The 56,639-nt window shown below is 71.5% G+C and carries 50 protein-coding genes and 2 pseudogenes (1 of these 52 cut by a window edge); 25 read left to right on the top strand and 27 right to left on the bottom strand.

Translation table 11 applies throughout. The features are described from left to right. On the top strand, positions 1–118 hold the end of the coding sequence (locus tag ACZ4EG_RS06425) for a Gfo/Idh/MocA family protein (RefSeq protein WP_453557486.1). It extends 905 nt beyond the left edge of the window; only the last 118 of its 1,023 coding nucleotides appear in the window; the start codon falls outside the window, past its left edge; its stop codon occupies positions 116–118. Between the two features lie 42 nt (positions 119–160). Here ACZ4EG_RS06425 and ACZ4EG_RS06420 read toward each other — a convergent pair whose 3' ends face one another. From ACZ4EG_RS06420 to ACZ4EG_RS06410, 3 genes are all read right to left on the bottom strand, one after another. Next, positions 161–1,345 (bottom strand): cytochrome P450 family protein, encoded by a 1,185-nt coding sequence (locus ACZ4EG_RS06420; RefSeq protein ID WP_453557488.1) that lies wholly within the window; start codon positions 1,343–1,345, stop codon positions 161–163. 75 nt (positions 1,346–1,420) lie between these two features. After that, positions 1,421–2,137 carry a response regulator transcription factor gene (locus tag ACZ4EG_RS06415; protein WP_467789764.1) on the bottom strand — a complete coding sequence of 239 codons (717 nt, stop codon included), beginning with the start codon at positions 2,135–2,137 and terminating at the stop codon, positions 1,421–1,423. 91 nt (positions 2,138–2,228) lie between these two features. Continuing rightward, a complete protein-coding gene (locus ACZ4EG_RS06410; RefSeq protein WP_467789763.1) occupies positions 2,229–3,494 on the bottom strand; it encodes a sensor histidine kinase in 1,266 nt (421 codons plus the stop codon). A 170-nt stretch (positions 3,495–3,664) separates the two neighbouring features. On the opposite strand from ACZ4EG_RS06410, the gene ACZ4EG_RS06405 reads away from it, so the two are divergent. Next, positions 3,665–3,865: a hypothetical protein gene (locus tag ACZ4EG_RS06405; RefSeq protein WP_390707197.1), complete on the top strand. Its 201-nt coding sequence runs from the start codon at positions 3,665–3,667 to the stop codon at positions 3,863–3,865. A gap of 61 nt (positions 3,866–3,926) precedes the next feature. Here the strand turns inward: ACZ4EG_RS06405 and ACZ4EG_RS06400 are convergent, their stop codons facing one another. The 4 genes from ACZ4EG_RS06400 to allB all read right to left on the bottom strand — a co-directional run bounded on the left by ACZ4EG_RS06400 (position 3,927) and on the right by allB (position 7,688). Beyond that, positions 3,927–4,322, bottom strand: coding sequence for a guanyl-specific ribonuclease (locus ACZ4EG_RS06400; protein ID WP_467789762.1), 396 nt, complete (start codon positions 4,320–4,322; stop codon positions 3,927–3,929). Between the two features lie 128 nt (positions 4,323–4,450). Then, the gene (locus tag ACZ4EG_RS06395; protein WP_467789761.1) at positions 4,451–5,077 is read right to left on the bottom strand and encodes a dihydrofolate reductase family protein; all 627 of its coding nucleotides are present in this window, start codon (positions 5,075–5,077) and stop codon (positions 4,451–4,453) included. A 94-nt stretch (positions 5,078–5,171) separates the two neighbouring features. Then, complete coding sequence (gene alc / locus ACZ4EG_RS06390; RefSeq protein WP_467789979.1) at positions 5,172–6,311, bottom strand: allantoicase; 1,140 nt, start codon at positions 6,309–6,311, stop codon at positions 5,172–5,174. A gap of 39 nt (positions 6,312–6,350) precedes the next feature. After that, on the bottom strand, positions 6,351–7,688 hold the full coding sequence (allB, locus tag ACZ4EG_RS06385; protein WP_467789760.1) for an allantoinase AllB: 1,338 nt from the start codon (positions 7,686–7,688) through the stop codon (positions 6,351–6,353). 274 nt (positions 7,689–7,962) lie between these two features. Here allB and ACZ4EG_RS06380 point away from each other — a divergent pair, with 274 nt between their 5' ends. Continuing rightward, positions 7,963–8,745 carry an IclR family transcriptional regulator gene (locus ACZ4EG_RS06380; protein WP_390707201.1) on the top strand — a complete coding sequence of 261 codons (783 nt, stop codon included), beginning with the start codon at positions 7,963–7,965 and terminating at the stop codon, positions 8,743–8,745. A 284-nt stretch (positions 8,746–9,029) separates the two neighbouring features. Here the strand turns inward: ACZ4EG_RS06380 and ACZ4EG_RS06375 are convergent, their stop codons facing one another. From ACZ4EG_RS06375 to ACZ4EG_RS06365, 3 genes and pseudogenes are all read right to left on the bottom strand, one after another. Beyond that, on the bottom strand, positions 9,030–9,164 hold the full coding sequence (locus tag ACZ4EG_RS06375) for a hypothetical protein (protein ID WP_467789759.1): 135 nt from the start codon (positions 9,162–9,164) through the stop codon (positions 9,030–9,032). 103 nt (positions 9,165–9,267) lie between these two features. After that, a pseudogene (locus tag ACZ4EG_RS06370) lies at positions 9,268–9,423 on the bottom strand (DUF5955 family protein); the annotation flags it as partial. A gap of 3 nt (positions 9,424–9,426) precedes the next feature. Beyond that, positions 9,427–9,741, bottom strand: coding sequence for a DUF5955 family protein (locus tag ACZ4EG_RS06365; protein WP_467789758.1), 315 nt, complete (start codon positions 9,739–9,741; stop codon positions 9,427–9,429). Positions 9,742–9,911: 170 nt separating this feature from the next. Here ACZ4EG_RS06365 and ACZ4EG_RS06360 point away from each other — a divergent pair, with 170 nt between their 5' ends. Further along, complete coding sequence (locus tag ACZ4EG_RS06360) at positions 9,912–10,511, top strand: nucleotidyltransferase family protein (protein WP_467789757.1); 600 nt, start codon at positions 9,912–9,914, stop codon at positions 10,509–10,511. A gap of 184 nt (positions 10,512–10,695) precedes the next feature. Further along, positions 10,696–12,321 carry a malate synthase A gene (gene aceB / locus ACZ4EG_RS06355; protein ID WP_467789756.1) on the top strand — a complete coding sequence of 542 codons (1,626 nt, stop codon included), beginning with the start codon at positions 10,696–10,698 and terminating at the stop codon, positions 12,319–12,321. 63 nt (positions 12,322–12,384) lie between these two features. Here the strand turns inward: aceB and ACZ4EG_RS06350 are convergent, their stop codons facing one another. The 3 genes from ACZ4EG_RS06350 to ACZ4EG_RS06340 all read right to left on the bottom strand — a co-directional run bounded on the left by ACZ4EG_RS06350 (position 12,385) and on the right by ACZ4EG_RS06340 (position 15,729). Further along, positions 12,385–13,299 (bottom strand): HipA family kinase, encoded by a 915-nt coding sequence (locus tag ACZ4EG_RS06350; protein WP_467789755.1) that lies wholly within the window; start codon positions 13,297–13,299, stop codon positions 12,385–12,387. A gap of 196 nt (positions 13,300–13,495) precedes the next feature. After that, the gene (locus ACZ4EG_RS06345) at positions 13,496–14,971 is read right to left on the bottom strand and encodes a sensor histidine kinase (protein ID WP_467789754.1); all 1,476 of its coding nucleotides are present in this window, start codon (positions 14,969–14,971) and stop codon (positions 13,496–13,498) included. Then, positions 14,968–15,729 (bottom strand): response regulator transcription factor, encoded by a 762-nt coding sequence (locus ACZ4EG_RS06340; protein WP_453557514.1) that lies wholly within the window; start codon positions 15,727–15,729, stop codon positions 14,968–14,970. The genes ACZ4EG_RS06345 and ACZ4EG_RS06340 overlap by 4 nt, the downstream gene beginning before the upstream one ends. A gap of 474 nt (positions 15,730–16,203) precedes the next feature. On the opposite strand from ACZ4EG_RS06340, the gene ACZ4EG_RS06335 reads away from it, so the two are divergent. Genes ACZ4EG_RS06335 through ACZ4EG_RS06320 form a run of 4 tightly spaced genes read left to right on the top strand, consistent with a single transcriptional unit; the run spans position 16,204 to position 21,997 of the window. After that, positions 16,204–17,739, top strand: coding sequence for an IucA/IucC family protein (locus ACZ4EG_RS06335; RefSeq protein ID WP_467789753.1), 1,536 nt, complete (start codon positions 16,204–16,206; stop codon positions 17,737–17,739). Positions 17,740–17,775: 36 nt separating this feature from the next. Further along, a complete protein-coding gene (locus ACZ4EG_RS06330) occupies positions 17,776–19,464 on the top strand; it encodes an IucA/IucC family protein (protein WP_467789752.1) in 1,689 nt (562 codons plus the stop codon). Continuing rightward, positions 19,461–20,672 carry a type III PLP-dependent enzyme gene (locus ACZ4EG_RS06325; RefSeq protein WP_467789751.1) on the top strand — a complete coding sequence of 404 codons (1,212 nt, stop codon included), beginning with the start codon at positions 19,461–19,463 and terminating at the stop codon, positions 20,670–20,672. Before ACZ4EG_RS06330 ends, ACZ4EG_RS06325 begins: the two co-directional genes overlap by 4 nt. Next, complete coding sequence (locus ACZ4EG_RS06320) at positions 20,669–21,997, top strand: MFS transporter (RefSeq protein ID WP_467789750.1); 1,329 nt, start codon at positions 20,669–20,671, stop codon at positions 21,995–21,997. The genes ACZ4EG_RS06325 and ACZ4EG_RS06320 overlap by 4 nt, the downstream gene beginning before the upstream one ends. Here ACZ4EG_RS06320 and ACZ4EG_RS06315 read toward each other — a convergent pair. Further along, entirely contained in the window at positions 21,961–23,463 is a 1,503-nt protein-coding gene (locus tag ACZ4EG_RS06315) for an IucA/IucC family protein (RefSeq protein WP_467789749.1), read from the bottom strand. The two genes, ACZ4EG_RS06320 and ACZ4EG_RS06315, sit on opposite strands and share 37 nt — an antisense overlap. A 113-nt stretch (positions 23,464–23,576) precedes the next feature. On the opposite strand from ACZ4EG_RS06315, the gene ACZ4EG_RS06310 reads away from it, so the two are divergent. Genes ACZ4EG_RS06310 through ACZ4EG_RS06300 form a run of 3 tightly spaced genes read left to right on the top strand, consistent with a single transcriptional unit; the run spans position 23,577 to position 27,178 of the window. After that, entirely contained in the window at positions 23,577–25,094 is a 1,518-nt protein-coding gene (locus ACZ4EG_RS06310) for an IucA/IucC family protein (RefSeq protein WP_467789748.1), read from the top strand. Between the two features lie 9 nt (positions 25,095–25,103). Beyond that, positions 25,104–26,369, top strand: a complete 1,266-nt coding sequence (locus tag ACZ4EG_RS06305) for a VWA domain-containing protein (RefSeq protein ID WP_467789747.1) — start codon at positions 25,104–25,106, stop codon at positions 26,367–26,369. Beyond that, on the top strand, positions 26,369–27,178 hold the full coding sequence (locus tag ACZ4EG_RS06300) for a hypothetical protein (RefSeq protein ID WP_453557530.1): 810 nt from the start codon (positions 26,369–26,371) through the stop codon (positions 27,176–27,178). Before ACZ4EG_RS06305 ends, ACZ4EG_RS06300 begins: the two co-directional genes overlap by 1 nt. A 61-nt stretch (positions 27,179–27,239) precedes the next feature. Here the strand turns inward: ACZ4EG_RS06300 and ACZ4EG_RS06295 are convergent, their stop codons facing one another. Next, positions 27,240–27,866 carry a winged helix-turn-helix transcriptional regulator gene (locus tag ACZ4EG_RS06295; protein WP_453557532.1) on the bottom strand — a complete coding sequence of 209 codons (627 nt, stop codon included), beginning with the start codon at positions 27,864–27,866 and terminating at the stop codon, positions 27,240–27,242. A gap of 81 nt (positions 27,867–27,947) precedes the next feature. On the opposite strand from ACZ4EG_RS06295, the gene ACZ4EG_RS06290 reads away from it, so the two are divergent. From ACZ4EG_RS06290 to ACZ4EG_RS06275, 4 genes are all read left to right on the top strand, one after another. After that, a complete protein-coding gene (locus ACZ4EG_RS06290; protein ID WP_453557534.1) occupies positions 27,948–29,156 on the top strand; it encodes a pyridoxal phosphate-dependent aminotransferase in 1,209 nt (402 codons plus the stop codon). 252 nt (positions 29,157–29,408) lie between these two features. Continuing rightward, positions 29,409–30,008, top strand: coding sequence for a histidine phosphatase family protein (locus tag ACZ4EG_RS06285; RefSeq protein WP_453557536.1), 600 nt, complete (start codon positions 29,409–29,411; stop codon positions 30,006–30,008). A 107-nt stretch (positions 30,009–30,115) separates the two neighbouring features. Continuing rightward, on the top strand, positions 30,116–30,748 hold the full coding sequence (locus tag ACZ4EG_RS06280) for a hypothetical protein (RefSeq protein ID WP_467789746.1): 633 nt from the start codon (positions 30,116–30,118) through the stop codon (positions 30,746–30,748). A gap of 203 nt (positions 30,749–30,951) precedes the next feature. Continuing rightward, entirely contained in the window at positions 30,952–31,761 is an 810-nt protein-coding gene (locus ACZ4EG_RS06275) for an exonuclease (RefSeq protein WP_467789745.1), read from the top strand. Here ACZ4EG_RS06275 and ACZ4EG_RS06270 read toward each other — a convergent pair. The 8 genes from ACZ4EG_RS06270 to ACZ4EG_RS06235 all read right to left on the bottom strand — a co-directional run bounded on the left by ACZ4EG_RS06270 (position 31,722) and on the right by ACZ4EG_RS06235 (position 38,096). Then, the gene (locus ACZ4EG_RS06270) at positions 31,722–32,342 is read right to left on the bottom strand and encodes a TMEM175 family protein (protein ID WP_453557540.1); all 621 of its coding nucleotides are present in this window, start codon (positions 32,340–32,342) and stop codon (positions 31,722–31,724) included. The genes ACZ4EG_RS06275 and ACZ4EG_RS06270 overlap by 40 nt on opposite strands. After that, a complete protein-coding gene (locus tag ACZ4EG_RS06265) occupies positions 32,339–33,739 on the bottom strand; it encodes a nucleobase:cation symporter-2 family protein (RefSeq protein ID WP_467789744.1) in 1,401 nt (466 codons plus the stop codon). Before ACZ4EG_RS06265 ends, ACZ4EG_RS06270 begins: the two co-directional genes overlap by 4 nt. A gap of 256 nt (positions 33,740–33,995) precedes the next feature. Beyond that, positions 33,996–35,375: an 8-oxoguanine deaminase gene (locus tag ACZ4EG_RS06260; RefSeq protein WP_467789743.1), complete on the bottom strand. Its 1,380-nt coding sequence runs from the start codon at positions 35,373–35,375 to the stop codon at positions 33,996–33,998. Positions 35,376–35,491: 116 nt separating this feature from the next. Further along, a complete protein-coding gene (pucL, locus tag ACZ4EG_RS06255) occupies positions 35,492–36,439 on the bottom strand; it encodes a factor-independent urate hydroxylase (RefSeq protein ID WP_467789742.1) in 948 nt (315 codons plus the stop codon). A 7-nt stretch (positions 36,440–36,446) separates the two neighbouring features. Further along, positions 36,447–36,848, bottom strand: coding sequence for a hydroxyisourate hydrolase (gene uraH, locus ACZ4EG_RS06250; protein WP_453557548.1), 402 nt, complete (start codon positions 36,846–36,848; stop codon positions 36,447–36,449). Between the two features lie 7 nt (positions 36,849–36,855). Next, on the bottom strand, positions 36,856–37,365 hold the full coding sequence (uraD, locus tag ACZ4EG_RS06245; protein ID WP_453557550.1) for a 2-oxo-4-hydroxy-4-carboxy-5-ureidoimidazoline decarboxylase: 510 nt from the start codon (positions 37,363–37,365) through the stop codon (positions 36,856–36,858). Between the two features lie 120 nt (positions 37,366–37,485). Next, complete coding sequence (locus ACZ4EG_RS06240) at positions 37,486–37,851, bottom strand: helix-turn-helix domain-containing protein (RefSeq protein ID WP_467789741.1); 366 nt, start codon at positions 37,849–37,851, stop codon at positions 37,486–37,488. Then, positions 37,848–38,096: a YkoF family thiamine-binding protein gene (locus ACZ4EG_RS06235; protein ID WP_363294576.1), complete on the bottom strand. Its 249-nt coding sequence runs from the start codon at positions 38,094–38,096 to the stop codon at positions 37,848–37,850. The genes ACZ4EG_RS06240 and ACZ4EG_RS06235 overlap by 4 nt, the downstream gene beginning before the upstream one ends. A gap of 839 nt (positions 38,097–38,935) precedes the next feature. Here ACZ4EG_RS06235 and ACZ4EG_RS06230 point away from each other — a divergent pair. The 5 genes from ACZ4EG_RS06230 to ACZ4EG_RS06210 all read left to right on the top strand — a co-directional run bounded on the left by ACZ4EG_RS06230 (position 38,936) and on the right by ACZ4EG_RS06210 (position 43,623). Continuing rightward, positions 38,936–39,775 carry a TIM barrel protein gene (locus ACZ4EG_RS06230; RefSeq protein ID WP_467789740.1) on the top strand — a complete coding sequence of 280 codons (840 nt, stop codon included), beginning with the start codon at positions 38,936–38,938 and terminating at the stop codon, positions 39,773–39,775. Between the two features lie 31 nt (positions 39,776–39,806). Continuing rightward, the gene (locus ACZ4EG_RS06225; RefSeq protein WP_453557556.1) at positions 39,807–40,712 is read left to right on the top strand and encodes a 2-hydroxy-3-oxopropionate reductase; all 906 of its coding nucleotides are present in this window, start codon (positions 39,807–39,809) and stop codon (positions 40,710–40,712) included. Between the two features lie 184 nt (positions 40,713–40,896). After that, on the top strand, positions 40,897–42,369 hold the full coding sequence (locus ACZ4EG_RS06220) for a catalase (RefSeq protein ID WP_467789739.1): 1,473 nt from the start codon (positions 40,897–40,899) through the stop codon (positions 42,367–42,369). 293 nt (positions 42,370–42,662) lie between these two features. Beyond that, positions 42,663–42,899, top strand: a complete 237-nt coding sequence (locus tag ACZ4EG_RS06215) for a hypothetical protein (protein WP_453557560.1) — start codon at positions 42,663–42,665, stop codon at positions 42,897–42,899. 28 nt (positions 42,900–42,927) lie between these two features. After that, positions 42,928–43,623 (top strand): TIGR04222 domain-containing membrane protein, encoded by a 696-nt coding sequence (locus ACZ4EG_RS06210; RefSeq protein ID WP_467789978.1) that lies wholly within the window; start codon positions 42,928–42,930, stop codon positions 43,621–43,623. Between the two features lie 75 nt (positions 43,624–43,698). Here ACZ4EG_RS06210 and gcl read toward each other — a convergent pair whose 3' ends face one another. Continuing rightward, on the bottom strand, positions 43,699–45,483 hold the full coding sequence (gcl, locus tag ACZ4EG_RS06205; protein WP_467789738.1) for a glyoxylate carboligase: 1,785 nt from the start codon (positions 45,481–45,483) through the stop codon (positions 43,699–43,701). A gap of 1,022 nt (positions 45,484–46,505) precedes the next feature. On the opposite strand from gcl, the pseudogene ACZ4EG_RS06200 reads away from it, so the two are divergent. Then, positions 46,506–46,886 (top strand): annotated as a pseudogene (locus ACZ4EG_RS06200) (hypothetical protein); the annotation flags it as partial. A gap of 1 nt (position 46,887) precedes the next feature. Here the strand turns inward: ACZ4EG_RS06200 and ACZ4EG_RS06195 are convergent. Both ACZ4EG_RS06195 and ACZ4EG_RS06190 read right to left on the bottom strand, forming a co-directional pair. After that, on the bottom strand, positions 46,888–48,504 hold the full coding sequence (locus tag ACZ4EG_RS06195) for an AMP-binding protein (protein ID WP_467789737.1): 1,617 nt from the start codon (positions 48,502–48,504) through the stop codon (positions 46,888–46,890). Next, the gene (locus tag ACZ4EG_RS06190) at positions 48,501–50,171 is read right to left on the bottom strand and encodes an AMP-binding protein (RefSeq protein WP_453557566.1); all 1,671 of its coding nucleotides are present in this window, start codon (positions 50,169–50,171) and stop codon (positions 48,501–48,503) included. Before ACZ4EG_RS06190 ends, ACZ4EG_RS06195 begins: the two co-directional genes overlap by 4 nt. Positions 50,172–50,297: 126 nt before the next feature. Here ACZ4EG_RS06190 and ACZ4EG_RS06185 point away from each other — a divergent pair, with 126 nt between their 5' ends. The 3 genes from ACZ4EG_RS06185 (at position 50,298) to ACZ4EG_RS06175 (ending at position 55,128) form a co-directional block, all read left to right on the top strand. Beyond that, a complete protein-coding gene (locus ACZ4EG_RS06185) occupies positions 50,298–51,131 on the top strand; it encodes a helix-turn-helix transcriptional regulator (RefSeq protein WP_467789736.1) in 834 nt (277 codons plus the stop codon). Between the two features lie 143 nt (positions 51,132–51,274). Next, complete coding sequence (locus ACZ4EG_RS06180) at positions 51,275–54,130, top strand: AAA family ATPase (protein WP_467789735.1); 2,856 nt, start codon at positions 51,275–51,277, stop codon at positions 54,128–54,130. A gap of 206 nt (positions 54,131–54,336) precedes the next feature. Further along, positions 54,337–55,128 (top strand): S1 family peptidase, encoded by a 792-nt coding sequence (locus ACZ4EG_RS06175; protein ID WP_453557572.1) that lies wholly within the window; start codon positions 54,337–54,339, stop codon positions 55,126–55,128. Between the two features lie 95 nt (positions 55,129–55,223). Here ACZ4EG_RS06175 and ACZ4EG_RS06170 read toward each other — a convergent pair whose 3' ends face one another. Next, positions 55,224–56,342, bottom strand: a complete 1,119-nt coding sequence (locus tag ACZ4EG_RS06170; protein WP_467789734.1) for a winged helix DNA-binding domain-containing protein — start codon at positions 56,340–56,342, stop codon at positions 55,224–55,226. Positions 56,343–56,639: the final 297 nt, after the last annotated feature.

Genomic DNA, 56,639 nt, shown 5'->3' with positions numbered 1-56,639 from the left:
CGGACGGGAGGCCCTGCAGGCCCTGCGGGTCGCCGAGGCCTGCGAGCGGTCCCGCCGCGAGCGCAGACCCGTGCGCCTGATGGAGATCCCCGGCGGCGCCGCGTCCGCGCTCGGATGAGAGCCGTACGCCGGGAACGGCCGCCCCGCCGGGCCGCGGCCGCTACCAGCGCACCGGCAGACTCCGCACCCCGCGCATCAGCATCCCCGGCAGCCAGTCGCCGGGCGGTCCGTCCAGGGTGAGCGCGGGGGCACGGTCCAGGAGCGAGCGGACGGCCGCGCGGGCCTCCAGGCGGGCCAGGGGTGCGCCCAGGCAGTAGTGGATGCCGTGGCCGAAGGCGAGGTGGCCGCGGTTGTCGCGGCGGATGTCGAAGCGGTCGGGGTCGGGACAGCGGGCCGCGTCCCGGTCGGCGGCACTGAGACCGATCAGCACCGTATCGCCCCGCGCGACGGGCGTCCCGGCGATCTCCAGGGGCTCCGCGGCGAATCGGTACGTCGCGTTCTCCACCGGTCCCTCGTACCGCAGCGTCTCCTCGATCGCGCCGTCGAGGAGCGTCATGTCGGCGCGCAGGGCGGCGAGTTGGCCGGGGTGCTCCAGCAGGGCGAGGACGGTGTTGGCGATCAGGTTGACCGTGGTCTCGTGGCCCGCGATCAGCAGGACGAAGGCCATGCCGCGCAGTTCCCCGGGGGACAGCCGGTCGCCGTCCTCGGCGGTGGTGCGGATCAGGTCGCCGAGCAGATCGCCGCTCGGTCCGGCACGCCGTTTGTCGTCGATCAGCTCGGTCAGGTACTCGGCGAGCCGGACGAAGGCGTCGTACTCGCTTTGTGCGCTGGTCGGCGCCACCGCCTCCGTGGACAGCTTCCGGAACTGTGTGCGGTCCATCTCGGGGACGCCGAGCAGCTCGCAGATGACGGTGATCGGCAGCGGGTAGGCGAGGGCGTCCACCAGGTCGGCGCGGCCGTGCGGCAGCATCTCGTCCAGCAGCCGGTCGGTGATCTCCTGGATCCTCGGCCGCAGTTCCTCCACCCGGCGCATGGTGAACGCGCGCGTGATGAGCCCGCGCAGCCGCGTGTGCTGCGGCGGGTCGGCGACCAGCAGATACTTGCCGATCAGCTCCTCGTCGAGGAAGGTCACCCCGATCCTGCTGCCGTCCTTGGACAGCCGGGGGTCGGCGAGGGCCGCACGCGCCTCCTCGTATCCCACGACGAGCCAGGTCTCTTGGTGCTGGTCGGGTGCCGGGAGCCGGACGCGGTGCACGGGACCCCGCTCCCGCAGGCGCGCGTAGACCGGATGCGGGTCCCTGCGGAACCCGTCCCCGAAGTCACCCAGGTCGATCACTTGGCCCATGGCTCCCCCATCTCGGACATCCCCCGAAGTCCTCCGGGCGGGTCCCGGTGCACTGACAACGCGCGACCGGCCCGGCTAGTGCCCGGGGTGCTCGCCGGCGTGCCCCTCGTTTCCCTCTTCTCGCCCCTCTCCCTCTTCCAGGAGTCCCGCGTCGTAGGCCAACAGGGCGATCTGCACGCGGTTGTTGAGGCCGAGTTTGGCCAGGATGCGGGACACGTGGGTCTTGACGGTGGCGACGCTCATGAAGAGTGCGGCGGCGATCTGGGCGTTGGCGAGCCCGCGGCCGACCGCGACGGCGACCTCCCGTTCGCGGTCGTTGAGGCCGACGAGCCGCTCCCGCGCGCGGGAGCGCCGGGTGTCGGCGGGGGTGCCGGCCGCGTGCTCCATCAACTGGCGGGTGACGGTGGGCGACAGGACGGGATCACCGGCCGCGACCCTCCGCACCGCCTCGACGATCTCGGCGGGCGGGGTGTCCTTCAGGACGAATCCGGCCGCACCCGCGCGCAGGGCGCGCAGCACCTGCTCGTCGGCATGGAAGGTGGTGAGGACGACGACCTGAGGGGCGTCCTTGCGGCCGCGCAGCCGCTCGGTGGCCGTGAGCCCGTCCACCGACGGCATACGGATGTCCATCAGGACGACGTCCGGCCGGGTGCGGTCGACGACCGCCTCGACCTCGCTGCCGTCCGCTGCCTCCCCGACGATCTCGATGTCGTCGGCCCCGCCCAGCATGAAGGACAGGCCCGCCCGCACCAGGGGATCGTCGTCGACGAGGAGCAGTTTGATCGCAGTCATGTGCCTTACGTAATCACGGTTGCGGGACGGCGAATCACGATTGCGGGACCGCCAATCACGGTTGCAGGGCAGCGAATCGCACCCCACGCCGTCACGCCGCGCCCCACGGCAGTCGGCCCCGCACCTCGAAGCCGCCGTCCGCCGTGGGCCCGTGCTCCAGTCGGCCCCCGGCCAGCGTCGCGCGCTCGGTCAGGCCGATGAGACCCTGGCCGGAGCCGGGGACCGGCCGGGGCACGGACGCGGGGGCGGGGTTGTGGACCGAGACGGCCAGACCGTCGCCGGGGGCGCCCGTGACGGTCACCGTGACCTCGGCGCCGGGGGCGTGCTTGCGGGCGTTGGTCAGGGCCTCCTGGGCGATGCGGTAGGCGGTGCGGCCCACGGAGGCGGGGACACCGGCCGGGTCGGTGACGCGGTTGTCGAGGCTGACCTTCATGCCGGCCTCGCGGGACTCGGCGACCAGGGCGTCCAGCGCGGCGAGCGTCGGCTGGGGGCGGCCGGTGTCGTCGGAGTCGCCCGCCCGCAGCACGCCGATGATCTCCCGCAGGTCCTGAAGGGCCTCGTGCGCGCTCTCCCGGATCACACCGGCGGCCCTGGCGATCTCCTCGCGGGGCGCGTCCGGCCGGAACTCCAGGGCTCCCGCGTGCACGCTCAGCAGGGTGAGCCGGTGGGCGAGCACATCGTGCATCTCCCGGGCGATGGCCTCACGGGCGAGACGCTGGGCCTGCTCGGCGCGCAGCCGCGCCTCCGTCTCGGCGCGCCGGGCGCGGTCGCGCAGGCTCAGCATGAGCTGCCGCTTGGAGCGGACGAACAGGCCCCAGCTGATGACCGAGACGGTCATCAGCGTGGTGAACGTGACGACGGCCGCGTACGGCAGGTCGGGGTCGGGGCGCAGCCAGTAGAAGCCCGGCATCAGCGCGAGGCCGATCCCGCCGACCCAGGCCACGTACCGGAAGGGGCGGTGCACGGCGAGCGTGAACAGGGTGACCAGAGCGGCGCCGCCCGAGGTGTTCGACAGGAAGCCGACGGGGATCATGGCGACGGCGAGCCCGAACGGCCACCGGCGGCGCAGCCAGACCGCGGCACAGGCGAGCACGCCGAGCAGCTGGTCCGCGACGGCCAGCGCATGCGGGGTGTGGGGGTCGTGCCGCAGGGTGTCCGCGGCGGCCAGGCCGAGGGCGACGGCCAGCAGGAAGCAGGTGAAGTCGACGACCCAGTCGCGCGCGGTGCGCCGCGGCGGCCGCCCCAAGGCCCCGGCGTCCGGGTCGAGTTCGTGCACCACGGCGGACGGGAACAGCCATCGGCGTCCCGCGAACCCCTGCGGCGCCTGCGCCTGCTCGTCACCGCTCACGGTCGGCAAATCTACGCAGCGCGAGTCCGCGCGGTCTCCCCGCGCGCGATATCGCGTACCAAAGTCGCGACGCCATGGACTTTCGGTGATCCGCCCCGGCGCGAGGACCGTCCTCCGGCGGGACGGGACTCGCCCCGCGGCCGATGCGTGGGGGGAGACCGCGGGGCGAGAGTCGTGCCATGAAGAAGCTGCTGGAGCTGATCGGATTCCTCGCCCTGGTGCAGGGCGTGCTGGGCCTGGTGCACGAGTTCACCCACTGGCACGTGGGTCTCGTGCAGCGGCTCGGCTTCCTCGACGGCTACGAGGTGTACGCGAGCGCCGCCCTGGTGGTACTGGCGTGCGCGCTGTTCGCCGCGGCGGAGAGCCGGAGGCCGGACTGAGCGCCGGCCCGGCCTCCGGCTGGTCGCACCGTTCTCCCGGAACCGGCTACCGGCTACCGGCTCAGCAGCCGAAGTCGATCAGGTCGAACGTGGCGTAGTGGTCCGCGGTGTAGTAGTCCTCCTGGTACTCCTCACCGGTGACGATGCGCCGCGCACCGCGGGTGGAGGAGCCGGGGGTCTTCACCGTGTACTCGTGGTAGTAGCCGGTCGTCTGCTTGGGCAGGACGTCTTCGCGGTTCTGGAAGACCACCCCGTCCTGCGAGTACGGGAACGGGCCACCCTGGTCGATGAGCCGCAGGGTGGTGTACGCCTGCGAGGGCAGGTCGCTGTGGCAGATGCTGCCGACGGACGAGGCAGCCGCGTCCGCCGTGGTGGCGGAGACCGTACCGCCGACGAGGAGGGCGGACAGGACGGCGCCCGCGGCGCCGATGCGAGTGATTCGTGGGGGGAATCTCATGGCCTCATGATGACGCGCGTAGACAGTGGCATGTCAATGACAAAGTTGAAGATTTTCCCTTCAAGTCAGATGAGTTTTCAGGGAGTTAACCTGCGACCCACGGTTCCCACGCGCTCCCCACAAGCGCGCTAGGCGTTGTCCGGGAGCTCGTACGAGCCGTAGTCGGGGCGGCCCGCGAAGTCGTACGTCTGGATGGAGACGCCCGCCGCGGTGACCTGCCCGCCTGCGTGCCGGAACTTGGTGGGCGGGGCGCCCTCCTCGAAGAAGCGGCGGCCGGCACCGAGGACGACCGGGAAGGTCAGCAGGTGGAGCGTGTCGACGAGGTCGAGGGCCAGCAGGGAGCGGACGAGGGCTCCGCTGCCGTGGACCTGGAGCTCGCCGTCCGTCTGTTCCTTGAGGGCGGTGATCTCCTTGGCGAGGTCACCGCCGATGACGGTGGTGCCGGACCAGCCGGGCGCGGTCAGGGTCGAGGAGGTGACGTACTTGGGAAGTGCGTTGAGCCTGGACGCGATCGGGTCGGCGGGGTCGGTCATCTTCGGCCAGTACGAGGCGAAGATGTCGTACGTACGGCGCCCGAGCAGAAAGGCACCGACGCGGTCGAAGACCTCGGTGACGAACCGGCCGAAGTCGTCGTCGCCGTACGGAAAGCTCCAGCCGCCCTGCTCGAAGCCGCCGCTGGTGTCTTCCTGGGGGCCGCCCGGCGCCTGGTAGACGCCGTCGAGGGTGACGAACATGGTGGAGACGAGCTTGCCCATGTCGGGTGCCTTCTTCCTGGGGTGGGGTCTGTTGTCATCAGTGCAGACCCCGGACGCACCCGCAACTCATCGGTCCGCCCGCCCGAGGGCGGGATCAGCCGCCCAGTTCCTGGTGGCGGGCGGCCAGGGCGGCGGTTCCTGCCTCCGTCAGGGAGCCGAACAGGCGCAGGCGGGAGATGCCGCCGTCGGGGAAGATGTCCACGCGCGCGTGCGTGCCGACGGCGGGGTCCGGCAGGACGAACCTGTGGTTGGTGTCGGGCTGGAGGCGGGTGCGCGGGAGGATCTCGCGCCAGTCACCGCTCTCGCCGTCGCGCACGGACACCGACGCCCAGCCGGCGCTGTTGCCCTTCAGGTAGGCCGTGTCGATCTCGATCGCGCGGATCCGGGACTGGGCGGCCAGTCGGTAGCTGATCCAGTCGTTGCCCTGGTCGCGGCGGCGGCGCGTCTCCCAGCCGTCGTCCATCTTGCGCGAGCGGCCCGGCTGGATGGTGTTCGTCGCCGGGGAGTAGAAGAGGTCGGAGGCGTCCTCGACCCGGCCGCCGTGCTCCAGGGCGACCACGTCGAAGGTGCCGAGCGCCTCCAGCCACGCGGGGTCGGGCACGACCTCGCCGTACACGCGCAGGCGCGCGATGCCTCCGTCGGGGTGCTGGTTGACGCGCAGATGCGTGAAGCGCTGTTCGACCGAGACGGCGAAGCCGTTCGCCGCGTGGCCGCCGACGGGCGTGCGGGGAACGAGGGTCGTCCACTTCACGTCGTCGCCGAGCAGTTCCGCCGGGGACGGGGCGCCCGGTACGGACGTGCCCTCGACCGACACCGCCTGCGGGTAGTTGCCGCGGAAGTGGGCCGTGTCGACGACGATGCCCCGTACGACACCGGGCGCGCCGAGGCGGACCAGCGCCCAGTCGTGGTCCTCGGCGGTGGGCCAGGGGTGCTCTGCCGAGGCCCCGCGGCGGCGGCGCGTCTCCCAGCCGTCCATGATCTTGCCCTTGTGCCCGAAGTGCTCGGGGTCGAACTCGGCCCGCTCGGGCACCAGCAGGTTCTCCCGCTGGGCGAAGAACTCGTCGTTGGCGGCGATGACACCGGCGCCGAGCTGCCGGTCGGCGAGGTTGGCGTGGTGGGTGAAGGGGAAGTCGGCGGTGCGGTAGTCCGCGTACGGGTCACCGCCTCCGTAGGGGTTCGCGTCGCCGGTGAAGCCGGCCGGATCAGATGGACGCTGTGCCGTCACGGTGATCAGGTGTTCCTTTCGGGAGTCGGCCGCCGCGGATGCGGGGGATCAGGGGGTACGGGTCAGCAGTCGGCCCTTCGGCTCGGTGAACTCGCCGTCCGCGACGATGCGTTCGCCGCGCAGCCAGGTGGACTTCACGACCCCGTACAGGGTCTTGCCCGCGTACGCCGTCACGCGGTTGCGGTGCTGGAGGGCCGCCGGGTCGACCGTGAACGTCTCGTCGGGGGCGAGGACGGCGAAGTCCGCGTCGCGGCCGGCCTCGATGGCGCCCTTCTCGGCCAGGCCCACCAGGGCCGCCGTACGCGTCGACATCCAGCGGACGACGTCCTCCAGGCCGTGGCCGCGCCGGCGTGCCTCGGTCCACACGGCGGCCAGGCTGAGCTGAAGGCCGGAGATGCCTCCCCAGGCGGTGGCGAAGTCGTCGGTCTTGAGGTCGGCCGTCGACGGCGAGTGGTCGGTGACCACGCAGTCGATGGTGCCGTCCGCCAGCGCCTGCCAGAGCAGGTCCTGGTTGGCCGCCTCGCGGATGGGCGGGCAGCACTTGAACTCGCTGGCACCGTCCGGGACTTCCTCGGCGGTCAGGGTCAGATAGTGCGGGCAGGTCTCCACCGTGACGCGGACACCCTCGGCCCGGGCGGCGGCGATGAGGGGCAGTGCGTCGCTGGAGGACAGGTGCAGGACGTGCACGCGCGCGTGGAGGCGCTTCGCCTGGGCCAGCAGGCTCGCGATGGCGGTGTCCTCGGCGTCGCGCGGGCGGGAGGCGAGGAAGTCGGCGTACTTGGGGCCGCCGTGCTGCGGGGCCGCGTCCAGGTGGTGCGGGTCCTCGGCGTGCACGATCAGCAGGCCGTCGAAACCGGCGATCTCGGCCAGCGACCGGGCCAGTTGCTCCTGGTCGAGGTGCGGGAACTCGTCCACGCCGGACGGCGACAGGAACGCCTTGAAGCCGAGGACGCCGGCGTCGTGCAGCGGGCGCAGGTCCTTGACGTTGTCGGGCAGGGCGCCGCCCCAGAAGCCGACGTCGATATGGGCCTTGTCCTCGGCCACCCGCCGCTTGGTACGCAGGTGGTCGACCGTCGTGGTCGGCGGGAGGGAGTTGAGGGGCATGTCGACGAGGGTGGTGATGCCGCCGGCCGCCGCGGCGCGGGTGGCGGTCCAGAAGCCCTCCCACTCGGTGCGGCCGGGGTCGTTGACGTGCACGTGGGTGTCGACCAGGCCGGGCAGCAGGACGTCGTCGCCGAGGTCCTCCAGGCGGGCCGCGGACGGTACCTCGGCGTCGTACGGCAGTACGGCCGTGATCTTCCCGGCGGAGACCGTGACCGAGGCGGCCCGCGTCCCTTCCGGGGTGATGACGCGTGTCGAGCGCAGCACCAGTTCAGCGTCGGACACCCGGACCCCTCTCTCTGCCGCCGTCTCGCTTCCCGGAAACGGGATGTACTGCCACGTAAGGGAATTCAACGTTCTGTTGAAGGAGTCTTCACTCCCACCCCTGCGCCGTCAAGAGGCACACTTCTACCCAGTGCACCCGGCACCGCTGCTCTGGACGTTTCCACTGAGCGGAATTAGAATTCCAGCAAGCAGAACGTAGCTACGTACGAGCAGGGAGTCAACCGACTGCCGGGTAGGCTTCTGCCCTTCCTGCCAGTCCCGAAAGGAACGCGCCGTGCCGACGTCCAGCGCCAGCACCAACGACTCCGCCAAGTCCGCCGGTGGCGGGGTCCAGTCCCTGGAGCGCGCCTTCGATCTGCTGGAGCGGATGGCCGACGCGGGCGGCGAGGTCGGTCTGAGCGAGCTGTCCGCGAGCAGCGGGCTGCCGTTGCCCACGATCCATCGGCTGATGCGCACGCTGGTCGTCTGCGGCTATGTACGTCAGCAGCCCAACCGGCGGTACGCGCTCGGCCCGCGCCTGATCCGCCTCGGCGAGTCGGCGTCCCGGCTGCTCGGCACATGGGCCCGCCCCTACCTCGCGCGCCTTGTCGAGGAGACCGGGGAGACGGCGAACATGGCGCTGCTGGACGGCGACGAGGTCGTCTATGTCGCCCAGGTGCCGTCGAAGCACTCGATGCGCATGTTCACCGAGGTCGGCCGGCGGGTTCTGCCGCACTCCACGGGCGTCGGCAAGGCGCTGCTCGCCCATGTCCCCGACCACGAGGTCCGCGCCCTCCTGTCCCGCACCGGCATGCCGGCCGCGACGGAGAAGACGATCACCACGCCGGACGCATTCCTGGCCGCCCTGGAGGAGGTGCGCCGCCTCGGGTACGCCGTGGACGACAACGAGCAGGAGATCGGCGTCCGCTGCCTCGCGGTCCCCGTGCCGGACTCCCCCACGGCCGCCGCCATCTCCATCTCCGGCCCGGCGGGCCGCGTCACGGAATCGGCAACGGACAAGATCGTGCCGGTACTCCAGCAGATCGCAACGGAACTGTCCCAGACCTTGGCAAGCTGAGCCCGCCGGGGGTTCGGCCCCTGCGCGGCCAACGTCCGGTTTCTCGATTCCCGGCGACGCCGACGAGCGAGGCGACCGGCGTCGGCGAGACCGTGCCGACCCCTTCCTGCGGGCGCGCCAGCGGCGCGGTCGGCGGCACGACCGCCACCGGTCCCCGTTCTCGGTGCCTGGCCGGGGGGACCGCGGTCGGCAGCCCGCGCGCCCAGTCGCCTGTCGGCGTCGGCATCCGCAGAAAGAGGGCGGCGGACGCCGTGAACGTTCTCTGCAGGCCCCCGGGGCCGCAATCACCGCGCGCCGGTCGCCCCGTCGGGCAACCAGTCGTGCGCCACCGCCTTCAGAGGCGTGGCGAGCTCCGCGCCGGGCTCGGGGGCAGGGCTGCCGCCGAGGATGTTCTCGGTGCGGCTCCCGAACAGGTCCACCGACAACCCCGCGCCGGGGCCGGCGACTCGTCCCCAGCACCGCCCACCAGCGCCAGAGCCGAGCGCACCCCTCAGCGCCGCGGCGGTTCCCCGAACAGTCCACCGCGACCCGGACCTTCGACAACCCCCGGGCAGGCACGCTCACCGAACCGATCGCGCCCGCGATCACGAGCAGCGAACAACGCAGACGAGGCACCCCGGGAATGCCGCCCGAGGCCGTGTCCCCGGGAATGCCTCCAGGACCAGAGCCGGCGCACACCCTTCAGCCGCGCGGCGGTTCGCCGAACAAGTCCACCGCGTTGCGGACCTCCGACAAACCCCGTGCCAGTGCGCTGACCGAACCGATCGCGCCCGCGATCAGGAGCAGGGAGCGGCGCAGGCGGGGTATCTCGGGCATGCCGCCGGAGGTCATCGCGGCCAGGGCTGCCAGTTCGTCCTCGGCTATGCAGCGGTCGGGGAACTCGGCCGGGTGTGCGGCGAGTTCGCGGCGCAGCCGGGACACCGCGGTCCGCAGTTCCGCCACTCTCGGGTCCTCGTCGCTGCCGGTCACCGACCTCTGCCCCAAGCTCCGCAACACAGCCCTCCCCCTCGCACGCCGTCGTGTGCGCACTGGTGCCCGTGGCGTAGGTCCGGCGCCGGGCGACGCGGGTCAGTAAACGCCACCCGGTACGGGGAGCGCCACTGCGCGGACCGAAATTCAGTCCATCGAAACCGGGCACTCCGCCCCGCGTCAGGTATGCAGGACACATGACGGACAACCAAGGCCGGATCGCCGGTCTGCTCCTTGCCGCGGGCGGCGGAAGGCGGCTCGGCGGACGGCCCAAGGCACTGCTCGAACACCGGGGACGCCCCCTGGTGGAGCACGCGGTCGGGGTGCTGCGCACGGCCGGATGTGATCGCATCCATGTGGTGCTGGGCGCCCGGGCCGACGAGGTCCGGGAACGGGCGGACCTGAGCGGCTGCGTCCTCGTGGACAACCCCGGCTGGGCCGAGGGAATGGGGTCCTCGCTGCGGGCCGGCCTCGACTCGCTCGCCGGCACGGGCGCCCGCGCGGCCCTGGTCTCGCTGGTCGACCAGCCCGGCATCGGCCCCGAGGCGGTCGCCCGGGTACTCGCCGCCCACGAGGACGAGAGGTCCCTGGTCTCCGCCGCCTACGACGGCGTACGCGGACACCCGGTCCTCTTCGGCTCCGTCCACTGGGCCGGTATCGCCCGCACCGCGACCGGCGACCGGGGCGCCCGCGCCTATCTGAAGGAGCACGAGCGGGAGATCCGGCTCGTCGAGTGCGGCGACGTGGCCGAACCGTACGACATCGACACCGCCGAGGATCTGATCCACCTTGAGTGAGCGGGATGGCACCGAGAGCCACCTTGCCTCGACCCGGAGAATCTCGATGTCAACAAACCATTGAAGTTCCACGATGAGGAAACTAGTATCCACTGTTCAGAAGCGCCCTGCCGCTCCCCGGGCGTCCTCAGCCCTACCCGGTACGAGTGGCACCCGGTGCCACCGCTGAAGGAAGTGACAGCTCATGTCCGCACCAGCGCCGTCTCCGCTGGCCATCGTCGACGCCGAGCCCCTGCCCCGGCAGGAGGAGGTCCTCACCGACGCGGCGCTCGCCTTCGTGGCCGAGCTGCACCGGCGGTTCACGCCACGCCGTGACGAACTCCTCGCCCGCCGCGCGGAGCGCCGCGCCGAGATCGCCCGCACCTCCACGCTCGACTTCCTCCCGGAGACCGCCGCGATCCGCGCCGACGACTCCTGGCGGGTCGCCCCCTCGCCCGAGGCCCTCAACGACCGGCGCGTCGAGATCACCGGCCCCACCGACCGCAAGATGACCATCAACGCCCTGAACTCGGGCGCGCGCGTCTGGCTCGCCGACTTCGAGGACGCCTCCGCGCCCACCTGGGAGAACGTGGTCGTCGGCCAGCTCAATCTGATCGACGCGTACACCCGGAACATCGACTTCACCGACCCCGGGTCCGGGAAGTCGTACACGCTGAAGGCGAACGAGGAGCTGGCCACCGTCGTCATGCGTCCCCGCGGCTGGCATCTGAACGAGCGCCACCTCGTGGACGCGGACGGAACCCAGGTCCCCGGCGCCTTCGTCGACTTCGGGCTGTACTTCTTCCACAACGCCCGGCGTCTGCTCGACCTCGGCAAGGGGCCGTACTTCTACCTCCCCAAGACGGAGTCGCACCTGGAGGCCCGCCTCTGGAACGACATGTTCGTCTTCGCGCAGGACTACCTCGGCCTCCCGCAGGGCACCGTCCGCGCCACCGTGCTCATCGAGACGATCACGGCCGCCTACGAGATGGAGGAGATCCTCTACGAACTCCGCGACCACGCCTCCGGGTTGAACGCGGGCCGCTGGGACTACCTGTTCTCCATCGTCAAGAACTTCCGTGACGGCGGGCCCCGTTTCGTCCTGCCGGACCGCAACGCCGTGACGATGACCGCCCCGTTCATGCGGGCGTACACCGAACTCCTCGTCCGCACCTGCCACAAGCGCGGTGCGCACGCGATCGGCGGCATGGCGGCGTTCATCCCGTCCCGCCGCGACGAGGAGGTCAACAAGGTCGCCTTCGAGAAGGTCAAGGCGGACAAGGACCGCGAGGCGAACGACGGTTTCGACGGCTCCTGGGTCGCCCACCCGGACCTGGTCCCGCTCGCCATGGAGTCCTTCGACAAGGTCCTCGGCGACCGGCCGAACCAGAAGGACCGGCTGCGCGAGGACGTGCACGTCGAGGCGGCCGACCTGATCGCGATCGACTCGCTGGAGGCCAGGCCGACGTACGCGGGCCTGGTCAACGCCGTGCAGGTGGGCATCCGTTACATCGAGGCGTGGCTGCGCGGCCTCGGCGCGGTCGCCATCTTCAACCTCATGGAGGACGCGGCCACCGCCGAGATCTCCCGCTCGCAGATCTGGCAGTGGATCAACGCGGGCGTCGAGTTCGAGAACGGCGAGACGGCGACTCCCGAGCTGGCCCGCAAGGTCGCCGCCGAGGAACTGGCCGCCATCCGGGAGGAGACCGGCGAGGAGGCCTTCGCGGCCGGCCACTGGCAGCAGGCCCACGATCTGCTGCTCCAGGTCGCCCTCGACGAGGACTACGCGGACTTCCTCACCCTGCCCGCGTACCAGCAGCTCACCGGCTGAGACCTCATCCTTCCGAGTGGCCCGAGGACTTCCCCCGGGCCACTCGGTCGCGTACGGCCCGCTTCACCGGAGGTGCGCCGACCAGTCCTTTTCCGCCGCCGGCTTGCCGTGCAGGTCGGGAACCCGCTTGAGCCAGTTCGGACGGCCCTGCTGGGTCCTCGCCGCCCGGCGGGCCTCCTCGGCGGCGAGCTCCTCCCGGGTGGGGAAGTCGGTCGGGAGCCAGGCGGCCGACGCCCGCACGCGCGCGTGGAGGTAGTCCACATACGCCCTGCGCACCTCGTCCGGCGTCGTGAACCCCTCTTCGCCCCTCAGCCAGGCGTCGGGGACCTCGGCGACGATCTCCCGCAGCAGTTCCTCCGTCACCTTGGGCGCCAGCTCCGCGTCGGCCGCCCGGGTGTCGGGCGTGTAGTGCCCGAGGGCGTGATGGCGGAAGTCGTACGCCTTGGCGGGATCCGACGCGTCCCAGCGGTGGTGGAAGACGAGGGCGGCGCCGTGGTCGATCAGCCACAGGCGCGGGGGCACGGTGCCGAAGGTGGGCCAGACCATCAGGTTGGAGCTGTGCACCGTGCGGTCGACGTTCACGGTGAGCGCGTCGAGCCAGACGATCCGGCCCGCCTCCAGGGGATCGACCCGGAAGGTCTTCGCGACCTCCGGGGTGAAGTCCTTCGCGCCCGGCAGACAGTCCATGCCGAGGTTGAGGCCCTGGCTCGCGGTGTGCAGGTCCCGTACCTCCTGGTGCGGCTCGCCGTCGGCGATGGCCGGGTCGAAGTGCACCAGGACCAGCTCGGGGAACCGCAGCCCCAGCGCCCGCGCGAGCTCGCCCACGATCACCTCGGCGACCAGCGCCTTGCGGCCCTGCGCGGAACCCGTGAACTTGACGACGTATGTGCCCAGGTCGTCGGCCTCGACGACTCCGGGGACGGAGCCGCCGGACCGCAGGGGTGCGATGTAGCGAGTCGCAGTGACCTCTCTCATCATCTTCCAACACCCCACCGATCATGTGCCTTGCATTCCAAGCCCAGCTCCGACGCCGCTTACTTTCGGGCTCCGGTATGAAGTGAGCATAGAGAACGGAGCCGCAGCCATCGTCCGCTGTCAGTCCTCCTCGTGATCGTCGTCCGTGCCGTTGCCGGCACTGTCGTCGTCGGAGTCGTCCGTACCGGGGAGTCAGGGTCTACTTCTCTCCTCCCGACGCCCTCTCGAACACCCCGCTGTCGGGGGTGTCCGCCGAGTTGCCCGGGCGCTCCCGGTGGGTGTGGCTCTCGGCGTGGCGGAGGCGGACGACGGCGTCGAGTCCGCCTCCGGGGGCCGTCTCCAGAGTGACCTCGCCACCGCTGGCGCGGGTGAGCTGCCGGACCATCGGCAGGCCGAGGCCCGTGCCGTCGTGATCGGCACCGGCGGCCCGCCAGAACCGGTCGAAGGCCCTGCGCCGTTCGGACTCGGTCATGCCGGGACCTTGGTCGATCACGTGCAGCTCGGTCTCGGGCGCCGTCCTGCTCCCTTCCCCCGGGGCGTTGATGACGGCCAGAGTGATGGCGGTTCCCGGCGGGGACGCGCGCAGCGCGTTGGAGAGCAGGTTGTCGATGATCTGCTCCAGCGCGCCCGGAGCCGCCCACACCCGAACGGCCGTGGCTCCGCAGACGATGAGGTCGACCTTCTGTTCATCGGCGAAGGCCGTCCAGATGGCGACGCGATCGGCGACGACGGCGCGGAGTTCGACCGGCTCCGGCCGGATCGCGGAGTTCTCCAGCCTGGCGAGCGCGAGCAGCCCCTGCACCATACGGCTGAGCCGCTCCAGCTCCCCGACCGCCTTGTCGAGACTGTCCTGGGCGCACGGGGCGAGGTGCGGCTCGAAGTTCTCCAGGCGCAGGCGCAGTGAGGTCAGCGGAGTCCTCAGTTGGTGCGACACCTCGGAGGCGAACGCCTGCTGCGCGTGCAGCAGGTGCTGAAGCCGGGTCGCGGTGGTGGTGAACAACGCGGCCAGGCGGCGCAGTTCCGGCGGTCCGTGATCGGTGGCCGGTGGATCGGTGATACGGCCGTCCGCGAGCTGCGCGGTCGCCAGTTCCAGGGCCCGCACGGGACGGGTGATCGAGCGGGCGAGCGCGAAGCCGATCAGGAAGACCGCGGCCAGCACCCCCAGCCCGACGAAGCCGAGAGCCAGCCAGGTGGCATGGATCTTCGCCTTGAGCGGGCCCAACGCATACACGGTCCGCACGACACAGGGGACGTCGGCATCCGAGCCACCCGGCACCGTGGCGAAGAGGACGTCCCCGCCTGCGGACGGGGCGCTGCGGCTGCCGACGACGGGGTGATCGCGCAGCGCGGCGGAGATGTCCGGCTCGGTGGACAGATTCTTGCCGACCGGGGCGAGGGCGGCGCTGTCGGTGAGGACGACGCCCCGGTGATCGGCGACGAGCACGCGGCTGCCGGTTCGCCGTCCGTAGGCACGAGCCAGTTCGGGAAGGTCGCCCGCAACCCCGTGCTCCATCTTCTCCTCGCAGACCTCGGCGAGCGTCATCGCCCCCTGCTGCGCCGAATGGGAGAAGCGGGACACCTCGCTGCGGGCGTAGAAGAGGCCGAACGGCACTTCGAGCGCGAGCAGGACGAACAGTATGAGGCTCAGATGGCTGAGCAGGATGCGACGGGTCACCGAGGCGCTCCGCCGCGTGCCGGCGCTGTCACGGAAACGGTGTCGACGTGAGCCGGGGGGACCAGGCGGAAGCCGATTCCGCGGATGTTCTCGATCCAGGAGGAGTCACCGAGCTTGCGGCGGAGCGCGGCGATGTGGACGTCCAGCGTCTTGGTGGGGCCGAAGAAGTTCGGTTCCCATGCCGTGTCGAGAATCTGCCGACGGGAGCAGACCGCTCCGGGGTCTTCCGCAAGGCAGCCGAGCAGGTCGAACTCCTTGGGCGCGAGGGCGAGGGGAGAGCGGTGCAGGTGCACCTGCCGGGTACGGCGGTCGATGGTCAGCGGGCCGATCCGCTGGACGTCGGAGGTCCCGGGTGGCGTCACGTCGTCCGAGAGCCCCGGTTCCTGACGGTGCGTGTCCGGCACGGCGGGGCGGGTGCGGCGGGTGACCGCGCGGATCCGGGCGACGAGCTCCCGTACACCGAACGGCTTCGAGACGTAGTCGTCGGCGCCCAGCTCCAGACCGAGTACCCGGTCGACCTCGTCGTCCCTGGCAGTGATCATGATGATCGGCACCGACGAGCGTGTTCTGAGCGCACGGCAGACGTCGATGCCGTCCATGTCGGGCAGCCCCAGGTCCAGCAGCACCATCGCCGGCTCCGGCGCGGCGAGGCCGTCGGCCCCCGTTCTGGCGTGCTCCACGGTGAATCCGAAGCGGTGCAGTCCCTCCACCAATGGTCCGGCCACCCGGTCGTCGTCCTCGATCAGCAAGACACGCATGCCGGAAAGGCTCACAGACCTCGGCTTGAGCGTGCGGCGCTTTCCTTGGCCGTCCACCGGATTCACCACGGATGGAGTAACCACGGGAACGCGGCGTGTCGGCGACATCCAGCACATCTACAGCGTGGAGCAAGGAAAGCGTCAAAGACCTTCGAACGCCGGGTGAGGCCACCCGCGGCCGCGCAGCGGACCGCTCGGCCGGCCGACCCGACAGCAGTCGAAAACTGATCCAGGGTCAGATCGTGTCAATTGAGCCGGACGCCGCGGAATCGGCTGGATTCCATGGAGGCAAAACGCTTTTTCGAGGGTCTTCGGAATCCCCCGCTGCCCTTGCTCTGGCAGTCCGCTTGATCGTCTTCGCCTAGCTTCGGTTGCACGGCCGGTGCCACTGGAGCACCGCACGACAAGCGCCCTCACCAGCACCTGGGACACCCCATGCCCCTTGATGAACTACGCCGCACGCGCCCGGATCTGATGGAACCCTTCACGAACGCGCTCCCGGGAGCACGGGCAACCGTGCTGGGCCGGCTGTGGGGCGCCTTCGCACGAGAACCCCTGCCCGGCGTGACCGGGCAGCGCCGCGCGTCCGACGCCCTGGTGGTCGAGCTGCGGCGGGGCGGCTCACTCTCGGCGCCCGCGGCCGGCGCGCGGCCGTTCGCCGAGGTGCCCGACGACTTCGTCGTATCCGGGCCCGACGGGCCGATCAGCGGACCGGCGCAGCTGCTGGCGCAGCTGGGCATGCGCACCCCCGCGGCTCGGCGACTGGCGGCCGAGCTGGACAACAGCGTGGTCAACCTGGCCCTGGCCAGGGCCGCGAACGCGGGCCGGGCGGTCGCACCGCACGACTCGGCGGACGCGGAGCAGACGGTCGTCGACGGCCACCCGCAGCATCCCTGCTGCCGCACGCGTACCGGCATGTCGATCGCCGACGTGCTCGCCTACGCTCCCGAGCACCACCCGGTCGTCCGGTTGGCGCTGCTCCCCGTGCCGGCCGACCGCTGGCAGGGCTCCGGCACCTGGCCACGGCACCTGCGGGACGGCGACACGATCCTGGTTCCGCTGCACCCCTGGCAGCGTGACCACGTACTCGCGCGGCACCCCGGCCTGACCGTCGTCGAGGAGACGATCCCGGCCCGGCCGCTGCTGTCGCTGCGCACCCTGGCACCGCTGGGCACCCTGCCGGGCTGCCACCTCAAGACGGCCCTCGACGTGCAGGTCACCAACTACCGGCGCACCATCTCCCCGGCCGAGGTCGCCGACGGGCCCCCGCTGTCCGACCTCGTCTCGGCCCTCATCGACAAGGCCGGGTACGGCGACAGCCTGCGCATCCTGCGTGAGCTGGGCGGCGGTGCGGTGCGCGTGGACGGACGGCCCTCCGCGAGCCTGGCGGCGATGATCCGGGAGTCGACCGAGTGCTACCTCGGCCCGGGGGAGATCGCGGTTCCGCTCACCGCCGTCCACGCGACGGGAGCGACCATGATCTCGGGAAGTCCGGTGCGCTGGATGACGGACTTCGCCGGACTCGTCCTGCCGCCCGCCTTGACGCTGCTGTCCATGGGGGTGGCACTGGAGGCGCACGGTCAGAACACCCTGGTCGTGCTGCGCGACGGGCGGCCGGTGCGGGTGCTGTACCGGGACCTGGACGGCGTGCGGGTCGGCCCGCGCCGACTGGCCCGGTGCGGTGTCACGCTGCCGCCGCTGCTCGGCACCCGCGCGGGCGACGATCCGGACGCGCTGCGCACCAAGCTGTTCGGCGGCCTGATCAGCGGCGTCTTCAGCGAGCTGGTCGATGTCCTCGGCCGGACGCGCGCGGCCGACCCCCGGGCGCTGTGGGGCGCGGTGGCCGAGGTGGGCCGCCGCGTGTACGCCGGCCTGCCCGGCCACGACGACGCCACGGCGTTCTTCGGCGACACGATGCCGCTGAAGGCGACCATCGCCATGCGCCTGGCCGAGAACCCGGGCAAGGCGCAGTGGACGCCGGTTCCCAACCCACTGGCCCTGTGCCGCTGAATCCGACACCGACCGCTGTCCCACTGGAGTGACCGTATGACCACCGGCACCGCCACCCCGACCGTCACGGCAGCCGCGGGCGAACCGCTGCACACCGCCGACGCCGTCACCGCCCACACGCTGCTCAACTGCCTGATCCGTGAGGTGTCCGCCCCGGAACATCAGGTGACGGTCGACGACGACCACCTTCTGCTACGACTGCCCCGCCGGGGCCTGCTGCTGCGTTCGCGGCTGCGCAGGGTCTCGCTGATCGGAGCGCACCGCTTCCAGGGCCCGGTGCAGCGGCTCGACAACGACGCCTGGGCGACCGTGGACTGGCGGGAGCTGGCCGGCTACATCCAGGACGAACTGGAACTGCGCACAGGTGTCGCCAACGAGGAGTTCCTGGCCCAGGTCGCCGACAGCCGGGAGACGATCCGCACCGCGCTGCAGGAGCGGACGAAGGTCACACCGCACGCGGACCCGTACGTGGCGTCGGAGCAGTCCCTGGTGTTCGGCCATCGTTTCCACCCCACTCCCAAGGCCCGCACCGGCAAACCGGAGGACTGGCTGGCGTACGGCCCGGAGACCGGTGCCCGCTTCCGTCTGCGCTACCTGGCCGTGCGCCGCCACCTCGTGCGCGAGGAGGGTGAACTGCACGAGATGGACGCGCTGTGCCCGGCGGCCGGCCCGGGGTTCGCGGTACTGCCGGTGCACCCCTGGCAGTACCGGCTCCTCCAGGACCACGACCGGCTGCGCGAGGTGATGGCGGCCGGCGATGTCGTCGACACCGGCACGCACGGACCGGAGCTGGTGCCGACCGCATCGGTGCGCACGCTGTACCACCCGGAGACCGACACCTTCCTGAAGTTCAGCCTGAACGTCCGTCTCACCAACTGCGTCCGCAGGCACGCCAGTTACGAACTGTCCGGCGCCGTCTCCCTCAACCGGCTGCTGCAGCCCGTCTTCGCCGAGCTGACCGGCCGCTACCCGGGATGCGCACTCCTGGCAGAGCCGGGCTACCGCACCCTCGACACCGACGGCGAGCTTCTGGAGGGCCTCGGCGTCATCGTCCGCTCCGGTCTGCGCCACCATCTGCGTCCAGGGGTGACCCCCCTGCTCGCCGCCGCGGTGGCGGACGAGTACCCGTCCAGCGCGGCCCACGTCTCCCATCTGCTCGCCCGCGGCGACGGGGACGTACTGGCCTGGTGGGACGCCTACCTGCGACTGCTGCTGCCACCGGTACTGGCCGCCTACTTCGAACACGGCGTCGTACTGGAACCCCACCTCCAGAACGTCGTCGTCGGTGTCGACGCCGACGGCACCCCGGTGCAGGTGCTCTTCCGCGACCTGGAAGGCACCAAGCTCCTGCCCGGGCATCATCAACGCACCCTCGGCGACCTCCCGGACGACGTCCGCGATCCCCTCACCTACGAACCCGAACGCGGCTGGAACCGGGTCGCGTACTGCCTCCTGGTCAACCACACCGCCGAAGTGCTCGGCGCGCTGGCCGACCTCGACCCGACGCTGGAACCCGCTCTGTGGGGCCTGGTCCGCGACCACCTCGACGCCTATGCCCGCACCGCCGCCGAACCGCCACGCCTGCGCGCGCTGCTGTCGGGGGTGCCGCTGCCCGCGAAGGCCAACCTCCTGCTGCGCTGGGTCCGCAAGGCCGACCGGCACGCCACCTACGTCCCCCTGATCAGCCCGCTCGGCGCGGACTTCCCCCGCGAGGTGATCCGGTGAGATCCGCACTGCTCGAACACGTCGGCCGGCTGACCGACGACGACCTGCCCGCCTATGTCTACGACCTCCCGGCGCTGCGTGAGCACGTACACGCCATCCGGACCGCACTGCCGAAACGGGTCGAGTTGCTGTACGCGGCCAAGGCCAACTCCGACCCCCGGATCCTGCGGACGCTGGCCGAGCACGTCGACGGCTTCGAGGTGGCCTCCGGTGGTGAACTGAGCCATGTCCGCGGGCTCGCCCCCGATGCGCCGATCGCCTTCGGAGGCCCCGGCAAGACGCAGAAGGAGCTGGCTCTGGCACTGGACGCCGGAGTGGAGCGGCTGCACATCGAGAGCGAACAGGAACTGCGGCTCGTCACCACCCTGCTGGGCTACCGGACCCTGGACGTCCTGCTGCGCGTCAACCTGCCCGTCGACGTCGGCCGGGTCGCCCTTGTGATGGGCGGGCACCCCAGCCCCTTCGGCATGGACCCCGCCCAACTGGGCCACTGCCTGGCGGTGATCGCCTCCGACCCGCGCATCCGGCTGCGCGGCCTCCACTTCCATCTGGCCGGCGGACTCCGGGCCACCGCCCAACTGGCCCTGATCGACGAGGTCCTGACCTGGGCCGAGGACTGGGCGCGGCACCGCGCCGTCAATCTGACCGAGGTCAACGTCGGAGGCGGGATGGGCGTCGACTACGACCGTCCGCAGCGGAAGTTCGACTGGCGCGCCTTCGGCGCCGGACTGCGCCCGCTCCTGGCCCGCCACCCTCGCCTCACCCTGCGGATCGAACCCGGCCGCTCGGTCACCGCCTACTGCGGCTGGTACGTCACCCAGGTCCTGGACATCAAGTTCAGCCGCGGGCAGGCGTTCGCCGTACTGCGTGGCGGCACCCACCATCTGCGTACCCCGGCCGCGAAACAGCACGACCAGCCCTTCGAGGTGATCCCCGACGACGTCTGGTCACGGCCCTGGGAGCGCCCGGAGGCCCGTGACGAGCCGGTGACACTGGTCGGGCAGCTGTGCACGCCCAAGGACGTCCTGGCCCGCGGGGTCATGGTCGAGCGGCTGCGCGTCGGCGACCGGGTCGCCTTCGCCCTGGCCGGCGCCTACGCCTGGAACATCTCCCACCACGCGTTCCTCATGCACCCCCACCCGAGCTTCCATCACGTGGACGACGTCGAGGTACCGGTCAGCGACGCGTACACCGATCAGCTGTCATGAGCGCGGGCTCCGGCATGCCGGTGACGTCCGTACTCACGGTCCGGAACTTCCGTCGCTACCTGCTCGGGCAGCTGACCTCCAACATCGGCACCTGGATGCAGCGGGCGGCCCAGGACCTGCTCGTCCTCCACCTCACCGGCAACAGCGGCAGCGCGGTCGGTGTCGTGACCGCACTGCAGTTCCTGCCGCAGACCCTGTTCGGCCTGGCCGGAGGAGTCCTCGCCGACCGGTGCCCCAAGCGGCGGCTGCTGCTCCTGACCCAGACGGCCATGGGAGTGCAGTCCCTCCTGCTCGGACTGCTGACCGTCACGGGGTCGGTGAACCTGCCGTCCGTCTACGCCCTTGCCATCGTCCTCGGCACCGCGTCCGCCGTGGACAGCCCCGCCCGCAACGCCTACATCTCCGAACTGGTCGCCGACGAGGGCGTGCCCACCGCGGTCAGTCTGAACGCCGCCCAGTTCAACGTGGCCCGCGTCCTCGGCCCCGCTCTCGCCGGCCTGACCGTCGCCGCCTTCGGCACGGGCCCCGTGTTCCTCGTGAACGCCGTGTCGTACCTGGCCGTCCTCTACGGCCTGATCACCATCCGCACGGACCGGCCGGGCGACCGCAGCCCGTCCCTCCGCGGCCGTGCCCGCCTGCGCGACGCCTTCCACGACATCGCCTCCACCCCGGAGCTGCTCCTGCCGATCTGTCTCATCGCCGTCGTGGGCACCTTCGGCCTCAACTTCCAGGTCACCATCTCGCTCGTGGCCGTCACGGTCTTCCACTCGGGCGCCGCCGCCTTCGGCTACCTCTGCGCCGCCTACGCCATGGGGAGCGTCATCGGCGCCATCCACGGGGCGAGCCGCGGGAAGCCCCCCAGCGTCCGAGGTCTGATCACCACCACGGTCGTCTTCGGGGCGCTGGAGGCCGCGCTGGGCCTGATGCCGGGCTACGGCACATTCCTGGCCCTGCTGCTCCCCACCGGTTTCGCCGCGGTGACCGTGACCACCACCGCCAACGCACTGATCCAGCTCCATGCCGACCCACGCCTGCGCGGTCGTGTCATGTCCGTCTACTTCCTCGTCCTCCTCGGCGGCACCCCTGTCGGCGCCCCCCTGGTCGGCCTGGTGTCGGACGCCTTCGGCGCCCGCTCCGGTCCAATCCTGGGCGGCCTCGTCTCGGCGTCCTGCGCACTCACGCTCCCCGCCTTGATCGGACGGCGCGTCCGACGGCTCCCCCCGCTCACGAGACCGGCCTCCGTGACCGGCTCGGCCGTCACACCGGCCGGACCGGCAGGGGACCGCCATCAGCCGCCGCGGAGCGGATTCGGCAGCGGCAGGTAACGGGCGTCGGCGCCGTCCGCGCCGGTCCAGCGCAGCAGCAGGTTGGTCTTGCCGGGCAGGGTGGGCGAGGTGAGCAGGGCGGCGATCTCGGGGAGGTGGTGGCGGGCGAGTTCGCGGCGGGCGGCGGGCCAGGGGTCGATGCCCCGGTGGTGCTCGGCCAGGGCCGCGGCGATCTCTGTCAGATGGTTGACGACCAGGGTGTACACCAGCCGCTCCCACCCGGCGGCCCGGGAGACGTCCGGCAGCAGCTTGACGCCCTCGGCGTCCCGGAACAGCGCCTGCACGGGCGTGCCGGAGGCGTCCACGGCGATCAGGGAGTTCTGCAGATGCGCCTCCAGGACGACACCGTGGTCCGCGAAGGCCGCCAGGGCCGGTGGCACCACCTGGCGCAGATAGGCCTCCCACCAGGCCTCGGGGTCGGCGGCCGCGGCGAGCGGGTTGCCGTCGAAGCCCTCCGCGAGGCCGGCGGCGAGCAGCGGTGTCGCGCCGGGCAGGACGCGGCCGCGCAGGCCGTCGCGGACGAGGACGGCCAGTTCCTCGAAGGCGAAGCCCGCGGTGCGGTAGCCGCGGTCGCCCAGCCAGGCGGCGGGCGGGCCGATCTCGGCGAAGGCACGGGTCGCGGCCGTGTCGGTGCGGCGCAGTTTCAGCAGGTCGTGGCGCCACAGCCGACGGATGTCATTGGTGATGCGCACATCGAGGCTGAATTTCAGGTGGAGGTCGCGGCGCGGCTCGTACAGGGTGCGGATCGCGGCCGTCGGCCAGGTCTCGAACGCGGTCGTGCCCAGCCGCACCAGTCGGCCGTCCGCGAAGGCGGGGGCGAGCTCCGGGCCGACCAGGTCGAGCTGCCAGGGGTGGGCGGGCAGCAGCCGGTAGCCGGGCGGGGCGGTGCCGAGGGAGTCCAGCGCGGAGGTGTCGCCCTCCTCGACGACGGTGTCCTCGCGCACGCCGAGCAGCACCAGCGGGAAGCGGGCGTGCGCCTCGGGGGCGTACGGCAGCCAGCCCGTGACGGGGCCGCCACCGCGGGCCTTGGGCGCGGGATGGTAGGGATGGCCGGTGATGAGGGACTGCTCGGAGCGCAGATACGGGTCGTCGGGCGCCGTCGCCCCGGCGCGCGCGGTGAGCAGCGCGGCGACCGCGTCGCGGCTGTCGGCCATCTCGATCGGCAGCTCGTCGTTCGACACCCCGGTGTGCCGGCGCAGCTCGTCCGCGACCAGCTTGACCAGATCGGCGTGGCCGAGGGGCTGCCAGACGCCGTCCGCGTGCACCTCGGGCTCCATGGGCCGCCGCTCGCCGCGCACGCGCAGCAGCCGGCCGCCGCCCGGCAGCCGGTGCACCGGCCGCTCCCCGGGCTCCGGGAGCGGCTGGGCCACCTCCCGCAGCAGACAGTTGAGCAGGGGCGCGACCGCGTACGCGTCGGCACGCTGTCCGACCTCGTCGCTGGGGGGCATGGGGTCCACGCGTTCCATTCGTTCTCTCGCAGTCCACACGGCTGCAGTCCACACGGTCCGGCCGCGATCAGTATGTCTGTCGTCGCCGGCAGGCGTTGACCTTCCTGTCCCGTACCCCGAGGAGCCCGTCCGTGCACCGTCCCCCCACCGCCGAGGCGCAGGTCGCCGCCGAGCTGGCCGAGATCCGGCCCGCTCTCGTGCCCCGGTACGCGGCCGAGCTGCCCGGTGCCCGGGCGGCCGTGCTGACCCGTCTGTGGCGGGCGCTCGCGCACGAACCGCTGCCCTGGATCACCCGCCGTGTCCGCGGCCCGCGGGGGCTCGCCCTGTGGCTCTGCGACGGCCGTGCGCTGCACGGGCCGCTCGCTGATCCGTACGCGACCACCGCGTACGTCACCGCCGTGCATCTCGGCGGTGTGCCGTACGACGATCCCGCCCGTCTGATGACGGACCTCGCGGTGCCGAACGCGGCGGGCTTCGCGGCCGAACTCGGGCACAGCGCGGCCTCGTTGGCGCTGTCCCGGGCCGGACACCCGGATCGCCCGAAGGAGTGGCCGACGCGGGACTGGGAGTGGGAGCAGCGGGTGGTCGACGGGCATCCGTTCCACCCCAACTGCCGTTCCCGGCCCGGTTTCTCGGTGGCCGAGCAGCTCGCGTACGGCCCGGAGCACGGGCCCGTGGTGGAGCTGGGGACGGTCCCGGTCCGCCCGGAGGAGTGCCTGCTGACGGGGGCCTGGCCCGAGGACATGCGCGAGGGCGGGCATCTGCTGATCCAGGTGCACCCCTGGCAGGCGGAGCACGTCCTCAAGCTGCCCGTCGACCGCACGCTGCCCGCACACCCCCTGATGTCCCTGCGGACCCTGGCCCTCCCCGACGGGACGCACGTCAAGACCGCGCTGAGCACCCGGCTGACGTCCTCGGTGCGGGACATCTCGGAGTACTCGATCGGCATGTCCGCGGCCCTGTCGTCCTTCGCGGAGGATTTGGCGGCGCGCACGGACGGGCTGCTGCACATCACCCGGACGCTGGGCGCGGTGACGGCCCACTCGCCGGATCTGGCGGCCGTGCTGCGCGAGTCGCCGCAGCGGTTCTCGGCGCCGGGCGAGTACGTGCTGCCGGTGGGCGCCCTGGCCACCACGGACCTGCCGGACTCCCCCGGCTGGCTGGCCGGTTTCACCCGCCTCGCGCTGACGGTCGGTCTGCGGCTGCTCGAACTGGGCGTGGCCCTGGAGGCGCACGGCCAGAACCTCCTCGTGGTGCTGTCCGCGACGGGCGCCCCGCTGCGCCTGGTCTACCGCGATCTGGCCGACATCCGGGTCAGCCCCGCCCGGCTGACCCGCCACGGCATCACTCCGCCCGCTCTGACGGGCCGCGTGGTCACGGACGACGAAACGGCCTTGCGCCGCAAGCTGTTCGGCTCCCTGGTGGCGGGCGCGCTGGCGGGCGCGGCGGGTTCCGGCGCCGTCCTCGCCACGGCCCTGGAGACCGCCGTACGGGATCTGCCGCGCACCCCCGATCTGACGGCTCTGCGCGAAGAGCCGCTGCCCGCCAAGGCGTTGACGCTGATGCGGCTGTCGCCGCGGACTCCCGGCGACCAGTGGTTCGGTCTGCCGAACCCGCTCGTTTTGGAGCCCGACACCTCCGGTCAATAGGATCCGCCGATGATCAGAAGACAACGGCTGGCGGCGGGCGTCTGCGCCCTGCTCGCCACCCTGACGGCCGGGATCGCGTTCCCCGCCGGGGCGGTTGCCGACGAGACGGACCAGGCCGCCGCCCCGAAGGTGGAACTGGTTCTCGACGTCAGCGGTTCCATGCGGACGCGGGACATCGACGGCGGGTCGCGGATGGCCGCGGCGAAGCAGGCGTTCAACGAGGTGCTGGACGCGACGCCCGAGGAGGTCCAGCTCGGCATACGGACGCTGGGCGCCAACTACCGCGGCAACGACCGGAAGACGGGCTGCACGGACACCGCGCAGCTCTATCCGGTCGGCCCGCTGGACCGGACCGAGGCGAAGACCGCGGTGGCCACACTGGCGCCGACCGGCTGGACGCCGATCGGTCCCGCGCTGCAGAAGGCGGCCACCGATCTCGACGGCGGTGACGGCACCCGCCGTATCGTCCTGATCAGCGACGGCGAGGACACCTGCCAGCCGCTGGATCCGTGCGAGGTGGCCCGCGAGATCGCCGCCAAGGGCATCGGGCTGACCATCGACACGCTCGGCCTGGTGCCGGACGCGAAGACCCGTGACCAGCTCAGCTGTATCGCGGACGCGACGGGCGGCACCTACACCGACGTGCGGCACAAGGAGGAACTCAGCGACAAGGTCGGCCAGTTGGTCGACCGGGCGGCCGATCCGGTGGTGACGCCGGTGGCCACGGAGGGCACCACGCAGTGCTCCGGCGCGCCCGCGCTGAAGTCCGGCCTGTACACGGACCGTGAGGAGTTCGGGCAGCAGCGCTGGTACAAGGTGGACGTCAACCCCGGCCAGGAGCTGCGCGCCTCGGTGAGCGTGGCGGACGACCGGGCCGTCGGCCCCGACTACGGGGTGCTGCTGCGGGCGGTCACGGCGCACGGCCGCGAGATCGTGCGCGGCGAGGCCGCGGGCAACGGCCGTACGGACATGATCTCGACGGGTCTGCGCTACCCGAAGCCCGAGAGCGACGACGACACGGCGAGTGCCGAGACGGTGTGTCTCCAGGTCACCAACTCCTTCTCGACGGCGGCCGGCGTGAAGACCACGCCGGGTCTGCCGCTGGAGCTGACCGTCGACGTCGTGGACGGCCCGGACAAGGCGGGCGACGTGGCTTCCTTCGGCCTCGGGCGCGGCTGGTGGCTGCTCGGCGCGCTGGTGCTGACCGGCTTCGTCGCGGGTCTGCTGTGGGGCTGGGTGTCGCGCTGGCGGGTCGCGGTCTGGAGGACCAACTGATGCGAATCACACGTGTGCTGAGCGCCGCCCTGCTGGCCGTCGGGCTGGCCGCGGGTCCGGCCGTAGCCGACTCCTCTCCGTCCCCGAGCGCCTCGGAGGACGGCAAGGCGCCCACTCAGGCGGGTACGTCCTTCCGTACGGCGGCGGAGATCGACCAGGGGCAGCAGGCCACGGCCGGCGCCTCCACCGGCGACTATCTGTACTGGTCGTTCCCGGCCGACGCCGGTCAGCGGCCCACCGTCAAGGCGACGGTGAAGCTGCCCGAGTCGCACTCCGGGCAGACCTGGCAGATGGACGTGTACGACGGTCTGCGCCGCCGCCAGTCCTGCCAGTACGGCGCCCAGAGCCGCACCGCCGCCCAGGGCGCCGCCTCGGTCGAGCTGGCGTGCGTCCTGCGTACCGTGCGCGCCTGGTCGGAGCCGTGGGCCAACGACCCACTGCCCGGCACGTACTACATCCGGCTGACGGTGGTGAACCTCGGCTCCGCCGACCTCGGCCAGCCGGTGAGCGCCGAGGTGCGCGTCGACTCCAAGGACATCGGCGGCTCGGCGGCGGTGGACGGTTCGCTGGCCAAGCCGCTGGTCCCCGGGATCGCGGTCAAGTCCGCGGCGGACGACAGCGGTTCGGACTCGTCGAAGTCGGCCGTGCTGTCCGCCATCGAGCCCGACGACGGCTGGTCCTCCGGCTGGTGGACCGACCGCTGGGTGTGGACCGCGATCGGCGGTGTGCTGGCCGCCCTCGCGGGCATCGGCGGGTACGCGCTGACGCGCGGTACGGGACGGCCCTCACGGGTGCCGCCGGGCGCCTGAGCCGCCCCGGGCCCGCCGCGTCCGCGTGGCGGGCCCTGTCCCTTTCAGGCCGCCCGCAGCTTCAGGCCTCCCGCAGCGCCTTGGCCAGGGTGCCGTCACCGGTCACCGCGATCCGGCCGTCCCGCACCGCGCGCAGTACGCTCAACTCACCGCGGGTGACGGCCGTGCAGGTGGCGGAGTCGAGGACGAGCCGGGCGTCGGGCTCGGCAGGGGCCGGCCCGTCGCCGTACACGGCGCCTTCCTCCGCTCCCAGGTACAGATGGAAGTCCCCTTCCTCCACATGGACTTCGACGATCCCCTCGCCCTCCAGCCCGCGGGTCAGCGGCAGCGCGAACCAGTGCGCCCGTACGGCGTCGGTGGGCCGCCGCTCCCCCAGCTCGGCCTCGCCCCATGTGCCCAGCGCCTGCAGCACGGGCAGCAGCTCGCGTCCGCGCGCGGTGAGTTCGTAGACGTAGGCCGCGCCGGGCGGAGGCAACCGGCGCCGTGTCGCGAGGCCGTCGCGCTCCATGTCCTTCAGCCGTGAGGCGAGTACGTCCGTGCTGACCCCCGGCAGGTCCGCGTGCAGGTCCGTGTAGCGGCGGGGACCGGCGAGCAGCTCCCGGACGATCAGCAGGGTCCAGCGGTCGCCGACCAGGTCGAGCGCGCGGGCTGCGGAACAGTACTGGTCGTAGCTTCGGCGAGGTGACATGCGGCGCAGTCTAGACGTGTTGTTGGACTTTCCAAGCTCGAACTTGGTAAAACCAAGCATCACGAGTTCCTGGAGGGGCGCATGGAGTTCCGGCAGTCGAACAAGCTCAGCGAGGTCTGTTACGAGATCCGCGGCCCGGTGATCGAGCACGCCAACGCGCTGGAGGAGGCGGGCCACAGCGTGCTGCGCCTGAACACCGGCAACCCGGCGCTCTTCGGCTTCGAGGCGCCGGAGGAGATCCTCCAGGACATGATCCGGATGCTCCCGCAGGCGCACGGCTACACGGACTCGCGCGGCATCCTCTCCGCGCGCCGCGCCGTGGCCCAGCGCTACCAGAGCCTGGGCCTGCCGGTCGGCGTCGACGACGTGTTCCTCGGCAACGGCGTCTCCGAGCTGGTGTCGATGGCCGTCCAGGCGCTGGTGGAGGACGGCGACGAAATCCTCATCCCCGCACCGGACTTCCCGCTGTGGACGGCCGTGACGACCCTCGCGGGCGGCAAGGCGGTCCACTATGTGTGCGACGAACAGGCCGACTGGAACCCGGACCTGGACGACATCGCCTCGAAGATCACCGATCGCACCAAGGCCGTCGTCATCATCAACCCGAACAACCCCACCGGGGCGGTCTACCCGAAGGAGATCGTCGAGGGCATCCTCGACCTCGCCCGCCGCCACGGCCTGATGGTCTTCGCCGACGAGATCTACGACCAGATCCTGTACGACGACGCCGTCCACCACTCGGCCGCCGCGCTCGCTCCCGACCTGGTCGTCCTCACCTTCTGCGGGCTGTCGAAGACGTACCGGGTGGCGGGCTTCCGCTCGGGCTGGCTGGTCGTCACCGGTCCCAAGCAGCACGCGAAGGACTATCTGGAGGGCCTGACCATGCTGGCCTCCATGCGCCTGTGCGCCAACGCGCCCGCGCAGTACGCCATCCAGGCCGCGCTCGGCGGGCGTCAGTCCATCCGCGAACTCGCCGCTCCGGGCGGCCGGTTGTACGAGCAGCGGAACGTGGCCTGGGAGAAGCTGAACGAGATCCCGGGCGTGTCCTGCGTCAGACCCAAGGGCGCGCTGTACGCCTTCCCGCGCCTCGACCCCAAGGTGCACAAGATCCACGACGACGAGAAATTCGTCCTCGACCTGCTGCTCCGTGAGAAGATCCAGGTCGTCCAGGGCACCGGCTTCAACTGGCCCGCTCCGGACCACTTCCGCATCCTCACCCTCCCGCACGCGGAGGACCTGGAGGCCGCGATCGGCCGGATCGGACGGTTCCTGAGCGGATACCGGCAGTAACGCCCGACTCGCCCGGCAGCGGGCCCGTCTCCCCGTGCCCGGTGGGCTATCGGCGGATTCGGGCCAGGCCTGACGGCATGCGCCGAGCGACGCCGGGGCCGCCGGTGGCCCAGATCTGCCACTTGGCACCCGTGAGCATCGCCCGCCCTTCACTGACGCGCCCCCGAGAACGACCGTCCGGCCCAGTCCGTCCTGCGCGGCGCCGCGACCGTGTGACACGGTGCTGAGTAGTGGAACAGGAAGGGCAGGGCCGTGGGTGACCTCTTTCTCGTCCGGCACGGTGAGACCGAGTGGTCGCGGGCCGGACGGCACACCGGCTGGACGGACGTACCCCTCACCGAGCACGGGAGGGAGGAGGCGCGCCGGCTGGTGCCGCTGATCCGCTCGCACCACATCGGCGCCACCTTCGTCAGCCCCCTGCAGCGGGCCCGGGAGACCGCCGAACTCATCGGGATCCCCGACGCCCGGGTCGACACCGACCTGCGCGAATGGGACTACGGCGGCTACGAGGGCGTCACCACGGTCGAGATCCAGCGCACCCGGCCCGACTGGTTCCTGTTCACGGACGGGGTCGCGCCGGGCCCGCCCGAGCACCCCGGGGAGACTCCGGAGCAGGTCGGGGAGCGTGCCGACCGGATGCTCGGCAAGGTGGACGCCGCCCTCGCCAACACCGAGGGTGTCGTCCTCCTGGTCGCCCACGGCCACTTCCTGCGCGTCCTCACCGCCCGCCGCCTCGGCCTGCGCCCGCAGCACGGGGCCCTGTTCCAGCTGGCGACGGGCACGCTGTGCCGGCTCGGCACGGAGCACGGGCGGCCGGTGGTGGCGGGGTGGAACGTCCGGCCGCGCACCTGACCCGGACGGCTGCGGCAGCCCGCGACCCCGGCAGGTTGTCAGACCCCGGTCGTACTCTTCGAATGAGCCGTCCACCGGATGGGCCGTCCACCGGAGAGGAGCACGCCGTGACACGACCGCCGAGCGCCGCGCAGCGGCGTGTCATCGATGCCGCCGATCCGGTCACCGGTCTGCTGCGGGGTACGCAGGCGCAGCTAGCGGCGCTGGTGCGGCACGGACTCGCCTTCCGGCACCCGCGTCCGCCGCACGACCACTTCCTGACACCGGCGGGGCATCGCATACGGGAGGCGGTGCCGGCGGCCGCCGCCGAACCGGTGGAGCCGTCACCCGCCGACGGGGTCTTCGCGGCTCGCGTCGGCGATCCGCAGGAGTCGGCGTCCGGCTCCGGCCCGGAGCGGGTGCGGGAGGTGCACAGCGCCTGGCAGGGCCTGCTGGAGCTGCGGCGGATGACCAATCCGGACGGCGCCACGGACCGGCCGTGCGGTTGGGAGCGTACGCATCTGGTGCGGGCCGCCGCGCTCGCCCTGGAGGCAGCCGGGCACCGGCCTGCGGGGCAGGACACCGACGGATACCAGGTCCGCGCGACCCCGCAGCCCGAGGCGGTCGCCGTCTACGCGCCGGACCACGAGTCCCTGAGCGCGTGCGCGGCCACACTGGAGGGCGTCGGCTGGCAGGCGGGTGAGTACACGGAGCCGCGGACGAGGGTGCGTTATCTGCTGGCGTCCCCACGCCGGGTGTGAGCGGCGTGCCAGGATCACCGAGGGACGCCGGGGTGTCCCGGGCCCAGCTCGCCGGCGGTGCGTGGGCCCGGTGGCGCTGGAGACGACGATCCGCTATCGGCGCGAGCTGCTCGCGGGCGACGAGGTGCACGTGACCTGCGAGTCGAGTGGGGCACGGGCAAGGCCGTCCGGATCCGACAGGAGAGCGTGGTGCCGACGGCACCGTGGCGGCTGAGCTCACGGCGGTCGGCGGAACCGTGGACCTCAAGTCGACCGCCGGGTCCGCGGCGCAGGTGCCGGCGGCGGCGCGCGGCCACCGCCTGCCGGGCAGGCCTCCCCTGAATTCGGATGCGGTGGACCGCTCCCGGCTGCGATGCTCCGGTTTCGTGTCCGTACGACGTATCAAGCCGAGTCTGTACATCTCCGTCGACATCGAGGCGGACGGGCCGATCCCCGGTCCCTACTCCATGCTGAGCCTGGGCGCCGCCGTCGCCGGTGCGCAGGACGCCGACGGATTCACCGCCGCCGACCCCGAGCAGCGGACCTTCTATCGCGAACTGCGGCCGATCAGCGACGAGTTCGTGCCTGAGGCCCTCGCGGTGAGCGGACTCGACCGGGAGCGGCTGAGGTCCGAGGGAGCGGAACCCGCCCTCGCGCCGGCCGAGTTCTCCGCCTGGGTCCAGGAGGTGGGCACGGGTGCCCAGCCGGTGATGTGCGGCTACCCGGCCTCGTACGACTGGACGTTCCTGTACTGGTATCTGATCCGCTTCACCGGGGCGAGCCCCTTCGGACACTCGGGCTGCCTGGACATGAAGACCCTGTACGCGACGAAGGCCCGCCTTCCGCTGCGGGCCGTCGCCAAGGGGACGATGCCCCGGCATCTGCTGTCTCGGCGCCGCCATACCCTCCCCCAAGCTCTCGGCTTCGCTCGAGCAGGGAGGTGCCCCCATCGCGCTGGACGACGCCGTCGAGCAGGCCGAGTTGCTCGCCAACCTCATGCTGTGGCCGGGTCCCGGGTCGGGACCGGTACCTGATTGAAGCCGTAGTACAGGGCGAGCAGCCCGTGTGCGGCGAGGGTGAGGGGGGCCGAGACGAAGGCCAGGCCGACGGTGACCGGGTAGGCCAGGGAGCCCAGCGCGAAGCGTGCACGGGTCGCCCGGGCCGCGTCGGCGTCGACCCGGGCGTCGAAGAGGTGGCCCGTGCGGGTCAGATGCCACCACAGCGCCTGGAAGGCGGCGGCCATCAGCACCATCACCAGGCTGTAGACCGCCGCCGCCACATGCGAGGCCCTGTCCTCGCGCAGGTACTCCGCGAGCATCGCCGTCGGCCAGGGCACGGCGGCCACCACCATCAGCACCAGCAGGTTCAGGAACATCAGCGTCCGGTCGACACGGGCCACGTAGCTGAACACCTGGTGGTGGTTGACCCACATGATGCCGATGACCAGGAAGCTCACCACATAGGCGGCGTACGACGGCCACTGCGCGCCCAACGCATGCCACAGACCGCCGTGTTCGCCGACCTCGGGCACCTTGATCTCAAGGATGAGCAGGGTGATGGCGATGGCGAAGACACCGTCGCTGAAGGCCTCGACCCGGCCGGACTCACTCGTCATGGCACACAGGGTGCCCCATCGGCCACCAGTTCCTCACCCGCTTTCATCGGATGCGTCACGTCCCGTGCCTCCTGGTCCTTGCCCAGGTGGTTGAAGACGAGGTTGAGGAGGACGGCGGCCATACAGCCCGTGGAGATGCCCGAGTCGAGGACGATCTTCGCGGTCTGGGGAAACGCGTGGTAGAAGTCCGGCTCGGTGATGGGGATGAGGCCGACGGCGAGCGAGACCGCGACGATCAGGACGTTGTTGTCCTTCTCCAGGCCGGCCCGGACCAGGGTCTGGATACCGCTCGCGGCGACCGAGCCGAACAGCACCACGCCCGCGCCGCCGAGCACCGGCCGCGGTACGACGGCGATGAGCGAGGCGGCCATGGGGCACAGTCCCATCAGGACCAGGAAGCCGCCGCCGGTGGCGACGACGAAGCGGCTGCGGATGCGGGTCATCGCGACCAGGCCGATGTTCTGCGCGAAGGCACTGCACATGAAGCCGTTGAAGAGCGGGCTGAGGGCCGAGCCGAGCGTGTCGGCGCGCAGGCCCGCGGCGATGGTCCGCTCGTCCGCGGGGCGCTCGACGATCTCGCCCAACGCCAGCATGTCGGCGGTCGATTCGGTCATCGAGACCACCATCACCACACACATGGAGAGGATCGCGGCGAGCTGGAACTGCGGCGCCCCGAAGTGGAACGGGGTCGGGAAGCCGACGACGTCCGCGTGCGTGACCGGCCCGAAGTCCGTGACGCCGAAGGGGATCGCGACGAGCGTCCCGACGACGAGGCCGAGCAGGACGGCGATCTGCTTGACGAAGCCGCGGGTGAAGCGGCGCAGCGCGAGGACGATCAGCAGGGTGATGCCCGCGAGGGTGAGGTTGGTCGTCGAACCGTAGTCGTCCGCGGCCGGGTCGGGACCCTGCGCCCAGCCGAAGGCCACCGGGAGCAGCGAGACACCGATCAGCGTGATGACCGTGCCGGTGACCACCGGCGGGAAGAAGCGGACCGCCTTGCTGAAGAAGGGGGCCGCCAGGAAGCCGAGGAGTCCGGCGACGATCACCGCGCCGAAGATGACCGGCAGGGCGTCGGACTTGTCCTTGGTCGAGGCGACGATCGCGGTCATGGGGGCGACACCGGCGAAGGTGACCCCGTTGACGAAGGGCAGCCGGGCGCCGATCTTCCAGATGCCGAGGGTCTGCAGAAAGGTGGCGAGGCCGGCGGTGAACAGACAGGCGCCGGTGAGGAAGGTGAGTTCGGTGCCGCTCAGGCCTACGGCGGCGCCGACGATCAGGGGCGGGGCGACGACTCCCGCGTACATGGCGGCCACGTGCTGCAGCCCGGTGGTCGCCATCTTGAGGGCGGGGAGTTTCTCGTCGACTGGGTGGCGCTGGACATCGGGGTGAGCGGACACGGCGGCTCCTCCGGTCGGTTGACACGTCGGCTTCGACGTGGGTTTCAGGGAGGTGGTGCGCGGGCCTGGGGGCACCTCCCTGCTCGAGCGCAGCCGAGAGCTTGGGGGAGGGACCGGGACCCTTTCAGGGGTCGGGACGGGGACCGTCCCGGGGCGCGCGCGTTCACGCACGCCCCGGACCGGCCGCCATGGACCCCGCTCGGGTCCACGGCTTCCGGCCGGGAGCCGTCCCTCCTGGCCGGAGTCCTTCGGTTGTTCAGCCCTGGGCGGCGATCCGTGCCAGGCGCTGGGCCTCGTCCCGCGTTGAGCGGGCGATGGCGTCCTCGTCGACGTGCAGCAGGCGGCCGTCCTCGACGATCTGCCGGCCGTTCACGAACGAGGCGGTGACCGGTGCCGCCGCGCCGAAGACCAGCGCGGTCACCGGGTCGGCGATGGAGGCGTGGGCGAGGGTGTCCAGCTTCCAGAGCACCAGGTCGGCGAGCTTGCCCGGCTCCAGGGAGCCGGTCTCGGCGGCACGGCCGAGGACCTGGGCGCCGCCGTAGGTGCCGAGGCGCAGCGCCTGCCGGGCGTTCAGGGCGGCCTCGCGGTGGGTGCCGAGGCGGTTGATGAGCAGCGCGTTGCGCAGCTCGGTGTGGAGTTCGCCGGACTCGTTGGAGGCGGTGCCGTCGACGCCGAGGCCGACCGGGACGCCGGCCGCCAGCATGTCCGGGACGCGGGCGATGCCCGCCGCCAGGCGCGCGTTGGAGGAAGGGCAGTGGGCGACGCCCGTCTTCGTACGGGCGAAGGAGGCGATGTCGGAGTCGTTCATATGGACGCAGTGGGCCATCCACACGTCCTCGCCGAGCCATCCGGTGGACTCGAAGTAGTCGGTGGGGCCCATGCCGAACAGCTCGTGGCAGAACTTCTCCTCCTCGACCGTCTCCGAGCCATGGGTGTGCAGGCGCACGCCGAGGCGGCGGGCCAGCTCGGCACCTTCACGCAGGAGTTCGGTGGAGACGGAGAACGGCGAGCAGGGGGCGACGGCGACCTGGGTCATCGCCTCGAAGGAGGCGTCGTGGTGTTCCTTGACGGTCTGCTCGGTCGCGGCGAGAGCTCCCTCCAGCGTCTCGACGGCGAAGTCCGGGGGCAGGCCGCCGTCCTTCTCGCTGCGGTCCATGGAGCCGCGGGCGAGGGTGAAGCGGACGCCCGTCTCGCGGGCGGCGCGGATGATGGCGCCGGACAGGTCGCCGGAGTCCTTCGGGTAGACGTAGTGGTGGTCCATGGCGGTGGTCACGCCGCCGCGGGCCATCATCGCCAGGGACCCCTGGGCGGCCGCGTAGACCATCGGCTCGTCGATGCGCGCCCAGGTCGGGTAGAGCGCGACCAGCCAGTTGAAGAGGTTGTGGTCGGTGGCGAGGCCCCGGGTGATCCACTGGTAGAAGTGGTGGTGGGTGTTGATCAGACCGGGGGTCACGAGGTGGCCGGAGGCGTCGATGCGCCGTACGACGTTCTCCAGGCCCTCGGGGGCCTTGCCCGCGCCGAGCGACTCGATGCGATGGCCGGCGATGACGACATGACCGGTGGCGTACTCGGTGTCGTGCGCGTCGACCGTGGCGATCGAACAGTTCTCGATGACGATGCGCTGGGCTGCTGCCATGGTTCGTCCTTTGCGCTGTTTCGAAGGGGGCACGGCAGGACCCTGGGAGTTTGAGTGCCGCGGCCGGGGAGCGGGTGGAGCGGGGCTCTCCGGCCGCGGGTGCCGAAAGTGGGTGCTTACAGGTTGGTGAGGTCGACAGGGATCTTCGGCTCGCAGCCGTCCCGCACGACGGTGGCCTCGATGAGGCCGTAGGGGCGGTCGGCGGCGAAGTAGACCTCATTGTCGTTCTTCAGCCCGAAGGGCGTCAGGTCGACGAGGAAGTGGTGCTTGTTCGGCAGCGAGAAGCGGACCTCGTCGATCTCGCTGCGGTTGTTGATGATGCGCGCGCCCATCTGGTACAGCGTCTGCTGCAGCGACAGCGAGTACGTCTCGGCGAAGGCTTGGAGCATGTGCTTCTTCGTCTGCTCGTAGGACTTCTCCCAGTGGGGCATCTTCTGCTCGTCGTCGGTCCAGTTGAACCGCCAGCGGCCGGAGACCTGGGTGGCCAGGATGCGGTCGTGCGCCTCCTGGAGCGTCGTGTACTTGTCCTTGACGTAGCCCCAGAACTCGGAGTTGGTCGAGTTCATCACGACCAGGTCCTTGAGGCCGGAGATGACCTCCCACCGCTCACCGTCGTAGGTGATCTGGGTCAGCCGGGTCTCCTGGCCCTGGCGCACGAAGGAGTGCTTGACCTCGTCCGCCCCGATGAACCTGGAGTTGGCGTCGGAGGCCTCGATCCGCTCCCAGGCGTACTCCTCGATGCGGATACGGGCCCGGTGGATCGGCTCCTGGCTCGTCACGAAGTGGCGGGCGAGATGGATGCCGAACTGCTCGGCGGACTCGATGCCGTACTCCTTGGCGAACGCGTACACCGTGTTCTTGGTGGTGTCCGTCGGCAGGACGTTGGCGTTCGAGCCGGAGTAGTGGACCTCGTCCATGTCGCCGGAGAGCGACACGGAGACGTTGAGGTCCTTGATGTGGTGGGTGGCGCCGTCCCGCGTGATCTTTACGACTCGGTTCTCGGCCTTGCCGTACTGGTTCTGTCCCAGGATCACAGGGCGGGCGGGCCGGGAATTGTCAGTCATGTTTCTGCTAGCTCCCTCGGTAAACGGAGTAGCCGAACGGGTTGAGCAGCAGCGGTACGTGGTAGTGCTCCCCGGGATTCACGGCGAAGGTGATCGCCACCTCGGGGAAGAACACGGCACCGCTGTCCCGATTCGCGGGGGCGTCCTGCTGCGCATCGGCTTGCTTCTTCACAGATTTTCCGAAGTACGGTTCGACCGCGAAGTCGAGCCGTACGTGGGTCGTCCCCTCCGGCAGGTCCGGAAGGTCCTTGCACCGCCCGTCCGCGTCGGTCGCGGAGCCGCCGAGCGCCTGCCAGGCGGCGCCTGGGCCGCTGCGGGCCGCGAGCTGTACGGCGACGCCCTCGGCGGGGCGGCCGACGCTGGTGTCCAGGATGTGCGTGGACACGGAAGCGGTGGTGCTGGTGCTCATGCTGCTCTCAGTCCTCTTCGACGATGCGGGCGAGCCGGATACGGTTGATCCTGCCCAGCTCGGTGCGGACGATCTCCCGCTCCTGCTCCGGCGAGTTGCCGATCCGCTCCTTGAGCGCGTCGCGCATCTGCTCGCCGGTTCTGCCGGTGGCGCAGATGAGGAAGACATGGCCGAACCTGTCCTGGTAGGCGAGGTTCAGTTCGAGCATCTCCGCCTTGAGCTCCTCGGAGGCGCCGGCCATGCCGCGCTGCTCCCGGGCGGAGGTCGGGTCGCCGGGCTTGGGGCGGCCGATGGGCGGGTGTCCGGCCATCGCCTCCGCGAGGTCGTCGCGGGTCAGCTCGGCCATGGCGGCGTCGCCGGCTTCGTAGAGGTCGTCGGCAGTGGCGTACGGGCGGGCGGCGAGCAGCCGCCGGACCCATGCCGTGGAGGCGCACGCCTCGTGGAGGACGGCGAAGGCCGCGGGCTCCTCCAGGACGTTGAACCGGGCCAGGCCCGTGGGCGTTGAAGTAGAAGTCACGGGAGCCTCCGTGGCCGTGAACGGCCTTCGTGCTGAACGGGCTGCGAACAGCTAACGCCCTCAGAAACACGGCGTCAACACTTTGTTGAAAATTCCGCGTTACAAGCCCGGCGGGGGCGTTCAGCCCTCCTTCTCGCGGTTCAGGTAGTTGTAGACGGTGAAGCGGCTCACCCCGAGCGCGCTCGCCACGGTCTCCACGCCGTGCCGTACCGAGAAGGCGCCGCGCGCCTCCAGTATCCGTACGACCTCCTGCTTGGCCTTGCGGTCCAGATCGGCCAGCGGCTTGCCCTTCTTGCGCTCCATGGCCGCCAGGATGTGGTCGAGGGAGTCGGCCAGCTGGGGCAGGCGTACGGCGACCGCGTCGACGCCCTCCCAGGCGAGCACGACGTCGTCGGGGCCGGCCTCGTCCGGCGGGAGCAGCTCCCCGCCCATGGCGTCGACCAGCGGCTTCACGGCCGTGATGAAGGGCTCGTCCTTGCCGGTCACTCGCCCTCCCCGATGACATTGACCTGCAGCGAGATCCGGGTGGCGCCGGCCTCCAGGGACTTGCGCAGGAGCGCGTCCACGGCGGTCAGCACCTCGTCGGCGCCGCCCTCCGCGGTGTTGCCGAACGGGCCGACGTCGACCGCGTCCAGCTGCGCCGCCCCGATCACCTCGCGGGCCGCCAGCGCGTGCGCGGGCGCCTCGTCCAGATCGAAGGGCTCGGTGGTGAACTCAACTTTCAGTCGCACTGTGCCCCCATGGCATCCGCTCCGACCCGCGCGTTCCGCCAGGCCCACGACCGGGGTGGGAACACCCCGCCCGCTGGGTGAGACCTTAACCGACCCACCCACACGCCTCGCCCCCGAAAGCACGCCCGAATTCCATCCCCACCCAGGCGACAAGCCCGCAGACGGGAGCCAAGCCGCGACCACGCGCGCACAGAGAGCCCACGGAGACACCGGGGAATGGGCAACAGAGCCCGACGACGGCCACACCGCCGACCCCGGGAGCCGGCGGATCCGGGCGGGCACAGACCGGTTCCACCCCCACCCGGGCGGCAGGCCCCGCGGACGGGTGCCAAGACGCGAGCCCGCGCGTGCAGAGAGCCCGCGGAGACGCCCGGGGAACGCGCAACAGAACCTGGCGACGACCACATCGACCGACTCCCAGGAGTCGGCGGATCCAGGCGGCACAGACCGGGAGCCCGCGGGGAGGCGGCGCCCGCGGGGCATGACCCAAGGAGGACTGAGCCCGCACCCCCCGTCAGGGCCGCCGCAGCGGATGCTCCCGCTTTGCCCGCTCCCGGCCCGCCGTGCCGGCGCGTAGGCCCCGGCGGCCCGGCCTTGGGCCGAGGAGCACCGCCCAGCCCACTCCGCCCGTCGCCCTCGGCGCCGCCCCATCGACGAGGAACCGGTCGCCCGCAGGCAGCCCCTCCCGTCAGGCCCCCTCAAGCGCCCTCACCCCCTGCCCACGCGGGCGCTTTCCTCATGGGGCCCCTTGACAGGCCTCCCTGGGCGCAGGCAATCTTCCATTAAGCAGAAATTAAATTCCGCAATACGGAATCGCCAACGGAAGGGAGCGCGGCCCGATGGGATTCGCAGATCAGCGCTTCAACGTCAACCTGTCGATCCTCTTCACGGAACTCCCGCTCCTGGAGCGCCCCGCGGCCGCCACCGCGGCCGGCTTCTCCGCGGTCGAGCTGTGGTGGCCCTGGGTCGACTCCCCCGCCCCCGAGCGGTCCGAGCTCGACGCCCTGAAGCAGGCGATCGAGGGCGCGGGCGTACAGCTCACCGGGCTGAACTTCTACGCAGGACAGCTCCCGGGCCCGGACCGCGGCGCCCTGTCGCTCCCGGGCGAGGAGTCCGCGAGGTTCCGCGCCAACATCGACGTGGCCGCCGACTTCGCCGCCTCCCTGGGCTGCAAGGCGCTCAACGCCCTGTACGGCAACCGCGTCGACGGCGTCGACCCGGCCGCGCAGGACGCCCTGGCCCTGGAGAACCTGGCACTGGCCGCCCGGGCCGCCGACCGCATCGGCGCGATCCTGCTGATCGAGGCGCTCAACCGGCCGGAGTCCCCGCTGTACCCGCTGGTGTCGGCCCCCGCGGCGGTCGGGGTCGTCGACAAGGTCAACGAAGCGACGGGCCTCGGCAACGCGCGCTTCCTGATGGACCTCTACCACCTGTCCATGAACGGCGAGGACCTGCCGTCGGTGATCGAGCGGTACGCCGCGAAGACCGGCCACGTCCAGATCGCCGACAACCCGGGCCGCGGCGCCCCCGGCACGGGGACGCTCCCGCTGGAGGAGCTCCTCGACCAGCTGCACAAGGCCGGTTACGAGGGCTGGGTCGGCCTGGAGTACAAGCCGGGCGAGCGCCCGAGCGCCGACGCCTTCGACTGGCTGCCCCCCGAGGCACGCGCCGCCCGCTGAATCACCCCCCGTACCGAGAGGCACCCCCAAGATGAGCAACCCCGCAGATTCCTCCCGCCCGTCGATCGCCTGGATAGGCCTCGGCATCATGGGCTCCCCCATGTCGGAGAACCTGATCAAGGCGGGTTACGACGTCACCGGCTTCACCCTGGAGCAGGACAAGCTGGACCGCCTGGCCGCCGCGGGCGGCACCGCCGCCGGTTCCATCGCCGAGGCCGTCCGGGACGCCGACGTGATCATCACGATGGTGCCCGCGTCCCCACAGGTCGAGGCGATCTCCTACGGCCCCGACGGCATCCTGGAGAACGCGAGGTCCGGCGCCCTGCTGATCGACATGTCCTCGATCACCCCGCAGACCTCGGTCGACCTGGCCGCGGCCGCCGCACAGAAGGGCATCCGCGTCCTCGACGCCCCCGTCTCCGGTGGTGAGGCCGGCGCCGTCGAGGCAGTGCTGTCGATCATGGTCGGTGGCAAGCAGGCCGACTTCGACGAGGCGAAGCCGGTCTTCGAGGCGCTCGGCAGGACCATCGTGCTGTGCGGCCCGCACGGCTCCGGCCAGACCGTGAAGGCCGCGAACCAGCTGATCGTCGCCGTGAACATCCAGGCGTGCGCCGAGGCCGTGGTCTTCCTGGAGAAGTCGGGCGTGGATCTGACGGCCGCGCTGGACGTCCTCAACGGCGGCCTGGCGGGCTCGACCGTGCTGACGCGGAAGAAGGACAGCTTCCTGAACCGCGACTTCAGGCCGGGCTTCCGTATCGACCTGCACCACAAGGACATGGGCATCGTCACGGACGCCGCCCGCAACGTCGGCGCCGCCCTGCCGGTCGGTGCCGTGGTCGCCCAGCTGGTCGCGAGCCTGCGCGCCCAGGGCGACGGCGGCCTGGACCACTCGGCCCTGCTGCGGGCCGTGGAGCGCCTCTCCGGCGCCCAGGTCTGAGCCCGCTCCCCCAGCTTCCGGGCGGTGCCGCCGCCGACATCTGTCCTGTCGCGCCCAGGCGTCGGCGCCGCCCGGAATCCAGTTCAACAAACTGTTGACGCCTCGATCGCCCCAAACCTAGGCTCCACAAAGCGGAAATCGAATTCCACAGAACTCCGCTGCCCCCTCGCACGGAAGGTCCACGATGTCGAAGCGCGTGCTCACGGCGCGAACTCTCACCACGGAGTCCGGCGCCCCGGTCGCAGACAACCAGAACTCCGCCTCCGCCGGCGTCGGCGGTCCGCTCCTGCTCCAGGACCAGCACCTCCTGGAGAAGCTGGCGCGCTTCAACCGCGAGCGCATCCCGGAGCGCGTGGTGCACGCCCGCGGCTCCGGCGCGTACGGCTACTTCGAGGTGACCGACGACGTCACCGGCCACACCCACGCCGACTTCCTGAGCACGATCGGCAGGCGCACCGAGGTGTTCGCGCGCTTCTCCACCGTGGCGGACAGCCTGGGCGGCGCGGACGCGGTGCGCGACCCGCGCGGTTTCGCGGTCAAGTTCTATACGGAAGAGGGCAATTACGACCTCGTCGGGAACAACACCCCGGTCTTCTTCATCAAGGACCCCCTCAAGTTCCCGGACTTCATCCACTCGCAGAAGCGCGACCCGTTCACGGGCCGTCAGGAGCCGGACAACGTCTGGGACTTCTGGGCGCACGCCCCCGAGGCCACGCACCAGGTGACCTGGCTGATGGGCGACCGCGGCATCCCGGCGTCGTACCGCCACATGAACGGCTACGGCTCGCACACCTACCAGTGGACGAATGCCGAGGGCGAGGCCTTCTTCGTCAAGTACCACTTCAAGACCAACCAGGGCATCCGCTGTCTGAGCGGCGAGCAGGCCGCCGAGACCGCGGGCAAGGACCCCGGCTCGCACCAGACGGACCTGCTCCAGGCGATCGAGCGGGGCGTCCACCCGTCCTGGACGCTGTACGTCCAGATCATGCCCGCGGCCGAGGCGGCCGACTACCGCTTCAACCCCTTCGACCTCACCAAGGTCTGGCCGCACCGGGACCACCCGCTCCAGCGCGTGGGCCGCCTGGTCCTGGACCGCAATCCGGACAACGTCTTCGCCGAGGTGGAGCAGGCCGCGTTCTCCCCGAACAACTTCGTCCCGGGCATCGGCCCCTCCCCCGACAAGATGCTCCAGGGCCGCCTGTTCGCCTACGCGGACGCGCACCGCTACCGCCTGGGCGTCAACCACACGCAGCTCGCCGTGAACGCCCCGAGGGCGACGACCGCGCGGAACTACGGCCGCGACGGCCTCATGGCGGCCAACTCCCAGGGCCGGCAGGCCAAGAACTACGAGCCGAACTCGTACGACGGCCCGGTGGAGACCGGCCGCCCGCTGTCCGCCCCGCTGGCGGTGACCGGTCACACCGGCACGCACGAGGCGCCACAGCACACCAAGGACGACGACTTCTTCCAGGCGGGCGAGCTGTACCGGCTGATGTCGAAGGAGGAGAAGTCCCGTCTCGTCGCGAACATCGCCGGCGGCCTCGCGCAGGTCTCCCGCGACGACGTGATCGAGAAGAACCTGGCCCACTTCCACGCCGCCGACCCGGACTACGGGAGGCGCGTGGAGGAGGCGGTCCGCGCCCTGCGCGAGGACTGAACTCCCGCACCGCGTCCCAGCGAACGGCCCGGATGAGGGGTGGCCGTCGGGACCCGGTGCGGGCAGGTGAGGACCGCGGCGGCGGGCGAGCCAGTGCGGTGGTGAAGGATCCGGTTCCCCTTCTCGACCTGAGGGGAGGGCGTTGCCGGTCCGTCGCTGCCGCCGCGGTCCCAGCCACACCTCACAGACACCGTCCGGCGGCGCGAATGTCCTGTCGCGCCCAGCCTCGCGCCGTCGGACGGCCAAGGCTCCTCGGGGGTGCGGATCCGTCCGCCCCGCAGGAGCCTTTACTCATGACATATCCACCGACCGAGTTTCCGCACATCGTGGTGCACGCCCCGGCCCTGGACGGCTCCCGGCGGGTGACCGAGGGCGACGTGACCCTCGGCATCGCCTCCCATCTGGACGACGTGGTCGAGATCCTGCGCATGGCCGACCTGGACCGGATCGAGGTCGAGGAGAGCGACCTGATCGAGTGGCAGGGCGGCGGCCCGGACGACTGGCCGGGACTGATGGAGCCGGAGCCATGACGACACGCGTACGGCACCGGGCGTACCCCTGCCTACGGCACCCTCAAATCAACCTCTGAAACACCGCCGCCGAGGCTTCGACCACCCCCGTCGGCGGGCACGTTCCCGGCATGCGGGCCTGCCGGCACGGTGGCGGCCGGCGCCCACACGGGGGTGTGTCATGAGCGGTACGCCGACGGGCCGGCTGGAGCCGTACGAGATCGCGTTGATACGGGGCGGTCCTCGCGCCGCCGTCGCGGTCGCGGTGCTGGATCTGCATCTGCGCGGCGCCGTCGGTGCGGGCCGGGCGGGGACGATGCGGACCTCGGGGCCCGTCAGCGGGCCGGGGCTGCCGCCCCTGACCAGGGCCGTGCACGCGGCCCTGTACCGGAGCGCGGGCATGCGGCAGCTGCTGGACCGCCAAGGCGTGCGCTCGGCCCTCGCCGAAGCGCGCGGCAACCTCACGGCCGCCGGGTTGCTGCGCACCTTCCCGCCCGGCCGCCCCCGCGCCGCCCGCCGCGCACTGAAGGACCTGCGCGAACAGCATCCTCTGCCCGCCGTTCGGACCGGCCTGTCGGCACAGGACACCCTGCTCGCGGTCGCCCTGTACGGCAACCAGGCGCTGACCGTACTCGCCCCGCGCTTCGCGCAGGAGGCGGGGCTGACCGGCCGCGGCGGCACCACGGACCATGAGGTACCGCGCTCCTCGTCCGGTGGAGGCGGCTTCACCTGCGGCTCGGTGTGAAGGCTCGCGGCTCCTCACGCAAGAAAAGGGGGCGGTCCGTCCTCCTCGGACGGGCCGCCCCCTTGCTGACGGAGGTCAGACCTTCAGGGTTTTGATCGACGTGGGTGCGTGGGACGGGTCCGTGGCCAGTTCCTCGAACTCGACCACGTTGGAGATGTCGTTGGTGGTCGACATGGAGATGTTGGTGACGCGCTCCAGGATCGCCTCGACGACGACCGGCACCTGGAACGCTGCGGCGAGCTTCTTGGCCTGCTCGAAGGCGGCGCCGAGTTCGTTCGGGTCGGTCACGCGGATCGCCTTGCAGCCGAGGCCTTCGGCGACCTTGACGTGGTCGACGCCGTAGACACCGAGTTCGGGCGAGTTGATGTTCTCGAATTCCAGCTTGACCTGGAAGTCGATGTCGAACGCCCGCTGCGCCTGGCGGATCAGGCCCAGGTAGGAGTTGTTCACGAGGACATGGACGTACGGGATCCTGTGCTGGGCGCCGACCGCCAGCTCCTCGATCATGAACTGGAAGTCGTAGTCGCCGGACAGGGCGACGACGGACGCCTCCGGGTCGGCCTTCGCCACTCCGAGCGCCGCCGGAATGGTCCAGCCGAGGGGGCCCGCCTGGCCGCAGTTGATCCAGTGCCGGGGCTTGAAGACGTGCAGCATCTGGGCGCCGGCGATCTGCGAGAGGCCGATGGTGGAGACGTACCGGGTCTCCGGTCCGAAGGCCTTGTTCATCTCCTCGTAGACACGCTGCGGCTTGATCGGGATGTCGTCGAAGTGCGTACGGCGCTGGAGGGTCGCCTTCTTCTCCTGCGCGGCCGCGGCCCAGGAGGACCGGTCGGGCAGCCTGCCCGCCGCCTTCAGCTCCCGCGTCACCTCGACGAAGAGCTCCAGCGCCGCCTTGGCGTCGGAGGCGATTCCGTAGTCGGGCGCGAAGATCTTGCCGATCTGGGTGGGCTCGATGTCGACGTGGACGAACGTCCGGCCGGCCGTGTAGACGTCCAGCTTGCCGGTGTGACGGTTGGCCCAGCGGTTGCCGATGCCGAGGACGAAGTCGGACTCCAGGAAGGTCGCGTTGCCGTAGCGGTGCGAGGTCTGCAGGCCGACCATGCCCGCGTTCAGCTCGTGGTCGTCGGGGAGGACGCCCCAGCCCATCAGGGTCGGGACCACCGGAGTACCCGTCAGCTCGGCGAACTCGACGAGGAGTTCGGCCGCGTCGGCGTTGATGACACCGCCGCCGGCGACGATCAGCGGGCGCTCGGACTCGTTGAGCAGCGCGATCGCCTTCTCGATCTGCGGGCGGGTCGCGGCGGGCCTGTAGACCGGGAGGGGCTCGTACGTCTCCGGGTCGAACTCGATCTCGGTGAGCTGGACGTCGATCGGCAGGTCGATCAGGACCGGGCCGGGGCGGCCGGAGCGCATGAGGTGGAACGCCTGCTGGAAGACGCCGGGGACCTGGGCCGCCTCCAGCACGGTGACCGCCGACTTCGTGACCGGTTTGGCGATCGAGGCGATGTCGACGGCCTGGAAGTCCTCCTTGTGGATCACCGCGGTCGGGGCCTGGCCGGTGATGCACAGGATCGGGATCGAGTCACCGATGGCCGAGTACAGGCCGGTGATCATGTCGGTGCCGGCGGGGCCGGAGGTACCGATGCAGACACCGATGTTGCCCGGGTGGGTGCGGGTGTAGCCCTCGGCCATGTGCGAGGCGCCCTCGACATGGCGGGCGAGGGTGTGGTTGATGCCGCCCGAGGCCTTGAGCGCCGCGTAGAAGGGGTTGATCGCCGCGCCCGGCACGCCGAACGCGGCGGTGACGCCCTCGCGCTTGAGGATCTCAACTGCCGCGCGGGCAGCGGTCATACGAGCCATCGAGTACTCCTGCTTCGGCTGTCGGATGCGTACTCCCGTCGCGCCCCGCGGTGAGCACTCTGTCCCGAGTTTTCATTACTTCCGCTTGCTTCCGCATTGCGGAATTAAACTTCTACTATCTGGAATCAATGTAAGTGGGTGTCCGAAGGTCGTCAAGAGTGGGACAAGCGGGGTCCGGCAGGAGCACGATGGGACCGCTGTCCCGACGCGACGCCCTGGAGTCGGCCATGCCCGAGAGCGTGCCGGTGCGCTGTCCGGCCTGTCGGCGCGAGCACGTCTACACCGCGCCGTCGTATCCCTGCGCGTGCGGCGCGGCGATCGCGCCACCGCTCGACCGCGGGGCCACAGCGACGGCCGTCACCCATCGCGTCTGGGACCAGGACTGGATCACCGTCCGCTGCCCGTCCTGCGGACGCCACGACGAATGGCCCCAGCCGGAACTGGGCTGCGGCTGCGGCACGGTCCTACGCATCCCGGTCACCGACGGACGCCCCGGCAAGGACAGCCCCGGCAAGGACATGGATACGTGGGTGGACACGGGTTTGGGTGCAGGTGCGGGGGCAGGTGACGGCTCAGGTCGGAGCGCGGGCACGGAAGCTTTCCTGAGCACGGGCGCGAGCACGGACTCGGGTACGGCGGCGGGAGCAGACGCAGACCTCGACACGGGCGCGGAGGAAGCGGACGCCGACGCGGGCCCGGGAGCAGGCTCACCTCCCGGCCCGAGCGGGGACGCGGAGGCAGGGCCGGTCACGGGCGCCGGTGCGGACGCACCTGCGAAGGACGCCCCCGGTCGCTCCGGCACGGGCCGCCGCGCACCCCACGGCCGCTCCGGCAAAGACCGGCACCCGGGCCCCGGCCGCTCGGGCACGGATCCGCACACCGGTCCCGGCCGCCCCGCCGCAGACCCGCGCGCAAACCCCGGCCGCCCCGCTGCGGACGCCGGCCGCGCCGGCCCCGGATCACCGCCCGCCCCGGGCCGCCGCGGTCCCGGGTCGCCCCCCGCGTCCAAATCCCCCCAGCGGCGACGTCCCTTTCAGCCCATTGCCATTCGTTCCGCACGGGACGCCGTCACCGTCGCCGCGCTCTATCTGCGGTGGCTGGGGTACCGGAACATCCGGCGGGCCGATCAGCGGCCGCCGTCCGGTGTGGGGCTCGCCGCCCGTGGGGTCGTGGCCCAGGTCGACCCCACCGTCAGCCCGGCCTCCCTGCGGGACGTGGAGTGCCTGTGGCTGACGGCGATGGTGGAGTCGACCGACTGCATCTACTTCTCCCTCGCCGGGTACACCGACGACGCCCGCGCCCGCGCCGACTCCCTGGGCATCCCCCTGTTCGTCCTGGACCTCACGGGCACCCCGCAGCCGGCGAACAGCCTCGCCGACGACCTGAACGCCACCGGCGCCTGAGCTACGCGCCGTACGTCTCCCGCAGTTCGACCTTGCGCACCTTCCCGGACACCGTCATCGGGAAGGAGTCGAGGATCCGCAGCCTGCTGGGGACCTTGTAGTGCGCGAGCCTCCCCTGACAGAAGGCGCGCAGCTCCTCCAGCGTCAGCGGATCGGCCGCGTCGTGCGGGATGACGCAGGCGAGCACCTCCTCGCCGTACTTCTCGTGCGGCACCCCGACCACCTGGACGTCCCTGATCTTCGGGTGGCCGTAGAGGAACTCCTCGATCTCGCGCGGATAGATGTTCTCCCCACCCCGGATGATCATGTCCTTGATCCGGCCGACGATCTCGACGTACCCGTCCTCGCGCATCACCGCCAGATCACCGGTGTGCATCCAGCGCCCGGGGTCGACGGCCTCGGCGGTCTTCTCGGGCTCGTTCCAGTAGCCGAGCATCACGCTGTAGCCGCGGGTGCACAACTCGCCCGCGACGCCCCGGGGCCGGGTGACGCCGTCCACCGGGTCGACGACCTTGACCTCCAGATGCGGCAGGACACGGCCGACGGTGCCGGTGCGGTGCTCCAGGTCGTCGTCGATCCGCGTCTGCAGGGAGACCGGGGACGTCTCCGTCATGCCGTAGCAGATGGAGACCTCCTCCATGCGCAACTCGGCCACCACGCGCTTCATCACCTCGACCGGGCAGGGCGAACCCGCCATGATCCCGGTGCGCAGCGACGACAGGTCGTACGTCGCGAAGTCAGGGAGGTTCAGCTCCGCGATGAACATGGTCGGGACGCCGTAGAGGGAGGTGCAGCGCTCCTGCTGGACCGCCTCCAGGGTCGCCTTCGGCTCGAAGGACGGCGCCGGGATGACCATGCACGCGCCGTGCGAGGTCGCCGCCAGGTTGCCCATCACCATGCCGAAGCAGTGGTAGAAGGGCACCGGGATACAGATCCGGTCCTGCTCGCTGTAGGCGATCGACTCACCCACGAAATAGCCGTTGTTGAGGATGTTGTGGTGGGAGAGGGTGGCCCCCTTGGGGAACCCTGTGGTGCCCGAGGTGTACTGGATGTTGATCGGGTCGTCGCAGGACAGCTCGCTCCCGCGGGCCCTCAGCTCCTCGGTCCGGTCGGGCGTCCCGCGCCGCAGCAGCACCTCCCAGCTCGGGTCGCCGATGTACACGACCTCCCGCAACTGCGGGCAGTTGCCGCGCACTTCCTCGACCATCGCCCGGTAGTCGCTGGTCTTGTGGCTGAGGGAGGCGAACAGCAGGGAGATTCCGGCCTGGTTGAGGACGTACTCGACCTCGTGGGTGCGATAGGCCGGGTTGATGTTGACCATGATCGCGCCGATGCGGGCGGTGGCGTACTGGACCAGCACCCACTCGGCGCAGTTGACCGCCCAGATTCCCACCCGGTCGCCCTTGGCGACCCCGCTCGCCAGCAGCGCGTACGCCAGCTCGTCCACGTCCGCGGAGAACCCGGCGTACGTCCAGCGCCGCCCCGACGGCACGTCGACGAGCGCCTCCCGGTCGGGCCAGGCCGCGACGGCCCGGTCCAGGTTGGCTCCGATGGTGTCGCCGAGCAGTGCGGTCCCGCTCGTCCCGTGCGTGTACGACAGCTCCGACGTTCCGCTCACCGGAAGTCCTCCTCGCGGTACTCGTTGCCCGAACCCGCGGCCGTGGCCTCGCGCAGCTCGATCCGGCGGATCTTGCCGGAGACGGTCTTGGGCAGCTCGGCGAACTCCAGCCGGCGGATGCGCTTGTAGGGGGCGAGTACCTCGCGGGAGTGCTCGAAGAGCACCTTGGCGGTGTCGGGCCCGGGCTCCCAGCCCTCGGCGAGCACGATGTACGCCTTGGGCACGGCCAGACGCAGCTCGTCCGGCGCGGGCACGACGGCCGCCTCGGCCACCGCCTCGTGCTCCAGCAGGGCGCTCTCCAGCTCGAAGGGGCTGATCTTGTAGTCGGAGGCCTTGAAGACGTCGTCCGCGCGGCCCACGTAGGTGATGTAGCCGTCGGCGTCGCGGGAGCCGATGTCGCCGGTGCGGTAGTAGCCGCCGGCCATCGCCTCCGCCGTACGGTCGGCGTCGCCGTGGTAGCCGGCCATCAGGCCCACCGGTTGCACGGACAGGTCGAGCGCGATCTCGCCCTCGTCCACGCCCGGTGCGCCCGACACCGGGTCGAGCAGTTCCACGCGGTAGCCCGGGCTGGGCCGGCCCATCGAACCGGTCTTCAGCTCCTGGCCGGGGCTGTTGCTGACCTGTACGGCGGTCTCGGTCTGCCCGAAGCCGTCCCGGATGGTGACGCCCCAGGCCCGGCGGACCTGCTCGATGACCTCCGGGTTCAGGGGCTCACCGGCGGCCACCGCCTCGCGGGGCGGGGTGCGCAGCTGGGTGAGGTCGGCCTGGATGAGCATGCGCCAGACGGTGGGCGGGGCGCAGAAGGTCGTGACCCCGGCCCGGTCCATCTCGGACATCAGCCGGGCCGCGTCGAAGCGCGTGTAGTTGTGGATGAAGACGGTGGCCTGCGCGTTCCACGGGGCGAAGAGGTTGGACCAGGCGTGCTTGGCCCAGCCGGGCGAGGAGATGTTGAGGTGCACGTCGCCGGGCTCGAGGCCGATCCAGTACATGGTGGCCAGGTGCCCGATCGGGTACGAGGCATGGGTGTGCTCGACCAGCTTGGGGCGGGCGGTGGTGCCCGAGGTGAAGTAGAGCATCAGGGGGTCGTCGGCGAGGGTCTCGCCGTCGGGGGTGAAGTCGGCGGAGGCGGCGTAGGCGTCCTCGTACGGCTGCCAGCCCTCGGGCGCGCCGCCGACGGCGATGCGCGTGTAGTCGCCGGGCACCTCGTCGAACTTGCCGGTGTCGGCCGTGCGGACGAGTACGTGCCGGACCCGGCCGCGCTCGACACGGTCGCGCAGATCGGCGGGGCCGAGCAGCGGGGTGGCGGGGATGACGACGGCGCGCAGCTTCATCGCGGCCAGCGCGGTCTCCCACAGCTCGGCCTGGTTGCCGAGCATGACGAGAATGCGGTCCTCGGCCCGGACACCGCGCGCCCGCAGCCAGTTGGCGACCCGGTCGGAGCGGTCGGCCAGCTCGGCGAAGGACAGCCGGGTCTCCGCGCCGTCCTCCTCCACGATGTGCAGGGCGGTGCGGTCGTTCCCGTCCGCGATGACGTCGAACCAGTCCAGGGCCCAGTTGAAGTGCTCCGGGCGCGGCCAGGCGAAGCCCTCGTAGGCCGTGACGTAATCCTCGCGGTGTTCCAGCAGGAAGTCCCGCGCGGTGCGGAAGAGCTCCGTGGCCGTCGTCATCTGTCCTCCTAGGTGCCGGACCATTGCCGGGCGGCTCTCTGGCATCGTGTAATCCGTGATGCAGGTCTCACTACCCCCGAATGGGGGTGTGGGTCGCACGGAAGCCGCGACGAAGGGGTGAAACAGGTGGCAGCAGACCCCGCGGGGGCGGTCGAGATACGAAGTGCGCTGGCCCGGCTCCGGCGCACGACCGGTCTCCCGGTCGCCTTCGGCGGCCTGGTCGAGTCCGGCCGGCTGCAGATGCGCATCAGCGAGCTGAGCGGCACCAACACCGCGGCCCTGCGCTCGCTCGCGGTGACCTCGGGCAACGGGCTGGGCGGCAAGGCGGTGGCGCTGGCCCGCCCGTGCGCGGTGACGGACTACTCCTCGTCGCGGCAGATCAGCCACGAGTACGACGCGCCGGTGGCCGCGGAGGGCATCCGCTCGGTGTTCGCCGTACCGGTGGTGGTACGGCGCCGGGTGCGAGGCGTGATCTACGGCGCCCTGCGCACGGCCCAGCCGCTGGGCGACCGCACGCTGAGCTCGGCGGTGGCGGTGGCCCGGGACGTGGAGCAGGCGCTCGTCGTACAAGAGGAGGCGCGCAGGCTGCTGACGGCGGCCCGGCCGGAGCCGGGCGCCGACACGGACGCGAACGCCGCCTGGGAGCAGGTGCGCGAGGCGCACGCGGCGCTGCGTGCCCTGGCGCCCCGGATCACGGACCCCCAGCTGCGGGAGGAACTCCTCGCCGCCTGCGGTCTGCTGACCGCGCCGAAACCGGCGAGGGGTGTCGTTCTGGCGCCGCGCGAGCTGGACGTCCTGGCCTGTGTGGCCGAGGGCGCGACGAACGCGGCGGTGGCGGAGCGGCTGGGTCTGCGTCCGGAGACGGTCAAGGGCTATCTGCGCTCGGCGATGCGCAAACTGGGTGCCCACACGCGAGGGGAGGCGGTGGCGACGGCACGCCGGTCGGGTCTGCTGCCGTAGCGGTTAGGAAGCCTGTCTATTCATCCGCCGGTACCTGAATTGCCCTGTGCCTACCCCCTGTTATTTCCCTCACCACGCCTTCCGTCCGAATTTCAAGGTTCGTTGCCTAGAATTTGGGCCGGACACGACACACGAGGGGAGCGGTGACCGTGCGACGGGACTTCCAGGAGCCTGCGAGATGCCGCCCCGACCTGGTCATCGGCCGGGAGGAGCCGTTCGGCGCCGCCCGTGAGCAGCTCACCTCGGGCGGCAGTGTGCTCCTGCACGGCCCCGCCGGAATAGGGAAATCGACCGTCCTGCGGGCATTGGCAGCGGAATACGCCGGCGCGGCCCGCACCGTGTTGCGCTGCTCGGCCACCGAGTCCGAATCGCACCTTCCCTTCCTCGCCCTCGCCGACCTCTTCGGTCTGGTCCTCGACCAGGTCTCCGGCCGGCTCCCCGCGGCCCAGCGCACCGCCCTGGAGTCGGCGCTCACCGGCCGCGGCGAATCCACCCTGCAACGCGACGGTCTGGCCCTGCGTCTTGCGGTGCTGTCCGCGCTGCGCGCCCTGGCCGCCGAGGGCACCGTCCTGATCGTCGCCGACGATCTGCAGTGGCTGGATCCGGCCAGCGCGGAGCTGCTCGGCTTCGCCGCCCGCCGCCTCGGCGGCACCCCGGTGCAGCTGCTCTGCGCGGTCCGGACCGAGGGCCAGGAGTACGACCGCCATCTGCGCGCCTCTCCGCCGGACACCGTCGCCGTACGCCTCGACCCGCTCTCCCGCAACCAGGTCTCCGCGCTCCTGGACCACCGCGGCTACACGGGCCTGCCCCGCTCCACGGTCCGCGAGATACACCGCACCAGCGGCGGCAACCCCCTCTTCGCCCTGGAGCTCGGCCGCGCCCTCGCCGAGAACCCCACCCCGCCCAGGCCGGGCGAGCCGCTGCCGGTGCCCACCTCGCTGCGCGCCCTGGTGCTGAGCCGGCTCGACATGCTCTCGGTCGAGGCGCGCCGCACCCTGCTGGTGGCCAGCGCGGGCGCGCGTCCCACCCCGGCGCTGCTGCTCGCGGCCGGCCGGGAGAACGTGGAGGCCGAGTGCGCCCAGGCCGCCGAACTCGGGCTGCTCGCCACCGACCCCGACGGCCCGACCGTGCGCTTCGCGCACCCCCTGATATCGGCCGCCCTCTACGCGGAGGCGCCCGCCCACGAACGGCGTGCCGCGCACGCCGCGCTGTCCACCGCCGCCTCCGACCCGATCGAGCGGGCCCGCCATCTCGCCCTGGCCACCACCGGCACCGATCCGGAGGTGGCCGCCCGGCTCGCCGAGGCCGCCACGCAGGCCCGGGACCGGGGCGCGCCGTCCGTGGCCGCGCAGCTCGGCCTGCTCGCCGCCCGCCACACCCCGGCCGACACCCTGCCCGGCCCGGACGAGCGCCGGCTCCAGGCCGCCGAGGACGCGATCACCGCCGGCGAGGTCGACCTCGCCCGGGACATCGCCCGCGAGGTGCTGACCCGGGCGACCGTGCCCGCGGACCGGGTGCGGGCCTGGATCATCGTGATCGACACGGCGGGCCACACCATGACGGAGGTCGACGCCGTCTTCCCGCAGGCCCTGGCCGACGCCGGGGAGGACCCACGGCTGCTCGCCCTGGTCCACTACCAGCTGGCCTGGCGGGCCCTCATCGTGGAGGGCGACTTCACCGAGGCCCGCGAGGCGGCCGCGCACGCGGCGGAGCTGGCCGAGCGCGGCGCCGACCGGCGCACCGAACTGCTGGCCCTGGCCTTCCAGGCCCAGACCGAGACCCTCATGGGCCACCCGGCCGCCCCGGCGACCATCAAGCGCGCGCTGAAGGAGCCCCAGGACCCGAAGGTGGCCTGCCATCACAACGGTGCGGGCAGCGCCCGGTTCCGCTGGCTGGTCATGGGCGACCAGCTGGCCGAGGCCCGGGCGACGGTCACCGCGCTGCTGCGCGAGGTGCGCCGGCGCGGCTCGGTGGAGAGCGAGGTGCACTTCCTGCGCGGTCTCGCCGAGACCGAGCTGCGCGCCGGGCACTGCGGCCGGGCCCTCGACCTGGCCGGCGAGAGCCTCCGGCTGGCCCGGGACTCCGGGATCGGCGAGACCGCCTCCGCGATGCTCACCTCGCTCACCGAGGCCTCCGGCGGGGACGTGGACCGGGCGCTGGCGCTGGCCCGGGAGGCGGTGGAGCACGCCGAGGAGGACGGTGACCAGATGTATCTGTCCCGGGCCCTGGGCGCCCTCGGGTACGCCCAGTTGGTGGCCGGGGACCCGGCGGGCACGGTCCGCTCGCTGCGCCGGGTCCGCGAGCTGGAGCGGGGCCTGGGCATCACGGACCCGGCGCGCGGCCGCTGGCACGGCGACCTCGCCGAGGCGCTCGTCCGGATCGGTGAACCCGCCGAGGCGCAGGACGTCATCGGCGTCACCCGGGAGCACGCGCTGCGGCTCGGCCGGGAGAGTGTCCTCGCGGTCCTGGACCGGGCCGAGGCCCTGGTGCGCGCGGCCGGCGGCGACCACGAGGCGGCCGAGTCCCAGCTGACGTCCGCTCAGGACCGGCTGGCCAAACTGGGGTACGGCCTGGAGGAGGCGCGGGCCGCCTTCGCCCTGGCCTCATTGCGCGGCCGGCTGCCCGGGCCTGCCGAGGGGGTGCGCCGCCCCAACTCGGCGTCGTACGACGAGGCCACCCGGCTGTTCCGGCGCTGCCGGGCGCTGCCCTGGCTCCGCCAGGTGGACGCGGCCCTCGCGGCGCCCGAGCCGGAGCCGGCCGCCGCCGCGGCCGCCGCGGCCGCCGCCCTCGGCGGCCTCGACGGACTGGAGGGGCTTGCCTCGATGGAGCGTCAGGTGGCGGCGCTGGTCATGGAGGGCGCGACCAACCGGGAGATCGCCGCGCGCCTGTTCATCAGCGTGAAGACGGTCGAGGCGACCCTGACCCGGGTGTACCGCAAGCTGGGCATCCGTTCACGGGTGGACATAGTCCGTTTGGCGGCGGGACGGCGCGCGAAGTGAGAAGGCTGCCGGTTAACTGAGCCGGACCGAGGGTTTTCCCTGCCCTACTCCCCTAGGGGGTTCCCTCATTGGGCGGAGGGTGTACCGGCCCATAGCTTAAGGGCGTGCCGCTCGCCCGGGCACACGGGGGCCGGTCCCGCGGCCCCCGTGCTCACACCCCCCACCCGCGCGTTCCCCCCACCGGCCACCCCCCACTGAGGAGACTCATGTTCGGGCTCAACCGCGCAAAGAGAACCGCTGCCGTCGTCGCGGCGACCGCCGCGGCCGCGGCGACCGCACTGCTCAGCGCCCCCACCGCTGCAGCGGCTCCACAGCCCATCGTCGGCGGCACGACGACCACCACGACCGCGTACCCGTTCGTCATGCAGATCACGGACGCGTCGGGCAATCAGTTCTGCGGCGGCACTCTGGTGGCGGCCAAGAAGGTGATCACCGCCGCGCACTGCATGGTCGGCGAGAGCACCGGCAACGTCCGCGTCGTGGGCGGCCGGACCTACCTCAACGGGACGAACGGCACGGTCAGCAAGGTCAGCAAGATCTGGGTCAACCCGGACTACACGGACGCCACCAACGGCGACGACGTGGCCGTGCTGACCCTCTCCACCTCGATGCCGTACACGACGGCGTCGTACGTCTCCTCCTCCCAGACGGGTGTGTACGCGGCCGGCACCACGGCCCGCATCCTCGGCTGGGGCACCACCTCGGAGAGCGGTAGCTCCTCCAACCAGCTGCGGACCGCGACCGTGCCGATCGCGGCCGACTCGAGCTGCCGCAGCTCCTACGGTTCGGACTTCGTCCAGACCGACATGGTTTGCGCCGGATACTCATCCGGTGGCGTAGACACCTGCCAGGGCGACAGCGGCGGTCCCCTGCTCATCGGGGGCGTCCTGGCAGGGATCACTTCCTGGGGAGAGGGGTGCGCGGAGGCCGGTTACCCGGGTGTGTACACCCGGCTGACCACCTTCTCGAACCTGGTGACCACGCAGGTCAACTCGTAACCCAGAAGAACTCCTGAGAACCCCTCAGGTAGATACCAGGGGGGCGTTGCGAGCCACCACGAGCGGCCCGCAGCGCCCCCCTTTCCATGCGACTCTCAAGTCCGTACGACGGTGCCGAAGCGGATGTCGTACGACTCCCCCGGATGCATGACGGCGAGCATCCGCTCCCCCTCCTCGGTCACCTCCTCCCACCGGCCCTTCGTGAGTGTCCCGAAGGGCTCTATCAGGAGTGCGTCACCGTCCAGTTTCCACACGCCCGCCACAAAGCCGTCGACGAGCAGGGTGCAGTGGGCCTGGTTGCCCTGCCAGGTGCGGCCCCAGTACGCGGGCGGTACGACCCGGGTGCGGTCGGCATGGGACAGGAGGAGGTTGTCGAATTCGGGGAGGAAGCGGGGCGGGGCCGGGGTGTCCGGGTCGGGGCGCGGGGCGTCGGGGAGGTCGAAGAGTTCGACGCCGTTGCCGTCCCGGAAGGTGACCAGCCGTGGGCGGAGGCGCTCGAAGGCCTCGCGGAGCCGGGTGAGTCCGGCCCAGGTCTGCATGTCCTTCACGGACGCCGGTCCGAAGGCGGCGAGGTAGCGCAGGACTGTCGCGTCCGGGGCCGGGGCGGGCTCGGCGGAGCGGCCCAGCCAGTGTTCGGCGGTGGTCAGGGCCACCTGCCCGCTCCTGCCCCACAGCCCGCGCGGGGTGACCTGCACGAGCGGGAGCCTGCAGCGGGCGGCGATGGACAGGGACTGGGGGTCGGCGCCCGGCCACTCGGCGAGCAGCGCCTCGCGCAACTGCGCCATGGTCCGCGGCTCGGCCTCGACCAGCTCACGGGCGAGCACGGCGAGACGGTCCAGATCGACACCGGCCAGCCCCTTGCGGAAGGCGTTCAGCTCGCGGTCCCGGGCGGCCTGGACGAGCGGCCGCAGGGTGAGGCAGTCGTCGGCGGTGTGGGTGTGGATGGTGGAACGCATGGTGACGATGCGGACGACCTCGCGGTCGGCCATGGGCCGGGACAGCGCCTCGGGGGTGAAGCCTTCGAGACGGGCGGCAAGCGCGTAGTAGGGAGGCTTGACGTTCTGCGCCTGAAGCCCGAGGAGATGCTCCACGGCGGCCCCGACGGACAGCGGCGCACGGCTCAGCAGCAGCTGCCGGGCGAGGGTCGCACGGTTCAACGCACGGGTGTCGAGGGAGGGGGCGAGGGCCACCCTCGTAATGCTCCGCTTCGTCATGCACCGCACGCTAGTGCCGCTTGCGGACATGTTCTGTCCGCAACTCTCTGCGGGACGGCGGAGCCGTCCTCGTGCGCCGGCCACGCGGTGCGCTGCCGCTCCTCCTCCGCGCAGCCGCAGAGGATGCCTGGCACGGTGAGGTCGGGCCTCGACGTCATCCCATGCCTGCTCGACATCGGCCACCGGGTACGGGCTGGTGGTCACCTCGTCGCCGTCCAACTCACCTGCGACGGCCAGGACATCGCGTGCCGCGGGTGGGGAGTCCTCGCCGTGCCGGGTGCGCATGAAACCGGCGCG

It is taken from the genome of Streptomyces sp. NPDC025638, assembly GCF_055558775.1.
Note: the sequence above shows the minus strand (reverse complement) of the source record. Positions and strands in the feature narration are given on the sequence as shown.

Bases quoted from the DNA above. Each gene is read 5' to 3' on its own strand.
- ACZ4EG_RS06420 (WP_453557488.1), bottom strand. From the start codon at position 1,345: ATGGGCCAAGTGATCGACCTGGGTGACTTCGGGGACGGGTTCCGCAGG.
- ACZ4EG_RS06415 (WP_467789764.1), bottom strand. From the start codon at position 2,137: ATGACTGCGATCAAACTGCTCCTCGTCGACGACGATCCCCTGGTGCGG.
- ACZ4EG_RS06405 (WP_390707197.1), top strand. From the start codon at position 3,665: ATGAAGAAGCTGCTGGAGCTGATCGGATTCCTCGCCCTGGTGCAGGGC.
- ACZ4EG_RS06400 (WP_467789762.1), bottom strand. From the start codon at position 4,322: ATGAGATTCCCCCCACGAATCACTCGCATCGGCGCCGCGGGCGCCGTC.
- ACZ4EG_RS06395 (WP_467789761.1), bottom strand. From the start codon at position 5,077: ATGGGCAAGCTCGTCTCCACCATGTTCGTCACCCTCGACGGCGTCTAC.
- ACZ4EG_RS06360 (WP_467789757.1), top strand. From the start codon at position 9,912: ATGACGGACAACCAAGGCCGGATCGCCGGTCTGCTCCTTGCCGCGGGC.
- aceB (WP_467789756.1), top strand. From the start codon at position 10,696: ATGTCCGCACCAGCGCCGTCTCCGCTGGCCATCGTCGACGCCGAGCCC.
- ACZ4EG_RS06350 (WP_467789755.1), bottom strand. From the start codon at position 13,299: ATGATGAGAGAGGTCACTGCGACTCGCTACATCGCACCCCTGCGGTCC.
- ACZ4EG_RS06340 (WP_453557514.1), bottom strand. From the start codon at position 15,729: ATGCGTGTCTTGCTGATCGAGGACGACGACCGGGTGGCCGGACCATTG.
- ACZ4EG_RS06335 (WP_467789753.1), top strand. From the start codon at position 16,204: ATGGAACCCTTCACGAACGCGCTCCCGGGAGCACGGGCAACCGTGCTG.
- ACZ4EG_RS06330 (WP_467789752.1), top strand. From the start codon at position 17,776: ATGACCACCGGCACCGCCACCCCGACCGTCACGGCAGCCGCGGGCGAA.
- ACZ4EG_RS06320 (WP_467789750.1), top strand. From the start codon at position 20,669: ATGAGCGCGGGCTCCGGCATGCCGGTGACGTCCGTACTCACGGTCCGG.
- ACZ4EG_RS06315 (WP_467789749.1), bottom strand. From the start codon at position 23,463: ATGGAACGCGTGGACCCCATGCCCCCCAGCGACGAGGTCGGACAGCGT.
- ACZ4EG_RS06305 (WP_467789747.1), top strand. From the start codon at position 25,104: ATGATCAGAAGACAACGGCTGGCGGCGGGCGTCTGCGCCCTGCTCGCC.
- ACZ4EG_RS06300 (WP_453557530.1), top strand. From the start codon at position 26,369: ATGCGAATCACACGTGTGCTGAGCGCCGCCCTGCTGGCCGTCGGGCTG.
- ACZ4EG_RS06295 (WP_453557532.1), bottom strand. From the start codon at position 27,866: ATGTCACCTCGCCGAAGCTACGACCAGTACTGTTCCGCAGCCCGCGCG.
- ACZ4EG_RS06290 (WP_453557534.1), top strand. From the start codon at position 27,948: ATGGAGTTCCGGCAGTCGAACAAGCTCAGCGAGGTCTGTTACGAGATC.
- ACZ4EG_RS06270 (WP_453557540.1), bottom strand. From the start codon at position 32,342: ATGACGAGTGAGTCCGGCCGGGTCGAGGCCTTCAGCGACGGTGTCTTC.
- ACZ4EG_RS06260 (WP_467789743.1), bottom strand. From the start codon at position 35,375: ATGGCAGCAGCCCAGCGCATCGTCATCGAGAACTGTTCGATCGCCACG.
- pucL (WP_467789742.1), bottom strand. From the start codon at position 36,439: ATGACTGACAATTCCCGGCCCGCCCGCCCTGTGATCCTGGGACAGAAC.
- uraH (WP_453557548.1), bottom strand. From the start codon at position 36,848: ATGAGCACCAGCACCACCGCTTCCGTGTCCACGCACATCCTGGACACC.
- ACZ4EG_RS06230 (WP_467789740.1), top strand. From the start codon at position 38,936: ATGGGATTCGCAGATCAGCGCTTCAACGTCAACCTGTCGATCCTCTTC.
- ACZ4EG_RS06225 (WP_453557556.1), top strand. From the start codon at position 39,807: ATGAGCAACCCCGCAGATTCCTCCCGCCCGTCGATCGCCTGGATAGGC.
- ACZ4EG_RS06220 (WP_467789739.1), top strand. From the start codon at position 40,897: ATGTCGAAGCGCGTGCTCACGGCGCGAACTCTCACCACGGAGTCCGGC.
- ACZ4EG_RS06215 (WP_453557560.1), top strand. From the start codon at position 42,663: ATGACATATCCACCGACCGAGTTTCCGCACATCGTGGTGCACGCCCCG.
- gcl (WP_467789738.1), bottom strand. From the start codon at position 45,483: ATGGCTCGTATGACCGCTGCCCGCGCGGCAGTTGAGATCCTCAAGCGC.
- ACZ4EG_RS06190 (WP_453557566.1), bottom strand. From the start codon at position 50,171: ATGACGACGGCCACGGAGCTCTTCCGCACCGCGCGGGACTTCCTGCTG.
- ACZ4EG_RS06175 (WP_453557572.1), top strand. From the start codon at position 54,337: ATGTTCGGGCTCAACCGCGCAAAGAGAACCGCTGCCGTCGTCGCGGCG.
- ACZ4EG_RS06170 (WP_467789734.1), bottom strand. From the start codon at position 56,342: ATGACGAAGCGGAGCATTACGAGGGTGGCCCTCGCCCCCTCCCTCGAC.